Source organism: Pseudomonas sp. Pseusp16 (assembly GCF_047324915.1).
GTDB lineage: Bacteria > Pseudomonadota > Gammaproteobacteria > Pseudomonadales > Pseudomonadaceae > Aquipseudomonas > Aquipseudomonas fluorescens_CD.
The window spans coordinates 1,998,540-2,056,210 of sequence record NZ_CP168522.1 but is presented as its reverse complement, the minus strand read 5'-3'; the positions used below and the strand labels follow the sequence as shown (position 1 = coordinate 2,056,210).

The following is a 57,671-nucleotide window of genomic DNA, read 5'->3' as shown; positions in this document are numbered from 1 at the left end:
CAGCTCACCCTTGTCGTGCAGGTGAATATCGATGCCACGGTCGAATTCGCTGGCCAGCTTGAACACGAAATCCAGTTGCGCAAGCGGATCGTTATCGATGCCGCACGGGTCCAGGCCACCGACGTTCTCCACGCCCAGGGCCATGGCTTCGCGCATCAATTCGGCGGTGCCGGGGCGACTGATCAGGCCGGTTTGCGGGAACACCACCAGTTGCAGGTCGATCAGGTCGCGATATTGTTCGCGCAGCTGTTGCATGGCCTCGACATGACGCAGGCCGAACTCCGGGTCGATGTCGACGTGGCAACGCATGGTCAGCGAGCCACGGGCGATGCAGTTTTCCAGCAGGGCGCCGGCCCGTTGCGCAATCGGTGTGGTGACTTCGCGCAGGATGCGCCGTTCGTTGGCAATGTAGTCCTTGAGGGTCGGGCCGGCGCTATTGGGGCGCCATGGCTGGCCCCAGAGGGTTTTGTCCAGGTGCACGTGGCTTTCCACCAGTGCAGGCGTGAGCAACTGGTTCTGGCCGTCGATGTCGGTGGCCGACAGGGTTTCGTTCGAAGCGGGGCGGCGTTGGCTGAACCGGCCGTTTTCGATCAACAGGTCTTCGGCGGGGGCGCCGTAGGGGCGCACGTTGCGCAGCCAGTGGGGGTGGGTCATTGAATACCTCAAGTTGTATGTTGTCAGGGCCGGCCTCTTCGCGAGCAAGCCCGCTCCCACATCTGGAATGCGTTCCCTGTGGGAGCGGGCTTGCTCGCGAAGGCCGCGACTCGGTCTCGGATCAGCCCTTGAGTTTCGCCCAGATACGGTCTTGCAGCTCACGCGCCTTGTTGCTGCATTCCTTTTCCGGGCGCAGGCGCGAGGCGAATTCGTCGGGCATGTTGATGGCGTCCATGACTCGCCATTTGGCGTCGATCAGCTTGTCGCTCTGGATGCCGTTGGCGTAGGCGATGGCGTTGGACACGGCGGCGGCGTTTTCCGGTTTCATCATCCAGTCGATGAAGATCTTCGCGTTACCGGGGTGCGGCGCGCTTTTCGGTACGGCGAAGTTGTCCTGGAACATCGCCAGGCCTTCTTTCGGATACACGTACTTGATGGTGCTCTTCTGCAGGGTGGCCCGCGCTGTGGAGCCGTTCCAGTTCTGCATCATGATCACTTCACCGCTGGCCATACGGTCGACGGTGTTGTCCGAGCTGTACATCTTCAGGAACGGTTTCTGTTTTTGCAGCAGTTCGAGGATGCGCTTGGCGTCCTGCGGGTTTTCGCTGCATTCGTCGACATTCAGGTAGTGGCTGGCGGCGTTGATCACGCTGCTGGAGGTGTCGAGGGCGGCGAGTTGGCCTTGCAGTTCCTTGCGCGGCTCGAAGAACTCTTTCCACGAGTCGTCGAGTTTGCCACCGGGCACCCGTGCGCTGTCATAGGAGAACCCGGTGGTGCCCCACAGGTACGGCGCCGAGAACTTGCGGCCGGGGTCGAAGCCCGGGTCGCGGAACGCCGGTTTGACGTACTGGAAGTTTGGCAGGGTCGAGGCGTCGATCTCCAGCAGCAGGTTCTGGTTGATCAGGGTGCGCATGATCGATTGCGACGGCACGATCACGTCATAGGCCGCGCCGCCGGCCTGCAACTTGGCCAGCAGGGTCTCGTTACTGTCGTAGCCGTCCATGGTGACCTTGATGCCGGTCTCCTTTTCAAACTTGGCCAGCAGGTCGACCGGGTAGTAGTCGGTCCAGTTGTAGAAGAACAGTTCCTTGGGCTCGGCGGCCTGGGCGCTGAACGCCGTGAACGCGGTGAAGCAACTCAAGGCCAGACCGGCAACGGCGAAACTGGCAGCGGCGAAACGGGGGCTTTTCACTTTCTTGCTCATCAACGTAGTCTCCAGGCTTATTGTTGTTTACCGCGCTGTCCCAGCCAGAAGGCCAGCACCACCAGCACGATGGATATCACCAGCATCAGGGTCGAGATCGCGTTGATCTCCGGCGTCACGCCGGCCTTGATGGCTGAGAAGATGTACACCGGCAAGGTTGTCGAACCCGGTCCGGCGACGAAGAAGGTCATGATGAAATCGTCGAGGCTGACCACGAACGCCAGCACCGAACCGGACAGCACCGCCGGCCACAACAGCGGCAAGGTCACCCGGCGAAACACCTGCCAGGGGTTGGCGTACAGGTCGTTCGCCGCTTCCAGCAGGCTCTTGTCCAGGTCATTGAGCCGCGCACGTATCGGCAGGTAGGCAAAGGGAATGCAGAAGCCGATGTGGGCGATGATCACCGTCAGCAAACCGAGCTTGATCCCCAGTGCCATGAACAGCAGCAGGGTGGCCACGGCGGTGACGATTTCCGGCAGGATCAGCGGCAGGTTGATCCCGCCTTCGACCATTTTCTGTCCGTAGAACGGCCGGTAAGTCGCCAGCGCCGCGAGCAAGGCAATCGCCGTGGCGCACACCGTGGCGATGCTGGCGACGATGATCGAGTTCAGCGCGGCGGTCTGGATCGACGGGTTGGCCAGGATGCGCCCGTACCAGTCCAGCGAGAACTCGGTCCACACCGTCGCCGAGCGGTTGGCGTTGAAGCTGTAGGCGATCAACACGAAAATCGGCAGGTACAGATAGGCCAGCATCAACAGGCTGACTTCACGGGTCAGCGGCAGTTTTTTCAGGTGCAGGGCAATCATGCTTGGGCTCCCGGGCGGTGGGTCTTGGCGGCATTGCGGCTATAGAGGGCGTAAAGCACCAGGGACAGCAACATGATCCCCAGCAACAGGAACGACAGCGAGCTGCCCAACGGCCAGTTGCGCGCGGTGCCGAACTGCTGCTGGATCAGGTTGCCGATCATCAGCGTCTTGCCGCCGCCGAGGATGGCCGGGGTAATGAAGGCGCCCAGGCTTGGCACGAACACCAGCAACGCACCGGCAATCACCCCCGGCATCGACAGCGGCAGGATGATCCGGCGCAATGCGTGCCAGCGGTTGGCACCCAGGTCATAGGCCGCCTCCACCAGGCGCCAGTCGAGTTTTTCCAGGGTCGAATAGATCGGCAGAATCATGAACGGCAGGAAGCTGTAGACCAGCCCGACGCTGACCGCGAAGTCGTTGTAGAGCAGGGTGATACCGCCGGCCTGCGGCAACAGCGCGTTGAGGCTCTGGGCGACCCAGCCCTGTTCGCGCAGGATGATCAGCCACGCGTAGTTGCGGATCAGCAGGTTGGTCCAGAACGGGATGGTGATCAGCAACACCATCAGGTTGCGCCGCCGGGGCGTGAGGCTCGACATCCACAGCGCCACCGGGAAACCGAACAGGAAACACAGGACCGTGGTGCCGCCGGCCTGGAATACCGAACGGATCAGTGCCTGGGCGTAGACCCAATTGAGCTCAAGCTCACCGTCGAAACCTTCCTGGAAAAACAGCTGCACATAACTTTGCAATTGCCAGTTGGCCTGCCAGTCGACGCCACCATAGACGTTGCGCGGCAACAGGCTGATGTAGCCCATGATGCCCAGCGGAATGGCGATCAGGGCCAGCAGGGTCAGGACTACCGGGCTGAGCAACAGCGCGCGGTTGAGGGCTGGGGAAGTGCTGCTGACGCTCATCTCAGGCCTCCATCAACAGGCAGGCGTGGGGTGGCAGATTGACCGCGACGCGATCACCCACCGCCCGCCCGTGGCTCAGGCCTTCGTTGTTCTCGCGCAGCATGACCTTGATGTCGTTGTTCAAACGGCATTGGTAGAGCGTGGCCGTGCCGACATACAGCACGGCTTCGATCACGCCGCGCAGGTGGTGGGGCTGGGTTGGCTCGACCAGTTGCGAACGCTCGGGGCGGAACGCCAGTTGCACCTTGCTGCCGTCAAAGCCCTGGGCCGGGCAGGGGATTTCCACTGGCATGCCGCTGGGTACGAAGAGTTTTTCGTTCTGCTGGCCGCGCTTGAGGTGGCCAGGGAGGAAGTTGATATCGCCGATGAATTGCGCGACGAACTGGTGCTGCGGGCGTTCGTAGATTTCATTGGGCGTGCCGATTTGCAGGATTTTGCCGGCGGACATCACGGCAATGCGATCGGACAGGGTCAGCGCTTCTTCCTGATCGTGGGTGACAAAAATGAAGGTGATCCCGGCTTCTTTCTGTACGCGCTTGAGTTCGACCTGCATTTCCTTGCGCAGCTTGAGGTCCAGGGCCGACAGCGGTTCATCCAGCAGCAGCACTTTCGGCTTCGGCGCCAGGGCTCGGGCCAGAGCCACCCGTTGCTGTTGGCCGCCGGACAGTTCGGCTGGTTTGCGCCTGGCCAGGTGCTGCATTTGCACCAGCGCGAGCATCTCATCGACCCGCTGCGGGATCAGTTTGCGATCCAGGCCCTGCATCTCGAGGCCGAAGGCGATATTCTGCGCAACACTCATGTGCGGAAACAGTGCGTAACTCTGGAACACCGTGTTGACCCGACGCTTGAACGGCGGCAAGTCATTGACCGGCTCGCCCGCGAGGCGAATCTCGCCGTCGCTGACATGCTCGAAGCCGGCAATGGTGCGCAACAGGGTGGTCTTGCCACAGCCGGATGGGCCGAGCAGGGTGAAGAATTCGTTGTCGGCAATGTCCACCGATACATTATCGAGGGCGGGTGCAAGCCCCGGATCGTCGGAATAGCGTTTGGAGACGTTTCGCACTTCAATTGCAACTGGATGACCCATAATGGTGCATTCCTCTAATTATTGTATGCAAAATCTGGATGCAATTTAGAAATACCCGGATTAACCTGCTCGTGCAAGCCCCTTTTTCAATGGCCGTTCATTCGCCAGGGTTGTTTGCACAGGGCTGAAGGAGTTGATGAATGACGGAAAAGAAACTGGAAACCACGGTCGACCGCGTCTACCAAGGGGTTTACGAGGCGATCAGCAAACGCTCGCTGCGTCCGGGAATGAAGCTGGGCGAAGCCTCGTTGGCCGAGCTGTTCAATGTCAGCCGCACGTCTGTCCGGGCCGCGCTCAAGCAATTGGAAGCCGATGGACTGGTCACCACCGAGCCTAATAAAGGTGCATCGGTTTCGTTGCCCAGTGACGAGGAGATCCGTTCGCTGTTCGAAACCCGGCGTCTGGTCGAGATCGGTATCGTCAGTGAACTGTGCCGTCGTCGCGATACCGCGGTAACCCAGGACCTGCGCGATCACTTGCTGCTGGAGGATGAGGCGCATCAAAGCGGTGATCACGAGCGGCTGATTCACCTGCTCGGCGAGTTCCACATCAAGCTGGCCCGCAGCCTGAACAACCCGGTGCTGCTCGACTGGTTCCAGAAGCTGATTTCCCGGGCGTCGCTGTATGCCGCGGCACTGGATGACGACAGCCATGAGGCCTGCCGCGACGATGAACACCTGCGGCTGATCGAGTACATCGAAGCAGGCAACCAGAGCGCGGCCATCGAGCTGACCTGCATGCACCTGAATGGCATCGAGAAGGCCATTCTGGATGTCGCGGCCACGCTGAAAAGCAGTTACAACCCGCTCAAGCATTTGATTGAGGTCTAGTCCCCACTGAAGATCAAAAACTGTGGGAGCGGGCTTGCTCGCGAAAGCGGTGTGTCATTCAACCTGTTCGTCTGCTGATACACCGCCTTCGCGGGCAAGCCCGCTCCTACAGGGGATCTCCAGTGGCCCGTGAGAATCAGCTATACCTCTATGAAACGAATAGCATCCAGAATGCTCGAAACAAACGGGTGCAATTTACCGGGATTGGGCCAGTCGATGCAGTTTCTAGCGGATAGCCACGGGTGTGCCGGATGGAACGGCGAAATGGCCGAACGCATTCGTGCGTTCGACTGGAGCCTGACTGAACTTGGCCCACTCGACTCATGGTCGAAAAGCCTGAACAGTGCGGTGCAGTTGATGCTTGCCTCGCCGTTGCCGATGGTGATGCTCTGGGGACAGTCGGGGTACATGATCTACAACGACGCTTACTCCAAGTTTGCCGGTGGACGTCATCCGTACCTGCTGGGCTCTACGGTCGAACTGGGATGGCCCGAGGTGGCCGAATTCAATCGCCATGTGGTGGATACCTGCCTGGCGGGTGGCACCTTGTCCTATCGCAATAAAGTCCTGGTACTGCTGCGCGACGGCGTTCCCGAGGACGTCTGGCTCGACCTCTATTACAGCCCGGTGGCCGACGATGACGGTCGCCCGGCCGGGGTCATGGCCATGGTGGTGGAAACCACCGAATGGGTGATATCCGAACGTCGGCGACAGGCGGCCGAAGACGCCTATCACGCCGACAACGAACGAGTACGGCTGGCGCTGAACGCCGGGGCCTTGCTCGGCTCCTTCGTCTGGGATATCAAGACCAATGTGTTGTCGGGTGATGAGCGCTTCGCTCGCACGTTTTCCTATCCGCCCGGACAAGACCTGCAAAATCTGTCCCAGGACATCGCTGAAAGCCGGATCCATCCGGACGATCGCGCCTGGGTTCAGGAGCGCATCACACTGTCGGTCGAGACCGGTGAACCCTACAACGCCGAATACCGCATCCAGCGCCCCGATGACAGTTACCTCTGGGTACTCGCCAGCGGGTGTTGCGAGTTCGATGAGCAGGGCGAGGCGTTTCGTTTCCCCGCCGTGCTGATCGATATTCACGAACGCAAGACCGCCGAAGAATCCCTGCTCAAGTTCACTCGCAACCTGGAGCAACGGGTGGCTGATGAGGTCGAGGCGCGTCTGGCGGCAGAAGAACAATTGCGCCAGTCACAGAAACTCGAAGCCATCGGCGGCCTCACCGGCGGCGTGGCCCATGACTTCAACAACCTGTTGCAAGTGATCGCCGGCAACCTGCACCTGCTGGCGCGCCATGAGCCGGGTAACGCCAATGTGCAGCGCCGGGTCGCGGCGTCGATTGCCGCCGTCGAGCGCGGTGCCAAGCTGTCCTCGCAGTTGCTCGCGTTCGCCCGTCGCCAACCGTTGTCGCCCGCGGTCTTCACGCTGCGGCAGATTTTCGATGGCCTGGCGGAGCTGTTGCTGCGTGCCTTGGGTGAAACCCTTCAGGTGCACATGACGGCACCTGAAGATTCCTGGAGCGTGTTTGTCGATCGCAATCAACTGGAAAACGCCATTCTCAATTTGGCGATCAATGCCCGTGATGCCCTTCAAGGCGAGGGCAGGATTGACCTTTGCGCGGAAAACATCACCCTCGATCGCAAATTTTGCGCCGCAAAAGGCATTACCCCCGGGGACTATGTGCGGGTGTCCGTGGCGGATACCGGTGTCGGCATGCCGCCGCAGGTGCTCGCCCAGGCGTTCGAACCGTTCTTCACCACCAAAGCCGATGGGCAGGGCACCGGGTTGGGATTGAGCATGGTGTTTGGTTTCGTCAAGCAGAGTGGCGGTCATATCGAAATCGCCAGCGACGTCGGGCAGGGCACCCGGGTGCAGTTGTACTTCCCGCGCACCTTGCGCGTGGCAGCCAGCGAAACGCTGAACCCTGATATGCCGCAGCGGGGCGGGCACGAACGCATCCTGGTGGTTGAAGACAATGAGGCGGTGCGGGTGTCGGTGGTGGAGTTGTTGCGCGAAGAGGGTTATCAGATCCTCACGGCCACCAACGGTGACGTCGCCATGCAAATGTTGCTGGAAGGGCTGGCGGTGGACCTGATCTTCACCGACGTGGTCATGCCCGGGCTGATCAAGAGTTCGGACCTGGCAGCCTGGGCGAAAGTGCAGGAGCCTCCGGTGGCCGTGCTGTTCACCTCGGGGCATACCCGCGACATTATCTCGCGCAATCACCAGCTCAGCCCCGACACCCACCTGCTGAGCAAACCCTACAATCCCGAAGCACTTCGAAAAATGGTGCGCACGGTGCTTAACGGCTGACAAAAACAGCTGATTCCCCACACAGCATTCAAAAGGTTATCGAGTCATCGTCAGCCGGTGGAGGCGTCGGCGCAGGCGAAGGTTTTATGGCCTTTGCGACAGGACGACGAACGGACACCGCTGGTCTGACAGGTGGTCGACAGAACAGGCTAACCGAGGCCATTCTGATAGTTGGTGAACGCAATTGATCGCGTCTCGCTGTCGATCAACAAACGGAGGTGTTCCATGCCGGTGCCCCATGACCTTTATCAGGATCTGAAACGCTCAAAGGAAGAAATCCAGCAGAAACGCACCAAGGATCCGTTACTGGATTCACTGATCAACAAGTATTCCCTGGCTGATGCCGAAGTGGTGAAGGCGGAGGAGGCCAAATCCAGCGATGACACGGTGACGAAGCTCAAGGCGAAGCGCCTGGAGGTCAAGGACAAGATCGTCAGGCAACTTGGATCGTCGTCCTGATCCAGGCTGGAACGGCAACCAGAACCGGCACCTCGAATGCCCGGAGACCGATGTTACGGCTCTCGACGAGGTGCCTCATCATCCAGCCCAAATACCCCTGTGAACTGAACACCGCCCCCCTGTAGGAGCGAGCTTGCTCGCGATGGTCGTCAACGATAACGCTGGTTGGCAGGTGCCCCGCGGCGTTCTCGGGTTTATCGCGAGCAAGCTCGCTCCTACAGGATCAGAGGCGGGGCTTGCTCATTGCAGTGCCTTGCTCAACGGCAACCGCACCATGTTCTGCGCTTTCAGCGAACCGAAATACAACCAGTCCCCATACTCGCGCACCGTGGTGATGGGGGAGTAGTTGTCGCTGCTGCCGTCCTGCAAGTTGGCGATCACTTTGCCTTCAAGGTCCAGGCCCAGGGCAAACCCGCGTTTTTCCACGGGTTTGGGCAAGACGGTCATGGCTCGCACGATCATCTTGCGCACAAACGGATGCGCCGCCGTGCCGTCGAGCAAGGCGTTCCGGGGGGCATACAGTGCCACCCAGAACCGGTCGTGACCATTGAACGACAGGTTGTCCGGCAGCCCCGGCAGGTTGTCGATAAACAGGTCATGAGTGCCGGCCTTGGGGCCGCTGAGCCAATAACGGCTGATACGGTAGGCGCCGGTTTCATTGACCAGCACGTAGGCATCGTCCGGTCCCAGGGTCACGCCGTTGGCAAACTCCAGCTTGTCCAGCACAACCGATGTTTTGCCAGACTGGAAGTCATAACGCAGCAGACGGCCGTCACCGCCGTGTTCGAGCACGGCCTCACCGTCGTGGCCATAGCCGAAGCGGCTCGAAGCATCGCTGAAATAGGCGTAGTGACCCGGTTTGTCGATAACCACATCGTCGGTAAAGCCGAAGGGAACGCCGCCGGCTTCTGTGGTCAGGGCCACCAGGCGACCCTGGGCGTCGAGTGACAACAAGCCTTTGACGGCATCGGCGATCACCAGCAGGCCATTGGGATGCCGGGCCAGGCCCAGTGGCCGGCCACCGGTATCGACCAGGACTTTGGTGGTCTTGCCGTCCAGGCTGGTGCGGATCAGGCGACCGTCGTGCAGACCGGTGAGGAGTGTGTCGTTTTCCAGCAACAAGGCTTCCGGCCCATCGATGTCGGCGGCTCCGACGCGTTCCATACCCTTTAGTCGCTGGTTGTCGGCGTAGATTCCGCTGGTGAGGGAAGGCGCGGGTTGTGGCGCCCAGGCCACCGGTTGCACCCTGGTTGGCATCAGCAGCAGGAAGGCGCCGATGGCGACGATGACCAGCAACAGGCATTTGAAGATTCTGCTCACGCGCTGACCCCTGTCGCGACCAGATACTTCTGCGCCATGTCGCGCAATGCCTGCATCGACTCCGCCGATTCCCGATCGATGCGCCGCTGGAGCAACAACCGGTTGGCAATCCGCATCGCCAGACCGCTGAATTGATATTCCAGGGTCCGGACGAAACGTGTGTCCTGGCCTGTGGCATCGCATTCATAGGTCACCACCAGCGACAGGCCATGATCACCCCGGGCCCGGGCGCTCCAGCGCCGTCCGGGCAGGTACTCCGCTACCTCCCAACTCAAGCGCCCGTCGCGGCCACCGGCGCGGATGTCCTCCTCGAAACGTGCGCCGGCATGCAACGGGCCTTTTGGTCCATCGATATGCAGCGACGAGGGGTGCCATTGCGGCCATAGGCTCGCGGTACTGGCGTAGGCCAATACGTCCAGCGGGTTTCCGGCAATGACAATCTGATGCTGCATGCGGGTCATGGGCGTTCTCGGCGGGTTGAGTGGCGCAGGTTCCGGTTCCCAATAGAGGGTGCCGAACAGGTAGTCCATCAGCGGGAAAACGATGTTGAAATTACGCTCCTGCATCAGTTCGCGGCGGTGATGCAGCTCGTGCAGCCGGCGCATCTGGCGGATCCATGGCAATCGTGTGACCGGATTGCGCGGCGGCAGGTGCTCGCAGGCATGAAACACTTCATAAATCAGGTAACCGAGGACAAGCAAGCCGCCGGCCAATCCGGCAACGTTCGCATCCAATGGCTTGAGCAGCCACCAGAGGGGCAGGGCGACGGCGAGGGTGTGCAGCACGATCAGCCATGCCGGAAACAGAATCACCCGCCAGTCGCGGGCGCTGTCGTAGGTCATGTGGCCGGGGGTGAAAAAACTGTGGTGGTCGCCAGCGTGACGGGCATAAAACAGCCGGGCGAAACTCTTTTTATGATGCCCCAGGTGGCGATGCACCATGTACACGCCGAAGTTGAACAGCAGCAGCGTGACGGGCACCGCCAGCCATTGCGCCGGACGTACCTGATGCACGTTGCTCCAGAAAATGCTGATCGCCAGTGCCCCGAACGCCAGGACAAAAGCGCCGTGCAACCAGGGGTTGTAGAGCGGATGAATGTCGGCGCGGTAGCGGCTGCGGAATCCTGCGGTGGTCTGCCTCACTGCAATCACCTGTCGTTATTGTTATCTCTGCAGATTAGTCGATTCCAGCGTGTTGACTGGCCGAACCTTGAAGGCACATTGGCCATGATCCGGTGCAAACCGTTATCAGGTCAGTGGGTCCCAGCGCTGTGACCAGTCTTCGTCGGAATCGATGACCGTGCGCAGCAGGTCGAAGGCGTGTTGCAGGGTTGGCGAGTCGCGGTCGCGGGAATAGACCAGGTAGGTCGGATAACTGAATTCCGGAGCCTTGGGCACCAGTTCCAGCACACCGCTTTCCAGGTAGCGCTGTACCACGCGGGTGCGGAAATAGCCGCTCCCGCCGTTTTCGAGAATGTACTGCAAACCCAACGGGCCAAGGTTGAAGGTCAGCGCAGCCTTGGCTTTTTCCGGCAGGGCAGCGTCGTGCTGGCGGCGAAAGCCTGGGCCCCAATCGATGTACACGTAAGGCTCGGGCCGTTCGACTGAGCGCACGAGGATGAGCTTTTCTTCAAGAATCTGCTCGACCTGTAAGCGCGGCCAATACTCGGGCTGATACACCAGCGCGGCATCCAGTACGCCCAACTCCAGTTGGCGCAGCAGGTTTTCGCCATCACGGATTTCCATGCGCAAGGCGTGGCTGGGGATCTTTTCGCGGATTTCACCGGCCCAACCGAGCATCAGCGGATTGCACAGGCTGACCTCGCCACCGATGTGCAGTACATCGCGATAACCCTCGGGCAACGGCAAATCACGCCGTGCGGCTTCCCAGGTTTGCACCAGTTGATTGGCGTAGACCACGAAGGCTTCACCGTTGGGCGTCAGGCGGGCCCCGGCGCGATTGCGCACGAACAGGGTGCTGCCCAGTTGGCTCTCGAGTTTTTGCACCCGTGCAGTGATCGCGGTCTGGGTGACATGGAGCTTCTCGGCAGCCGCGGCCAGGCTGCCATGGCGGACGATTTCGAGGAAGGTGCGGGCGAGGTCGATGTCCATGGGGCGGCCGGTGTGGGAAGTGTTCGTATTGTAGGAGTGGGGGCCGGCAATCGGTACCCCGATTTTCGAAGGGCAAAAACGACGAATCCCGCCACGAGGGGCGGGATTCGTTTGCGGCCTTGCACGTTCCCGAAGAGCGGGAACCGGGTGCTTAGGACGGGAACAGCTCGGACAGTTTCATGGCCAGCATCATGTCGCCTTCAGCGCGCAGTTTGCCGCCCATGAACGCTTGCATGCCGTCGGTTTCGCCGCTGACGATGCCTTCCAGGGTTTCGCCGTCCATCACCAGGGTCACCTGGGCGTCCGGGTTCTCGCCTTCCTGCAGCTCGCAAGTCTGGTCTTTGACAATCAGCGAGAAGTTCTTGGTGTCGTCGATGCGAAAACCGAAGACCAGGTCCAGACCGGCAGCAGCGGCTGGGTTGAACTTGGCTTTCATTGCTTGTACGGCATCAGCTACGGAGGTCATGGTTCGATCCTTTCTTGGGTATTAAGAGCTGGTTGATTACAGCCAGGGTCACAATAGTCCGGACTCAGCGAAACGTGATGAGTTCCGGGGCCTTCAACAGCTGCAGGTGCGCATGACTGTTGAAGGAAGCCAGGGCCACCTCGCGACCACGAAACTTGAGTTGGTTGAGCGAGGTGTTGACGATTTGCCAGTTCAATTCAAAGGCCTGCCGGGCAGGCATTTGCGTAATCAGGTGGAGCAGGGCGGTGATGGTGCCGCCGGACGTGAACACGGCGATTTTCTGGGTGTTGTCGGCCTGGTCGAGGATGCGATGCAAGCCGGCCTGTACCCGCTCGACAAACCCCAGCCAGCTTTCCAGGCCCGGTGTGTCGTAGGTGCCGGTTAGCCAGCGTTCGATGATCAGGGCGAAGATACGCTGGAACTCACCCCGGTTTTGCGCGGCGTTGCGCAAGATATGCAACGCTTCGGGTTCGTCCGGCAGCATGGCCGGCAGCAGCGCGCGGATCACCGCATCGGCGTCGAATTCGTTGAAGGCGGAGTCGGTTTCCAGGAGCGGCACCGGCAGGCCCACTGCTGCGAACTGTTCCAGCGCGCTGTTGGCCGTGTGCTGCTGACGGCGCAAATCCCCCGCCAGGCAGCGGTCGAAGCTGATCCCGAGTTCGGCAAGGTGCCGGCCAAGGATTTCAGCCTGACGAATGCCGGTCGGCGACAGGACGTCGTAGTCGTCTGCACCGAAGGAGGCCTGGCCATGTCGAATCAAATAGATGCTGCCCACGTCCGCGTCATCCCGGTACGTTGAAGGTTTGGCGAGGTTATGAGGATGGCGGTGAGCTGTCAATGAAAAAACATACGCTTGTTTGAAATGCCCGTTACAGGCCTGTTGCCGGAGGTTACGCGACTGGTCGCAAGGCCGGCGCATGGGTATGCTGGAAGTATCCCGCGCGCGTTCGAGCCGCGCATCGTTTGAGGAGTCCCTGTGGAGTTTTTTTCCGAGTACGCCATTTTCCTGGCCAAGACCGTGACCCTGGTGATCGCCATTCTGGTGGTCCTGGCCAGTTTTGCGGCCTTGCGCAGCAAAGGGCGGCGCAAGTCGTCCGGTCAGTTGCAGGTCAGCAAGCTCAATGATTTCTACAAAGGGCTGCGCGAACGCCTGGAGCAAACCCTGCTCGACAAGGACCAGCTCAAGGCCTTGCGCAAGACCCAGGCTAAAACCGACAAGAAACAGAAGAAAAAAACCGAGGCCAAGCCCCGGGTGTTCGTGCTGGATTTCAATGGCGATATCAAGGCATCGGCCACCGAAAGCCTGCGCCACGAAATCACTGCCTTGCTGACCCTCGCCACTGCGAAGGACGAAGTGGTGCTGCGCCTGGAAAGCGGCGGCGGCATGGTTCACAGCTACGGCCTGGCTTCCTCGCAACTGGCACGTATCCGTGAAGCCGGCGTGCCCTTGACCGTGTGCATCGACAAGGTCGCGGCCAGCGGCGGCTACATGATGGCGTGCATTGGCCAGAAGATCATCAGTGCACCGTTCGCGATCCTCGGCTCGATTGGCGTGGTGGCGCAGTTGCCCAACGTCAATCGCTTGCTGAAAAAGCACGACATCGACTTCGAAGTGCTGACCGCCGGTGAGTACAAGCGCACCCTGACCGTGTTTGGCGAAAACACCGAGAAGGGGCGGGAGAAGTTCCAGCAAGACCTGGACATCACCCATCAACTGTTCAAGAACTTCGTGTCGCGCTATCGCCCGCAACTGGCGATCGATGAAGTGGCCACCGGCGAAATCTGGCTCGGCGTCGCGGCACTGGAAAAACACCTGGTCGACGAACTCAAGACCAGCGATGAATACCTCGCCGAGCGCGCCAGGCAGTCCGAGCTTTATCACCTGCACTATGCCGAGCGCAAAAGCCTGCAGGAGCGCATTGGCATGGCCGCCAGCGGTTCGGTCGACCGCCTGTTGCTGAGCTGGTGGAGCCGTTTGACCCAGCAACGCTTCTGGTAATTCTGCGCTCAATCGGCTAATCGCTATTGTCCGCTTTTGTATTTTGAACGATTAAAAGGCCTTGAGCGATGCCATGCAGGCAATGTTCAAGGCCACTTTTAATGGAGACTAATACCTTAAGAGGGCAAGTGTTGATTCGTTGCTCAGCGCTGCCATGTTATTTTCGGAATTCGGGCAAGGCTGTTATTGATATACCAATCCAGGATCCTTCCCTCATCGCCATAAGTGGCCGACGCCTTGATCAGTGAATCGATGTCGGCAAAGCGAATTTCATCCATTGCACTGATCAGTCCTTTTTTCAGGTAAACACTGTCGCCATCAAGCGATATTGGAAATGCCGATGGTCCTGGCGTGTATCCATTGAACTGAAACTGGAATCTATAGTCGCGGTCGAGTATAAACATCCCGGGCTCATTGAGTTGCTCTTGTAATGTAGTCGGGAGGTCAGAATATGAAGACCATGGCAGCTCTATGCTGTCCATTTCACCTGGAAGCTGTTTAAAGCCATTTGACTCCAGGGCTTCAAGCAGGTTCTCGAGGCTCTTGAAGCGAACATTGTCAACTTCTGGCCATTCCTCGTGTTGAATATGGATAAGAGTGTTATCTGTCTGGATGGGGATGTAGCCAATGTCGCCATTGGCATCGCAGTATAAAATGGCGAGATAACTAAAATCCTCTTCTTTCCAAAGTGTTTTGAGTGCAGAGTTTCGGGCTTCATCTGAAATATACATCGTGCAAGATCCTTTTGCGGTTAGCTGAGTTTTTCAAACTCTATCGCGTAAAATAAATAGCATTGTGCGGAATGTATTTCCGGGGTTTTCAAGTTGTAAAGTTATTACTGTGATGCTGGTTGTCTGGTTGGTCAATTAGCTTGAGTTGTGTCCCGCTTTTTTTGCCTGTGAATGCTTCTCCTGTGTGTCCTGTGTCCTCCACGGCATGGCGAAATCTCTGTAGGTAACAGGCGACAGTTCCTGCTTTCGGCAACGCGGCGGCTGGTTATGTTGGTGTTCCAAAAATAGTTGCCATGGAATGCACATGAATGACCCTCTGCGCGACCACGAAGCACCGCCGCATCCAGCTCGGCCCATGCGTGATGAATTGAAAACGGCGATTGCGACCGCACTGCCGCAAACGCCGGAGCAATTCGGTGCACAACTGATCCGGGAAAAGTGGGGGCAGGATATCGATCCAGATTCAGCCCTGTTGGTAACGCTTGACTACGACTCCGACGCGAGTGCCGGGCGGGGCGCGATCCATCAGGGGCGGGTAAACAACTCACGCACCCTGGTGCAGGCATTACTGTCGAATTATCAAACTGCGGCTGACGGCCGTTTCGGCGAAACGGCGTTCGGTTTGTATACACCTCCGGACATCGGGCCTGAGATTCATATCGTTGATCCAGTCGATGATGCGGCGGCCAGAGCCGTGGATTACTACCACGACTATGAAGGGATCTATCGGAGTACAACACCACAGACCTACGGTCCCTCGACACAAATCGCCCTCAGGCCGGCCGACTTCAAGAGGTGGGTTTGGGAGCTGGAGCTGCAGTCCCGCTATCAGGCCTATCTCGACCAAGCCTGGCCCTCCGCTGAGCGGATCGTGCGGGCCGAGCCTTACGCGATGAGGACATCGGTCAAGGCGGCTTTTGTCATGAGCGCTTGCCTGCAACATCAGGAAGGCAGCCTGAGCGAGGGCGGCCTGGCATTGGCGATGCAGGCGGCAGGATTGCCGGCGGAGCAGACCTGGGAAGCTTTGGCCATCGCCCAACTGCAAGCGCCAACCCGCGTTGGTACGCAGATCGAAGCGGGACGCCTGACGATCTACCGCTACACCTCGTCCGACATCTGGTTTTTTCGCCAGCGCAGCAGCGCCCGAGTGCTGCTGTATATCCCGGCCAACTCCTCGCCCTTGCATGAGTTCGCCGACATCCGGCACATGCGCGACTGGGTCGTGGCCCAAGGCAGGAATCGCGACACGCAACAGGCTCTGGCCAGCCATTTTGCCGAAGAAGACCGTGACGACGGCACCTTCCATGCGGGTGTACTGACTGCGCTGGAGGGCCTGGCGGCTTATCCGAATGAATACAGGCTGAAAAAGACCGCCGGGTTCTTCAATGACGACGGTTTTTGGGATCCGCAGGACTACATCGATTTCGAACGCTCTTCTGCGGCCACAGACCCTTTTGCACAACTGGTATTGACCATGAGGCAAGCGGCGATGGCCAGCGTCAAAACCATCCGCGACGATGCCCAGGTCAATCGTGACAACCTCAGTGCGGTGGTTGAACCGCTTGTGCGCTGGATCAACCAGTTCGGCCCGTTGGCCTTGTTTGTTCCTGGTGGCGAGGGCTTGCTGGTGCTGGCCGGAATCATCGATGCCGGCTACGGCCTCGATCAGGCCGTCAACGGAAAAACCCCGGAGCAGCGTTCCGAAGGCATCACCCGTACGGTATTCGGTTTGCTCAACGCGTTGCCGCTGGCCGGGGCGGGAGTTGCACTCAAGGGCGAAGGCTCAAGTGCCAAGGCACTGGGTGAAACGCTGCACGAACCCGGTGAACCGGTCCGTGAACCGGGCGCTCATTCTTTGCCTGATGTGACGATCAAACCTGTACCTGCTCCAGCGACGGTGGTGACCCGTCTGGAGTTGATGCGCGGTGTCTGCGCACCATTTGCTTCATTCAGCGATGAGGTGCTGGCACAGATCGGCAAGGTCAGCGCAGTCGATGACGACATGCTGCGCCTGATGCAGGCGGGTCGGGCACCCACCCCGTTGCTGGCCGATACCATTGAGCGCTTCAGGATCGATCAGGAGGTTTCAGTGCTCGCTGATTCATTGGTTGCACGTATCGAATTGTTCAATCAGCGCTACCAGGCGCTGCAGCAGTCCGAGCATGAGTGGGTGCGATTGTTCCAACGACAATATCCCGGGCTGCCCAAAGCTGCCGTGGAACAAATGCTCGATCGTCATGGCATCGATTTCAAGGTGCCATTGGATGTGGTCGAAGCCAAGCGAACGTTCAAGCAGCTGGACCACAAGGCACGCCAATACCAGAAGCATGTGCGCCTCAATCGTGCCTATGAAGGGTTATATCTTCGCGCGGCAACCAATCCCGAGTCGGACATATTGGCCATGCACTCCCTGAAAAACCTGCCCGGCTGGCCGAAGAGCCTGCGAATCGAAGTGCTCGATGGTTCACCCGGCGGTAGGGTCCTGGACCGTGGAGGGCCGCTCGAAGCGCCTGACTGTCGACGCCTGATCAAGGTGGGAGAGTATTATCAACCCTACGGCTTTTCGACTCGACCCTTCGTCGGCACGCCATTTCATGAGGCTATTGTCGGTGTCCTGTCCGAGGAGGAGCGTGCGGCCTTGCAGCTATCGTCGAATGATCCGGTTGCCGGGTTGAAACTTTGCGTCAGCGAATACGCGTTGTCCCGTCCGGAACTGGTCCTGGGGCTCGACAGAATGGACTCAGGGTTGCCCTTCGAAGCGCAGGGTCTCAGGGGAGGAGGTTATCCGGACACGCCTCGTGAGGGAGCCTTGACCCACGCCATGATGCGTATGCAGCTCAAGGAGATCTATCCCGAATTCTCCGACGACGAGGCCGACGGGGCGCTACGGCAATTGGGTAGCGGAGCCCAGGCGTATATCGACAGCTCAAAACTGCAGTTGCAGCAACTGTACACGGATCTGCAAGGCTGGCTCGACCAGGTGGCGGTGGATATCGACGACATGGATGTGCCTTTTTTGCAAATGGGTGATCCCGCAGCAGAGGGACTGACGCCTGCACAAATCGAACTGCGCAACACTGAGTTGCTGCAAGGCGTCATGGAGCACGAAGGCGAGTCCCGATACGAGCTGGGGGAAGAGCTGATTGCCATCTGGCAAAAGCGTGCTCCGCAGCACAACAGCCACTACTCGGGGGATTATCGACGCGGTTTCACGATTGACATGAGCCATGAGGACTATCATCGATTGCCGGTACTGAACGTGCGGTTCAGCGATGTAGTGGAGCTGAACCTGAAGAACTTCCACCTGACAGAACCAGGCACCCTCAATGGTTTTCTGGAGTGCTTCCCTGAGTTGCGCAGGTTGGACATGGAGGGCACCGACTTGAGATTGACCGATATCTCGGGGCAAGTGGAAAGCGCATTGCCATCGACGATCCCCCAGCTACAACATCTCGTTTCACTGAATCTTCGTTCCACGCACCTGACATTCCAGGAACATACCGCCGCGCAGTTGAGTCAGTTGGGCAATCTGCAATCGCTGGACCTGAGCGAGAACCCGTTGGGTGTCCCCCCGATGGTGTTTGGAATGAACCAGCTACGAATGCTGAAGCTGAACAATACGGGTATCACAACGTGTCCGGTGGGGGTCATGGAGCAGCCGTACCTGACCACTCTGGACCTGCGCGATAACCTGATTCATCGAGTACCACAGGCAGTCCTGAACCAGGCCATTGCCAGGGACCGTGTATTGCTGTGGAACAACCCCTTGACCGATGAGGACACGTTGCAGCGGCTGGTCAGGCATCGGGAACAAACGGGCATCAATCTTTGGCTGGGCACGCCAGGTCCCGACTATTTGCAACCGTCTGCCTGGTTGCATGGCATTGACGAGACGCAGCGGGATGCCCGGCTGCAGGTCTGGCAACGCCTGGCACTCAGGCCTCGTGGCCAGCGATTTCTGGGGACCGTGAGTTCATTGGCGCTCACTGCGGATTTCCAGGTGGATTATCCGGACCTTCAGGCGCGAGTATGGCGATTGTTGACTGAAGCAGACGCTTCGCAGGAATTGTGGGGGAGGCTGACTCAGGATGCACCGCTGCCCGCGGGTGCGTTCGACAATCCGTTTGCGGCGTTCACCGCACTGGAAGGCCGGGCGAAGCTCTACAGCGACTGGGTGGCTTTGGGTCGGCCGTTTCCGTTTCCGGAGAGTGGCCGGTAACAGCCGATGAGCCTTGAGCCCTGCCAAGGGCTCAAGGCATCACGGTCAGCGGCGACGGAACAGCGGCAGCGGTTCGTCAGTGGCGGCCTGGTAGGTCACCGAAAAGTCCTTGAGACCTTCCAACGCTTCATACGGGTCTTTATCGGGGCGTACGGCAAACGCGTCGAATCCACAGCGATGCATGTAGAACAACTGGTCGCGCAGCACGTCGCCAATGGCCCGCAATTCGCCCTTGAAACCATAACGGTCACGCAGCAGGCGGGCATTGGAGTAGTTGCGGCCATCGGTGAAGGCCGGGAAGTTCAGGGCGATGACCTGGAACTGCGCCACGTCTTCGCCGATTTCCTCGGCTTCTTCATCAGCGTCGAGCCAGATGCCCAGGCCACCGTCGCGGGCCAGGAGCATACGGCTGTGTTCGCGCCACAGCTGCAACGGGACGATGTAGTCGTCGCAGTTGGTGATCCCGTCGATATTGAAATCCTTGGGCAGCAGGTGCCAGGTCTCGTCGACGACCTCGTTGTTCTTAATTATTCGCTGCATAGACGCGTTCCTTGAAGAGGTCGATGCCAATACGCTGGTAGGTGTCGATGAAACGCTCGTCTTCGGTACGTTGTTCGATGTACACGTCGATCAGCTTCTCGATCACGTCAGGCATGGCTTCCTGGGCGAAGGACGGGCCGAGGATCTTGCCCAGGCTGGCGTCGCGACTGGCGCTGCCGCCGAGGGAAACCTGGTAGAACTCTTCGCCTTTCTTGTCCACCCCGAGAATGCCGATGTGGCCGACGTGGTGGTGACCACAGGCGTTCATGCAACCGGAGATGTTCAGGTCCAGTTCGCCGATGTCGAACAGGTAGTCCAGGTCGTCGAAACGGCGCTGGATCGATTCGGCGATCGGGATCGATTTGGCGTTGGCCAGGGAGCAGAAGTCACCACCCGGGCAGCAGATGATGTCGGTCAGCAAGCCGATGTTCGGCGTGGCGAAGCCTTGCTCGCGCAGCTCGCCCCACATGGCGAACAGCTTGTCCTGCTCGACGTCGGCCAGAATGATGTTCTGCTCGTGGGAGGTACGCAGTTGACCGAAGCTGTAACGGTCTGCCAGGTCGGCTACGGCGTCGAGCTGCTTGTCGGTGATGTCGCCCGGTGCAACGCCGGTTGGCTTCAGGGACAAGGTCACGGCCACGTAGCCTGGCTTCTTGTGGGCCAGGGTGTTGCGTGCGCGCCAACGGGCGAAGCCCGGGTGCTGCTGGTCGAGCTCGGCCAGGGCGGCGGTCTGGTTCTCCAGCGCCTTGTAGTCCGGGTCGACGAAGTGCTTGGCGACGCGCTGCACTTCGGCGTCGGTCAGTGTGGTCTGGCCACCGCGCAGGTGCTCCATTTCCGCATCGACTTTCTGCGCGAAGACTTCAGGCGTCAGCGCTTTGACCAGGATCTTGATCCGCGCCTTGTACTTGTTGTCGCGACGGCCGTAACGGTTGTAGACCCGCAGGATGGCATCGAGGTAGCTCAACAGGTCTTGCCATGGCAGGAATTCATTGATGAATGCACCCACCACCGGCGTACGGCCCAGGCCGCCGCCGACCAACACACGGAAGCCCAGTTCGCCAGCGGCGTTGTGCACAGGCTCAAGGCCGATGTCATGGACTTCGATGGCGGCGCGGTCGGAGGTCGAACCGTTGACGGCGATCTTGAATTTACGCGGCAGGTAGGCAAATTCCGGGTGGAACGTGGTCCACTGGCGAACGATTTCGCACCATGGGCGCGGGTCGATCAGTTCGTCCGCGGCGACGCCGGCAAACTGGTCGGTGGTGACGTTGCGCAGGCAGTTGCCGCTGGTCTGGATCGCGTGCATCTGCACGGTGGCCAGTTCAGCGAGAATGTCCGGAATGTCTTCCACGGCAGGCCAGTTGAACTGCACGTTCTGCCGGGTACTGATGTGGGCGTAGCCCTTGTCGTAGTCGCGGGCAATCCTGGCCATCATTCGCACTTGCCGCGAAGTCAGTTGGCCGTAAGGCACGGCGACTCGCAACATCGGTGCGAAACGCTGGATATAAAGGCCATTTTGCAGGCGCAGGGGGCGGAATTCTTCTTCGCTCAGCTCGCCTGCCAGATAGCGTCGGGTCTGATCACGGAACTGCTTGACGCGGTCCTCGATGATCCGCTGATCGTATTCGTCGTATACGTACATATAAGTCCTGTTCTCAGGCTTGGGTCGCTCGGATACAGCTGCGTTTTTGTGCTTGCCGGAGTCCGATGGAGCCTCTGCAATTCTGCGCGCACGGCCGCGCACTCCCTTCGGAGCCGGGGCAAGATAACAGTTTGCAGTTATGCGTAAAAGTGATGTTTGAGCATATGTAAAGAACCAAATCGCCTAATGAGAATCGTTGTTGCAAAGACCCTGTTTGTGGTGCGGGCAATCGTCGTCTTTACTCTGCTCGAGTCTTTATGCAATCACCGATAAAACCGACAAGAGGCGATGCAATGAGCAACCCAACCAAAGCACGGAAAAGCGATAGCACCGTTGATGCCTGGGCAATTTTGTTCCTGATCATCCTGGTCGTGGGGACGGCGGTTTTCTGGGTCAGCCATCAATAAACGACCCCGTCCGGGCCCGGTTCCGACGATTGTCCGACAATAAACGGATAATTCGCCGTTTTACGGGCGTTCGCTGGCTATAATGCGCAGCGAATTTCCGGGGGCTCGGACGACCAATGTTGAAGTTTCTGTGTGGAGTTTTACTGACGCTGGGCATGGTCGTGGGACCTTGTGCCCAGGCGGCGTCAGTGCTGTTCCTGAACCCGGGAACCCCCACGGAAGCTTTTTGGCTGAGTTACTCGCAGTTCATGCAGGCCGCGGCGACCGACCTGGGGATGGACTTGCGCATCCAGTATTCCGACCGCGTCTCCGAAAACACCATCCGCCAGGCTCGTGAAGCCCTTCAGGGCCACCATCGTCCCGACTACCTGGTCTTCGTCAACGAGCAGTACATCGCCCCCGAAGTCCTGCGGCTGGCCAAAGGCAGCGGTGTGAAGCTGTTCATGGTCAACAACGCCCTGACCCCGGACCAGATGAAGCTCGTCGGCGCACGACCTGACAAGTATCCCGACCTGCTCGGCAGCCTGGTGCCCAATGACGAGGAGGGCGGCTATCTGATGCTCAAGGAACTGATCCGACAGCACGGCCCGGCAGCTCCCGGCCAGACCATCGATTTGCTGGCTTTTTCCGGTTTGAAAATCACCCCGTCCGCGCAGTTTCGCGAGAAAGGCATGCGGCGCGCCCTGGCCGAGCACCCCGAGGTGCGTTTGCGGCAATTGGTATACGGCGGCTGGACCCGGCAACGCGCCTATGAGCAGGCCAGGTTGTTGTTAAAACGCTACCCGCAGACGTCGCTGGTCTGGGCCGCGAATGACGAAATGGCGTTCGGCGTGATGCAGGCATATGTCGAAGCTGGAGGCGTGCCGGGCAAAGGCGTGTTGTTCGGCGCGATCAACAATTCACCCGCGGCGCTGCAGGCACTGCTGGACGGTCGCCTCAGTGTGTTGCTGGGCGGGCACTTCACCCTCGGTGGCTGGGCGCTGGTGCAATTGCATGACTACGATGAAGGTGTGGACATCAGCCAGTACGGTGGCCGTGACCGGCAGGTTCCGTTGTTGCAGCTGATCGACCGGGCACAGGCCAGGCGGCTGCTGGCGATGGGCGCCGGGCAGGACTTCGGCGTGGATTTCCACAAGCTCTCGGCCAAGGGACGTCCCGCGTCCTGGCGTTACCCGTTCACCCTGCAAACCCTGATGCACTGAGTCGCCTCAAACCCCGGCCAGAAGCAGCACCAGCTTGACGATGCCGAACAGCGTCAATGCAAACACCACCGTGAACCCAATCCCCAGAATCACGAAATGACTCGGCTTGCCGTGAGTGAAATCACGGGTCCGGTTCTTCCCGCTCTGCACCCCGAAAGCCGCTGCCATGACGCTGTGCAGCATTTGCCAGAAGGTTGGCGGCTTGTTGTCGGCCGGATCGTCCATAAAACCCTCGCGTGAACGTAGTTCCTCAGAGCATAGCCAATCCGGCGCTTCGTGCAGGGGTTGAGCAGCCAGCTGTCGAAGCATCGGGTAATCAATCCTCGCGACCGCAATAACTATCTACCGCAGCAGCGGCCATCCGCAATGCTGTCATGTCGCTCCATTTGTCAGGAGAGACAGTATGTCCAGCCATTCCCCGACTTCGTCCACCGAGACGGATATTCACACCCAAACCTTGAACAATAAAAATCCTGTTCCAGGAAAAAGCAGTGTTCACCATCGACTTCTTCAGCTGATGGCTCCCGACTGGTTGGTTGACGCCACGCCGCAAAGGCGTGCTTCGATGAAAAACACCAATGCGCGCCTACCGGACTGGTATCAACAGGCCTCCGCGTATCAACAGCAGGTTTTGACCGACAGTTTCAACGCGAGCTTCACCGCGCAGACCCGATTGGACAAGACGATGTCGTTGCTGCAGGACATCGATACCTTCGCTGCACCGATACTCGCCAAAGCCCTGAAGGATCAGTTCGGTATTGAGGCAGACGTCAACAAAACAATGGTGTGCCTGCGGCGTCCCCTGGAAATTGGCGCCCTTGAGATAGAGGTCTCGACGTTCGAGGTCATGAAGCTGACGTTGTTGCAGGCCGCACTGCATAACTTCGAAGAATCCGAGTGTGAGGAGGGCGCATTTCACCGCAGCTCCGGGTTTGTCGTAGAAACATCGACGCCCGCTACGTTCGAAGTTGTCAGCGTCAATATGACGACCAGTCAGTTTTTGTCACTTTGTCGCACGCTGGATATCGGCGCGCAGTATCAAGCCCATATGAACGGCTTTTTCCACCCCGCGCAGGTGCAGAAGGAAACGACACTTCGTGAACAATTCATTGCCAGCCAAAAAACGGCGATGAGGGCGGCCGCTGAGCTGGCCTTGTTGAAACAGGATATCGAACCGCAAGACTACGCAATGATCCAGGAGGTGATTGATGGCGAAGTCCATCCGTGGCTTGGCGACAGGCAGGTCTGGTTTTGTGACCTGAGTTTGATGAAGCGGCGGATGACTGGCTGCGTTGTGTTCGGCATCTGTGAAAAATATCGTTATACCAATGATTTCATTGTCTACGTTCCCCACGACCCGGAGCATCCGCTCAAGCGCTACACGTCTTCGCAGATGAGGGAAGAATTCAAACGGCAGTTCACGGCCCGGGGGGCATCATCGCCAGATGACGCCACACCGACGGCGCACCAGCGTTTTTTCAGCCAGTTTGTGGCCTACGCCGACCGGCCTTATTATTTCAGTCAGTTCACCCGCAAAACGGCGGACTCGCCGTCTGACCCATTGCGGTCCAGCTGGGTGAAAGTCACCCAGTTCATTCCGCCTTTATCGACTTTTACCCGTATCAAAGAGCTGCCTCCAGAGCACCAGGGCAAGCGGGAACCGGTGGAAGATCCCTATCTCGACCCTCGCAGCGTCGTTCGCCAAGGGGCTGCCGGCATCTGGGCCCCCAACACCGACCTCTGGACATATCTCTATGAGCAAAACCGCGCGAAGGTCATTGCCGATGCGCGCAGCCATGCGGTCCCTACTGCGGATGTCGATGCAAAAGTACGCGCCGAGAAGCTCAATCATCTGCTGGAAATCGGCATGCTGGGGTTGAACCTGGTGTCGGTGTTCGTACCGGTTCTGGGCGAGGTCATGCTCACAGTGATGGCCGGGCAACTGTTGTACGAGTCCTTCGAAGGGGTCATCGAGTGGAGTGAGGGCGATCGCAACGCGGCGAAGGCGCATCTGATCGATGTGGCGGAAAACCTGGCACTGATAGGAGTGATGGCTGGGGTGGGCAAAGGCGTCGGCAAACTGGCAGCAGTGAAGCCCGAACCCATGATCGAGGGGATGGAGCAGATCCAGCGGGCCAATGGCGATACACGATTGTGGAAACCAGACCTTCGTGGTTATGAGAGTGATGTCGCGCTGGGGCGCGCCGCTGCTCCTGACGCGTTGGGACAGTACCGGGCCGAAGGCAAGACTTACGTGCGGCAGAACGGCAAGCACTACGAGACAACCTACGATGAGTCGCTGAAAAAATGGCGAATCAACCATCCGACGGATGAGCAGGCCTGGCAACCCATTCTTGAACACAACGGGCATGGCGCCTGGCGCCATACGTTTGAACGTCCGCTTGGATGGGACCGACTGACCCTGTTGCGGCGTATGGGCCATGTCACCGATGAGCTCAGCGACGAGCAACTGCTCAAGGTTGCCGATGTCAGTGGCGTCAACGACAACGCCTTGCGCAAAATGCATATGGATCATTTGCCTCCGCCCCCTGAATTGCTTGATGCCCTACGGCTGTTCAAGGCCGATCCTGGGGGGGCTCCGGTCATCAAACAGACAGTTCACCGACAATCCATCGGTCGGTTACAGCGCGCTTGTCCTGGCCTCAGTGAGTCTGCTGCGAAAAGAGTTCTGCTGGATGCCAGCGCAGAGGAGCTCGCGCGCCTGGATTCCACTCGACGAATTCCGTTGAGAATGCTGGAGGAGGCCCGTTGGTATGCGCGGGTAGGGCGTACAAGCCAGGCTTTCGCCGGTCTGCATATGGAGAATATGGTGTCGACTGACAGCCAGTGGCTCGCATTGCGGGCACTGGAAAAACTGCCGGGCTGGTCCGGCGATGTGCGCCTGGAAATCCGCGACGGCCACATCAGCGGGCCGCTGATCGATGGCATTGGCAGCGAGACTGCCGCGACACGCAGGTATGTGGTGAAGCAGGGGCCGGCCTTTCAAGCGTTTGATGAACGGGGAATGGCACTCAACCGTGTACCTGGTCCCGGCGCCAGCTTTTTCGACTCTATCATGCACGCCTTGCCGGATGAGTCCCGCCGGGCATTGGGCGTTCCACATGTATGGCGGAGCGCCGAACTGCAGATGGCGATTATCGATTCTGCCGGCAAACATCGAATGGAGTTGGCGCAATTGCTGCAAAAGCGTTTCGGCAGCAACAGAAGGTTCAAACCACCCGTACGTGTAACAGAGCGCACCGTGGGCTACTACGCCAGCGGACGCGGGCAAGGCGTCAATCCTTCTCTGTTGACGCGCGTACAGGACCTTTATCCGGGGCTGTCCAATCAGCAAGCCAACGGTTTTATCCTGAGGCAGTTGCGGACGGGGAAAACCGATGCACAGATTTATGATCTGTTGCAGGCGCGTATGTGTGAGTGGGATGAACTTCAGACCACGCTCGATGAATGGGTGGGTGAGCCCGCAGCGAATCCTTTTTTGCAGTACATGCAGGGGGGCAAGACCTCGGTCGCGCGCAACATCAAGCAATGCTGGCGCAACTCACCGTTGGCCGAAGAGCTTCCCCATTCAAATTCACTGGAGTTGGTCTGCGATGATCCGCTTCCCTCTCTGACTGCGGACTTTTCACACGTGCGTGAACTGAGCGTTCGAGGGAGGTGCATCACTGACGCCAATGCCGATGCACTGCTGGCGAATTTTCCCGGGCTGAAAAGGCTACGAATAAATGCAACGAGCAGTGAGTTCACCAAGGTGCCGAAAGCATTGCGCGGAATGAGTGAGCTCACCGCTCTGGAGCTGTACTCATCCGCTTCCGTGGCAGCAGATCTGACATCAGAATTGAGTTCCCTGACATTGCTCGAGGAACTGAGTATTTATTCTTCGGGGTTCGCGCCGATGAACCTGGATGTCAGTCAGATGCGCAATCTGCGCACACTGGAGGTCGTTGCCCCTTCGTTGAACCAATGGCCGGCCGGAGTTCTTGAGCTGCCCCGCCTTGAACGCCTGAACCTCAAAGGTACAAGCATCAGCAGGCTACCCGACGGCATCTTCGAGGGGCATGAAAAGCTCTGGTCCGGGTTGTCGCTGGACTGGTCGCTGTTCCCGCGCGAAAACTTCAAGCTCGCGTATGAGTACGTCAAGAATCACCCGGAACATCTGGTTGATCAGGAGGAAATGGTCAGCGACTACTGCAAGGGTGAACTTACCCGTTTGGACGTGTTGAGGGGGAACGCTTCTTCTGGGGCGGTGTTCAACGGTTTCCTTCAGCAATGGTTGGGGGCCGAGCCAAGGTTCAAGGCGGTTGAAGCCATGAGCGAGGAATTCAATGCACTGGAGCGGCAATTGAATGACTGGATCAACCGTGCGCTACTGGATATGAATCAGTTTGTGGGGCGCTCGCGGACGGCCGGGTTTATCAAGTCCTGCTGGCGAAACGGAGTGTTCAAGCGGTACGGCTTGAATGTCGATGCCAGGGTGCTTGAGTTGACGAATCTGGACGTCAGTGAGCTTCCGGAGTTGCCCGCGGGTGCTTTCCCCCATGTGCGGACATTGAATCTGAGGGCGGCGCGCGTGCCCGTTGAACAATTTCGAGGCTTTGTCAGAGGATTCTCCGAACTTGAAAATCTCGACCTCAGTGGCAATGGTTTGACCGATGTACCGGTTGCAGCAGAGGACCTTGCGAAGTTGATCCGTCTGGATCTCTCCGGCAACCGGATAGTCGTCGGCCCGGCAGTTCAGCAAGCGTTCGAGGGTATGGGCGCTCTGGAATCCCTGGACTTGAGCGGCAACCCGCTGGACTCACTGGATGTAAGTGCAATGACTTCGCTCAAGGCCCTGAATCTGCGAGCGACGCAGCTGCATGAGTGGCCCGTTGGGGCACAGGATCTGCCGCAGCTGATCTGGATGGATTTGCGTGACAGCAAGGTTTCCTCGCTGCCGGCAACACTGCCGGATGAGGTGCTGCTGAAAATCGATTTGACCGGCACGCCGTTGAACCCGCAAGCCGTGACGGCTCTGAAAGGCGCCTGGCAGCGGATCGAATCCGCCGAAGGGCTGGAGGCCGGTTCATTGGAGAGATTCTCCCGGGAACAAGTGCCGCCGACCTTCCCGCCGAAGGAGAGCAGCTATTCGATCAGTCGTCATTTGTTGCCTCTGCCGCCTGTCCCAATGGGCGAGGGCAGCGTGCATTTCGCCAGGCGCCTGCAACGGTTGAAACCGACTCTGGCCGATGATGATGCCTTGCGAGTGATCGAACAGATGCGCGAGAACGGGGCAACCGACGTGCAGATCGGCGAGCGGTTTGACGGATGGGACCAGACGTTCGAAGCACTGACGCGCCGGGTGAATGGATGGCTGTTTACGCGGGAGTCACACGGTGATGGCTGGATAGTGTCGTCCGAAAGCCGCCGGGCGGCCGCCTTGCGAATCATGGAGTGCTGGCGCGAAGGGCTGACCGACACTGGTGCAGTGGCAGGCTCAAAGCTGGATTTCAATGGTCTGCAACTGGGTGATCTGCCTGAGCTGCCTGCAGGTTTTTCCCATGTGGATACCTTGAACCTGACCGGAGTAAGGCTTACCGCACAAGGCTCCAATGGCTTCTTCAGAGCCTTTGCAAAAGTGAAAACACTGGAGCTTAACGGCAATAAACTGCAGTACTTGCCTGAGCCGATCCAGTCCATGAGTCAGCTTGAACGGCTGGAGCTCTCCACTAACCGGTTGAGCGACACCGAGCACCTTTATACCTCGTTGAGCCGCCTGGAGCGTTTGCAATGGCTGGATCTGGGTTACAACGATCTGGAGACTTTCGATGTCAGTCATTTTGAGCGACTCGAGACACTCGATCTGCGTCGCAACGATCTGACCGCCTTCCCGGAGGGTGTGCTGCAAGCCCGCCATCTCAGAATCTTGAACCTGAGTGGTAACGACATCACAACGATTGCGCCAGAGGCCCTGGATAACAGTCACGAAGCTTTGATGGCCGGTACCGACCTGAGTGACAACCACAACCTGTCGCATGAGAGTCTTGAACTCCTGCGCGAATACCGCGAAACCGGCAGGCGCGACTCTGTGCTGGGGATCTCGCGCCCAGAACTTGACGATATGATGGCTGAACCCAGCGATGACAGCGAAAGTGAGAGCGCCGAATCAGATGAAGATCTCTCCGATATGGCGCTTGATTCTGCACAAGAAGCAGCGTGGCTGACCGATGCCTCCCCCGAAGAATCGGGCAGAAAAACGCGAATCTGGAACCAGCTCGCCGCGGAGCCGGACAATGCTGCGTTCTTCCATTTACTGTCGCGCTTACAGGATACGCAGGAGTTCAGGGTGGCCAAAGCGGACCTGACCCGACGGGTGTGGACGGTGCTGGAGGCCGCCGCCAGCAACAGTGAGCTGCGGGAAGTCCTGTTCGCCAGCTCCAGTACCCATGGCACCTGTGTCGATGGTCGAATCCTGACTTTCAGTGGCCTGGAGAGCAAAGTGTTCACCCACAATGCCTTGCTGGATATTCCGGTCGGGCGTCCGGCGGCCAAAGGTGTAGCGCTGTTGAAATTGTCCAGACAACTGTTCCGGTTGGACAAGGTCGACGATCTGGCGACCAAAGCTGCCACCCATGGCGGTCAGGATCAGGCAGAGGTGCGCCTGGGCTATCGAATCGGTTTGACGGGAGGGTGGGACGATGGTCTTGAGTTGCCCGGTCAGCCCAGGCACATGACGTATGCCTCGGGTGTAACACCCCAACAACTGGCTGATGCGCGTATGCAAGTCAGCAATGCCGAACAGAGCGATGGTTTTTTCGAAGACATCATCCTGCGCGATTACTGGGTGGACTACCTCAAGGAAAAATACCCGCAAGAGTTCAGGCAACTCGACGAGGCGGACGTTTCCGAGGAGGTGGATGACGCCGACGAAGCGGCAATGATGAGTCAGTTATTCGAACTTGCAGCCGCACGCAACAGCAAGATGATCGAGCTGTCTCGCAAGGAAGTCGAGGAAATGGGCCTGTCTGCCAGCGGGGCAGGGCAGTCGGGCACATCGGGGGATCTGCGGCGGGCGTGAAACATCACGGTTGGTAACCCCCGGCGCCGGTCTTCCCGGCGCCGGGGTTGTTTCCTGTCAGGTTCTCAGTTGTCGTAACCCAGGTTCGGCGCCAGCCAGCGTTCGGTCACGCTCAACTCCTGGCCTTTACGCGAGGTGTAGCTTTGCACCTGGTCCTTGTCGATCTTGCCCACGGCAAAGTATTGCGCCTGCGGGTGAGCGAAGTACCAGCCGCTGACTGCCGCCGCCGGGAACATGGCGTAGTGCTCGGTGAGGAATACACCACTGCGGCCGGCGCGCATTTCCTGGGCTTCTGGATCGAGCAGGGCAAACAGCTGGGCCTTCTCGGTGTGGTCCGGGCAGGCCGGATAACCCGGTGCCGGACGGATGCCGGTGTACTGCTCCTTGATCAGCGCCTCGTTATCGAGCACTTCATCCTTGGCGTAGCCCCAGTGTTCTTTACGCACTTGCTGGTGCAGCCACTCGGCGCATGCCTCGGCCAGGCGGTCGGCCAGGGCCTTGACCATGATCGAGTTGTAATCGTCGCCAGCGTCCTGGTAAGCCTTGGCCACTTCTTCGGCGCCGATGCCGGCGGTGGTGATGAAACCACCCACGTAGTCGGTCACTTCACTGTCTTTGGGCGCGACGAAGTCGGCCAGGGAGAAGTTCGGCTTGCCGTCGGTCTTGATGATCTGCTGGCGCAGGTGATGCAGCTTGGCCATTGGCTTGCCGTCATCGCCATAGAGCTCGATGTCGTCGTCATGCACCTGATTGGCCGGCCAGAAGCCGAACACCGCGCGTGCGCTGATCAGCTTTTCATCGATCAATTTGCGCAGCATTTCCCTTGCATCGTTGTACAGCGAGGTAGCGGCTTCACCGACCACTTCGTCCTGGAGGATGCGCGGGAACTTGCCGGCCAGGTCCCAGGAGATGAAGAACGGTGTCCAGTCGATGTATTCGGCCAGGACGTCGAGGTCGATGTTGTCCAGCACCCGCGAGCCGGTGAACGTCGGTTTGACCGGCGTGTAGGACGCCCAGTCGAATTGCGGCTTCTTGGCGATGGCCGCGCCATAGCTCAGGCGTTCGGTGCGGGCACTGCGGTTGGACGTACGCTCGCGAACCTCGATGTAATCCAGGCGGGTTTTCTCGACGAAACCGGCCTTGAGCTCCTTGGACAGCAACTGCGTCGCCACGCCCACGGCGCGGGAGGCGTCGGTGACGTAGATCACCGCATCGTTGCTGTACTTCGGCTCGATCTTCACCGCCGTGTGCGCCTTGGAGGTAGTGGCGCCACCGATCATCAACGGCAGGTGGAAGTCCTGACGCTGCATTTCGCGGGCGACATGGACCATCTCATCCAGCGACGGCGTGATCAGGCCGGACAGGCCGATGATGTCGCACTTCTGTTCTTTGGCCACCTGGAGGATTTTCTCCGCCGGGACCATCACGCCGAGGTCGACGATGTCATAGCCGTTGCAGCCCAGCACCACGCCAACGATGTTCTTGCCGATGTCGTGCACGTCGCCTTTTACGGTGGCCATCAGGATCTTGCCCTTGGCCTCCGGCTTGTCGCCCTTTTCCAGTTCGATGAACGGGATCAGGTGCGCCACGGCCTGCTTCATCACGCGGGCGGACTTGACCACCTGCGGCAGGAACATTTTACCGGCGCCGAACAGGTCGCCGACGATGTTCATGCCGGCCATCAACGGGCCTTCGATCACTTCGATCGGGCGGTTGAAGGACAGGCGCGATTCTTCGGTGTCTTCAACGATGTGGGTGGTGATGCCCTTGACCAGCGCATGCTCCAGACGCTTGTTGACGTCCCAGTTGCGCCACTCTTCGGTCTCGGCTTCTTTGACGCTGCCGTCACCCTTGTACTTGTCGGCGATGGCGAGGAGGGCGTCGGTGCCTTCCGGGGTGCGGTTGAGGATCACGTCTTCGACGGCGTCGCGCAGTTCCACCGGGATCTGGTCGTAGATCTCCAGCTGGCCGGCGTTGACGATGCCCATGGTCAGCCCGGCGCGGATCGCGTACAGCAGGAACACCGAGTGGATCGCCTCGCGCACCGGGTTGTTGCCGCGGAACGAGAACGACACGTTGGACACGCCACCGGAGGTCAGCGCATACGGCAGCTCGTCACGGATGTAGGCACAGGCGTTGATGAAATCGACGGCGTAGTTGTTGTGCTCTTCGATACCGGTGGCCACGGCGAAGATGTTCGGGTCGAAGATGATGTCTTCCGGCGGGAAGTCCACTTCGTTGACCAGAATGTCGTAGGAGCGCTTGCAGATTTCTTTCTTGCGCGCTTCGGTGTCGGCCTGGCCGGCTTCGTCGAAGGCCATCACCACCACTGCGGCACCATAGCGCTTGCACAGTTTGGCATGGTGAATGAACTGCTCGACGCCTTCTTTCATGCTGATCGAGTTGACGATGCCCTTGCCCTGGATGCACTTGAGGCCGGCTTCGATCACTTCCCACTTCGAGGAGTCGATCATGATCGGTACGCGGGAGATGTCCGGTTCGCCGGCAATCAGATTGAGGAAGGTCACCATGGCCTTCTTCGAATCGAGCATCCCTTCGTCCATGTTGATGTCGATTACCTGGGCGCCGGCTTCGACCTGCTGCAGGGCGACTTCCAGGGCTTCGGTGTAGTTGTCTTCGCGGATCAGGCGGGCGAACTTGGCGGAACCGGTGATGTTGGTGCGTTCGCCAACGTTGACGAACAGCGAGCTGCGATCGATGGTGAAGGGTTCCAGGCCAGAGAGGCGGCAAGCCTTGGGAATGTCCGGAATTTCGCGCGGCGCATAACCGGCCACGGCCTTGGCGATGGCTTCGATGTGGCCCGGCGTGGTGCCGCAGCAGCCGCCGACGATGTTGAGGAAGCCGCTTTGGGCGAATTCTTCGATGACCTTGGCGGTTTCCGATGGTAGCTCGTCGTACTCACCGAATTCGTTCGGCAGGCCGGCGTTCGGGTGCGCGGAGACGTGGGTATTGGCCTTGTTCGACAGCTCTTCGAGGTACGGGCGCAATTCACGGGCGCCGAGGGCGCAGTTCAGGCCGACGGAAATCGGCTTGGCGTGGGCCACGGAGTTCCAGAACGCTTCGGTGGTCTGGCCGGACAGGGTGCGGCCCGAGGCGTCGGTGATGGTGCCGGAAATCATGATCGGCAGTTCGACGCCCAGTTCCTCGAACACGCCTTGGACGGCGAAGATCGCGGCCTTGGCGTTCAGGGTGTCGAAAATGGTTTCGATCAGGATCAGGTCGGCGCCGCCTTCGATCAGGCCCTTGGTGGACTCGGTGTAGTTTTCCACCAGCTCATCGAAGGTCACGTTGCGGTAGCCGGGGTTGTTCACGTCCGGGGACAACGAGCAGGTGCGGCTGGTCGGGCCGAGTACGCCGGCAACGAAACGCGGCTTGCCCGGGTTCTCGTGGGTTTTCGCATCGGCGACCTTGCGCGCCAGGCGAGCGCCTTCTACGTTCAACTCGTAGGCCAGTTCTTCCATGCCGTAATCGGCCATGGAAATCCGGGTGGCGTTGAAGGTGTTGGTTTCCAGAATGTCGGCGCCTGCGTCCAGGTAGGCTTTTTCAATGCCGCCAATCACGTCCGGACGAGTCAGTACCAACAAGTCGTTGTTGCCTTTGACATCGCTCGGCCAGTCAGCGAAGCGTTTGCCACGGTAATCCTGTTCTTCGAGCTTGTAGCTCTGGATCATCGTGCCCATACCGCCATCGAGAATCAGGATGCGCTCTTTGAGGGCGTGCTTGAGAGCTTGAAGGCGAACGCTGCGATCGGACATTTGGACTACTCGGTAAGACCATGACGAAGGGCCGGGATGATAGCAAACCTGTGCGCTTTTAGAGCATGGCTCGGTTTTGCATGAATATCGTTCATGTTGGCAGGGGTGACAGACCGGTAGAATCGCGGCGTTTTTCAGGATTCGGGACCAGGGACATGTCGTATCGCTTCGTCATCGGCACATTGCTGTTGTTTTTAAGCTGGGGCGCCGTGGCGCAAAGTCCGGCGATTTCCTCTGCCATTTCCTACAGCCGCGATATTCAACCGATCTTCACTGAGAAGTGCGTGGCCTGCCACGCCTGCAACGACGCCGCCTGTCAGCTCAACCTGGGCAGCGGCGAGGGCGCGGCGCGTGGCGCGACGAAAGTCCCGGTCTACGACGGGGACCGCCGCCAGGCGGTTGCACCGACCCGGCTGTTCTATGACGCCTCAGGCAAACAGGCCTGGCAGCAAAAAGGCTTCTATTCGGTACTCGATGCCCAGGGCAGCCAGGCTGCATTGATGGCGCGGATGCTGGAGCTGGGCCATAAAACCCCGTTGCAACCCAACGCGAAGCTGCCGGAAGACATCGTCCTGGGCCTGAACCGGGAAAACATGTGTGCCATGCCCGCGGAGTTCGACGGCTACACCGCCAAGCATCCGAAGGAGGGCATGCCGCTGGCAGTGACCGGCCTGACCGACCAGCAGTACCAGACACTGCAACGCTGGTTGGCGGCGGGCGCGCCCATCGACCGGCAGGACCTTGCCCCCAGCGCAACGGAAGCCCGGCAAGTGGTCCAGTGGGAAAACCTGCTCAATTCGCCGGGCGCCCGGGAAAGTCTGGTGGGGCGCTGGCTGTACGAGCACTGGTTCCTCGCCCATCTCTATTTCAAGGATGGCGAGCCCGGGCATTTCTTCCAGTGGGTACGTTCGCGCACCCCGACCGGCCAGCCGATCGACCTGATCAACACCCGTCGCCCGAACGATGATCCGGGCACGCAGTTTTACTACCGCTTGTGGCCGGTGCAGGGCGTGATCGTGCACAAGACCCACATCACCTACCCCCTGAATGCGGCGAAGCTGGCGCGGGTCAAGAGCCTGTTCTACAGCGGCAACTGGCAGGTCGACGCATTGCCGGGCTATGGGCCGCAGAGCCGGGCCAACCCGTTTGCCACCTTCGAAGCGATTCCGGCCCAGGCGCGCTACCAGTTCATGCTCGATAACGCCGAGTACTTTGTGCGCACGTTTATCCGTGGGCCAGTGTGTCGTGGCCAGATCGCCACCGACGTGATCCGCGATAATTTCTGGGCGTTGTTCCAGGCACCCGAGCACGACCTCTATGTCACTGATCCGAACTATCGCGGGCAGGCTACGCCGCTGCTGGCCATGCCGGGGCAGAACGACGATGTCGGCAGCGTCCTCAGCCTGTGGCACGACTACCGCGACAAACGCAATGAATACGAAGCCTTGCGCCGGGACAGCTACGCCGACCAGCCTGCGCCGAGCTGGTCGACCCTGTGGGCCGGCAACGACAATGCGTTGCTGAGTATCTTCCGCCATTTCGACAGTGCTTCGGTGACCAAGGGCCTGATCGGCGAGGTGCCGCAAACGATGTGGCTGTTCGACTATCCGCTGCTGGAGCGCACCTACTATCAACTGGCAGTGAACTTCGATGTGTTCGGCAACGTCTCCCACCAGGCCCAGACGCGCCTGTATTTCGACTTGATCCGCAACGGTGCCGAGCAAAACTTCCTGCGCCTGATGCCCGCCGATTCCCGGGATGGCTACCTCGATGACTGGTATCAGAACAGTGGCAAATTCAAGATGTGGCTGGACTACGAGTCCATCGACGATGACAAGCCGACTGCACTGAAGCTTGATCCGCGGGATCCAAAGCGGGATTTCGCCCAACAATTGCTGGCCCGTTATGGCGATCTCAATGCCAGGCCCGACCCGATCAACCGCTGCGATGGCGCCTACTGCTCGCGGCCGAATATCGATCCGGACCTGCAAAGTGCCGAACAGGCGTTGAGCCGCCTGGCTTCGCGCCCGGCGGCGGGACTCAAAGTCATCGATCAATTGCCGGAAGCGACCCTGCTGCGGATCGAGACCCGTAGCGGCAAACGCGAGGTCTACAGCCTGCTGCGCAATCGTGCCCACAGTAACGTCGCGTTCCTGCTCGGCGAATCGCTGCGCTATCAGCCTGGGCTCGACACCCTGACGATTTTCCCGGGCGTGCTCAGCAGCTACCCGAACTTCATGTTCAACATCCCGGCCGGGCAAGTGCCGGCGTTTGTGGATGCGATGGAGAACGCCAGGGATACCGACAGCTTCGAGAAAATCGTCGAACGCTGGGGGATACGCCGCAGTCATCCGCAATTCTGGTCTTATTTCCACGATATGAGCCGCTACATCCATGAAACCGATCCGGTGGAAGAGGGCGTGCTGGACATGAACCGCTACGAGAACCTCTGAAACACCACTTGAGCCCCTGTGGGAGCGGGCTTGCTCGCGAAAGCGTTGTATCAGTCGCCATCGCGGTTGCCTGACACGACGTCTTCGCGAGCAAGCCCGCTCCCACAAGGGGAATTGTCGGAATCTTTCCCGACAAAAATACTAGGACTTTGTCCGGCGCGTTGATTGGCGTAAACTGCGCCCAAGCCTGCGAGGAGTTTCCATGACCGCTATTACCATCACTGACGCCGCCCACGATTATCTGGCTGATCTGCTCTCCAAGCAGAACACCCCGGGCATCGGCATCCGCGTCTTCATCACCCAGCCTGGCACCCAGTACGCCGAAACCTGCATTGCCTACTGCAAGCCGGGCGAAGAAAAACCCGAAGACACCGCGCTGGGGCTGAAAAGCTTCACCGCGTACATCGACCACTTCAGCGAAGCTTTCCTGGACGATGCCGTTGTCGACTACGCCACCGACCGCATGGGCGGTCAGCTGACCATCAAGGCGCCAAACGCCAAGGTACCGATGGTCAACGCCGACAGCCCGGTGAACGAGCGCATCAACTACTACCTGCAAACCGAGATCAACCCGGGGCTGGCCAGCCACGGCGGTCAGGTCAGCCTGATCGACGTGGTCGAAGACGGCATCGCCGTCCTGCAGTTCGGCGGTGGTTGCCAGGGCTGTGGCCAGGCCGACGTGACGCTGAAGGAAGGTATCGAGCGTACCTTGCTCGAGCGTATTCCCGAGCTCAAAGGCGTTCGCGACGTGACCGACCACACGCAGAAAGAAAACGCCTACTACTAAGGTGTTCGCTGCGGCATAAAAAACGGCGCCCCGTGAGCGCCGTTTTTTTATGGGTTGAACTCACTGACGCCTTCGCGAGCAAGTCGGATCGCCGCACCGCCGCTCCCACATTTGCAATGCATTCCCCTGTGGGAGCGGGCTTGCTCGCGAAGAGGGCTTATGGGCGATAGAGATGCGCATGCCCCGCACGATACAGCGATGACTCGCTGAAGTGGTCACTGCCCAGCACCCGACCCACCAGAATCAACGCCGTACGGCGAAAGCCCTTGGCTTGAACCTTCCCGGCAATATCCTCAAGCGTCCCGACCACCCAATCCTGATCCGGCCAGCTCGCGCGGTGCACCACCGCAATCGGGCAATCGGCGCCGTAATGCGGCAGCAGTTCCTCAACGATCTTCGGCAGGTGACTGACCCCCAAATGAATCGCCATGGTTGCGCCGTGCTGCGCCAGGCTGGAGAACTCCTCTCCGGGTGGCATGGCGGTTTTGTCGGCGTAGCGCGTCAGGATCACACTCTGTGAAATATCCGGCAGTGTCAGTTCTGCGCCCAAAAGCGCTGCACAAGCGGCTGTGGCCGTAACGCCCGGTACGATTTCGAACGCAATGCCCAGCTCACGCAGATAGCGAATCTGCTCGCCAATGGCGCCATACAGGCTCGGATCGCCGGAATGCACCCGGGCAACATCCTGACCCTTGGCGTGGGCGGTCCTGATCAGGTCGATGATCTGTTCCAGGTGCAGTTCGGCGCTGTTGACCACCTGTTCGGCACAATGACCTTCCAGTACGGCGGCAGGCACCAGGGAGCCGGCATAAATGATCACCGGGCAGCTGCGAATCAGACGCTGGCCCTTGACGGTAATCAGTTCGGGGTCGCCGGGACCTGCGCCAATAAAGTAGACGGTCATCGTCGGTTCCTGTGGGGAAAAAAGGGGCTGAACAGGGCTTCAGATGAAGAATGTTCATGATCGATGGCGGGGATTATCGGGGATTTCAGGCGGCGCCGGCCAATGCCAGTGTTGCCTGGGCATATTTTTGTCGTGGAATCAGTAGTTTTGCCGGGGCCTGAGCCAGTTGTTCTGCCAGGGCCAGTGCGGCGCTTTCCGCCACGCCGTAGCAACCGGTGCGCTCAAACGCTATTTGCGATTGATGACTGAGTTGCGCCTCATAAACGGCCAGTTGTTCGCTGCTGAAGTACATCAATTCCAGGCCAAGTTGCGTCGCCAACTCGATCAGTGCCGGTTCGTCGCGTTTCTGGTCGATGCTGGCCAGGGCCTTGATTTCATGCAACGGGATTTGATGCGCCGCCAACGCCTGGTCGAGCAGCGCCCGCAACGTGCTGACAGGGCAGCCCCGCTGGCAGCCCAGGCCGACCACCAGGGTCGGCGCTGTGCTGACATCCGTCATGCGCGGTATTGGCCATCGCTTTTGCGACGGAACAACCAGGCGCTGATCAGGCCCAGGGCCAGCCAGAACGCCATGTTGGTCAGTTGCGAAGCGATTTTGAATTGTGCTTCCAGCGCCTCGGGAGCGAGCATCGAATGCACTTCCGGTTGCGGTGCGCCAATCACATGGGGAACGGCGAGGATGGCCGCGCCGAGGACTTTCATCAGCCAGTGACGGCTGAATACGATCAGGGCGATACCGACGGCGGTGGAGGCGGCGGTACCGATCCACCACAGTTGCCGTTGCGCCAGGTCGGCTGCGGCAGTGCCGGGCAATTCAGGTGGCAGGCCGAGGGTTGGCGCGAGCACGAATGTCGCATAACCGGCCAGGCCCCAGAGCAGGCCCTGGGAGGTTCTGGTCGGCGCGCGCAAGGTGTACAGGCCGGCCAGCATCAGGGCGAAACCGACAGCCACCACCAGGTTACCGCCGGTGGTAGATAGTACGCGTTGCCAGCCGTCTTCCGGCTCCCAGGCTTCGGCATCATGAGTGTGGGCAGCCATCGCACCGTCGGCATGTTCATGCATTTCAACAGCGGCCGGTTCGGCTTTTTCGTAGGTTTCGGCTTGCAGAATCAGGGGAGCGACCCAGAAACTTTGCAGCAGGGTCAGCAACAGGGCGGCCAGCAGCCCGGTGAAACCTGCTGTTTGCGCAATACGCTTGATCATATTGGCAGGTCTCAATGGCACGGGAACGCGGAGCTGTGACGGGTATCGTGGGCGGCGTTGTGCACCGCTTCGATGTGCGAGAAGCCGGCGAAATACACCAGGCACGCGCCGAGGATCGACGCGCAGACGGCGGCGGTCAGGCGTTGAGCCAGGGTAGAAGTGGTGCTGGTTGTAGTGTGGCCGGTGCTGCTGATGATCGACATGGCGTTTCCCTCTGGTCTGTCAGCGGGGAATGAGAGCGCATGCAAAAACCTGCACGGCCAGGCGCGCAGCGTTTCAAACAGCGCCCGCCCACCGCGGGTTTGTTGTTTCAGTGACCGTTCTGGTCACTTTTGTGTTGCGGGCCGGTCTCCGGGCTCACGAGGGGGCAGGCATCGCCTGATCCTGCAAGCATCACCTTCCCATGCCGTGATGGCACAGTGGATCTGATGCTTCGCTCGCTTACCGTTGCGGGGGCAGCACCGGACTGACATGGCTTAGAAGTAAAGCACATGATTCACCGGTTTCCCGTTTCACCCTGTGAAGGGCACCCGTAACAAGGTGTGTAGGAGAGCATGGGCGGGGGTTGGGCGTCAATTGGCAGGGGTTCTCAACTGGAAACCGAGTTGCGTTCTTCGCGAGCAAGCCCGCTCCCACACTTGACCCTTTTCCCCTGAAAGAACCCGATCAAATGTGGGAGCGGGCTTGCTCGCGAAGGGCACACCGCAGAAGTCACGTGAACATTGACCCGCCCCAATACCATGCGTAGCCTTGCGCTTTCGAGGTTCTTCGGCGTTTGTCGAAGCTAAGAAGGGAACGCGGTCGATGCCGCGGCTGCCCCCGCAACTGTGAACGGTGATGTTCGTTGCCACGCCACTGCAGGCTCAATCCATGAGACCGGCGGGAAGGCGCAGCGAATGCCAGGCTCAAGGCCGGCACACCGTCAGCCAGGAGACCTGCCTCGACACAGATTCTCACTTTCAACCGGGCGGGGTGATCCGGTGGCGAACTCTTCAGGCAACCGCATGCGCGTTGCCGGTTGTCGTCCCGTATGCCCGCCACCTTAGCCATAGGGCATCCGATGAAAACACTGGCCAAACTCCCTGTCACCATCGTTACCGGCTTTCTCGGCTCGGGCAAAACCACGCTGCTACGGCACATGCTCGACAACGCCCAGGGTCGCCGCATCGCGGTGATCGTCAACGAGTTCGGTGAATTGGGCATTGATGGCGAAATCCTCAAGCAGTGCTCGATCGGTTGCACCGAAGAAGAAGCCAGCGGCCGTGTCTATGAGCTGGCCAACGGCTGCCTGTGCTGCACCGTCCAGGAAGAATTCTTCCCGGTGATGCGCGAACTGGTGGCCCGTCGCGGCGATCTCGACCACATCCTCATCGAAACCTCCGGCCTGGCCCTGCCAAAGCCGCTGGTGCAAGCCTTCCAGTGGCCGGAAATCCGCAGCGCCTGCACCGTTGACGCGGTCATCACTGTGGTCGACAGCCCGGCCGTGGCCGCCGGCACCTTTGCCGCGTTCCCGGACCAGGTCGACGCCCAGCGCAAACTCGACCCGAACCTGGACCACGAATCGCCGCTGCACGAACTGTTCGCTGACCAACTGGCCAGCGCCGACCTGGTGATCCTCAACAAAACTGACCTGATCGCCCCGGCAGACCTCGCCCGCGTGCGCCTGGAAGTCGCCGAAGAGTTGCCGCCAGCGGTGAAAATCGTCGAAGCCAGCAGCGGTCGCTTGCCGCTGGACGTGCTGATCGGCCTCGGTGCCGGCTCCGAAGAACACATCGACAGCCGTCACAGCCACCACGACCATCACCACGATGGCGACGACGATCATGATGACCACGATCACGACGCCTTCGATTCGATTTCCATCGAACTGCCGCAAGCCGACGAAAGCCTGCTGATGGACGCGCTGACCCAACTGGTGGTCCAGCACGGCATCCTGCGCGTCAAAGGCTTCGCCGCCGTTCCGAACAAGCCGATGCGCCTGCTGATCCAGGGCGTGGGCACGCGTTTCGACAAGCACTTCGACCGCCAGTGGGGTGCTGAAGAAGCGCGCATCACCCGCCTGGTGCTGATCGGCCAGGAGCTCGACGCTACTGTTCTCGAAGCGCAACTGCGCGCCGCGCTCAGCGTGTAAGCCATGCACCTGCTCAGGACCCAGCCCGGCGGTTTCGTGTCGGATGACAACATCGCCGACCTTGGACAAACCCCCGCCGAGCTGGTGGTCCTGTGCAGCGGCGATTCCAGCCTGGCGCTGCTCGCCGAGGCAGCGCAGCAGTTGCCCGACGATTATCCGGGCGTGCGCCTGGCCAACCCGATGCAGGTGCAGAACCATGCCTCGGTCGATTTGTACGTCGACGAAGTGCTGCGTCACGCCAAGGTGATCCTGATTTCACTGCACGGCGGCATCGCCTATTGGCGTTACGGCATCGAGCGTCTGGTCGAACTGTCGCAGCGCGGCGTGCAGGTCATTCTGGTACCGGGCGATGATCGCCCGGACCCGGAGCTCAGCGACCTGAGCACCGTCGGCGTCGAGGATCGCGACCGGCTCTGGCAATTTCTGCGTCAGGGTGGCATGGGTAACGCCCTGGACTTCTTCCGCTGTCTGGCCAATCGCTGGCTGGCACGTGATTACACCTGGGGCGAACCGCAAACCCTGCCACGCACAGCGATTTACCATCCGCACAAACATTCTGCCGCACTGCGCGACTGGCAGGCCGACTGGTACGCCGATCAACCCGTGGCGGCGGTGCTGTTTTACCGCTCGCATTTGCAGGCGGCGAACACCGCTTTCATTGATGTTTTTTGCCAGCGTTTGCAGGCAGCGGGGTTGAATCCGTTGCCGATCGCGCTGGCGAGCCTGAAAGAGCCCGGCTGCCTTGGCGTGGTCGAGGACTGGCTCGACGAGGCCAACGTCTCGGTGATTCTGAATACCACCGGCTTCGCCCAATCCAGCCCGGAAGCACCCCATCTGCGCCCGTTTCGCCGCAATATTCCGGTGATCCAGGCGATTTGCGCCCAGGACAACGAACCGGGTTGGCGCGCCAGTGAACAGGGGCTTGGTCCTCGCGACCTGGCGATGCACATCGCCTTGCCGGAACTGGACGGGCGCATCATCAGCCGCCCAATCAGCTTCAAGGACCTGGCGTGGCGCAGTGAGCGCAGTCAGTCGGATGTGGTGTGCTACCGGCCACAGCCGGAACGCATGGACTTCGTTGCCGAACTGGCACGGCGCTGGGTCGAACTGGCGCGGGTGCCGAACGCCGAGAAACGCATTGCCCTGATTCTCGCCAATTACCCGACCCGCGACGGTCGCATCGGCAATGGCGTCGGCCTCGACACCCCGGCCGCTGCGCTGAATATCCTGCGGGCACTGCATGCCGAAGGTTATCCGTTGCCGGCAGAGTTGCCGGACAGCGGCACCCGCCTGATCCAGCAGTTGCTGGGCGGGGTCAGCAACGATCTCGACACCCTCGACTTGCGTCCGTGCCAACAAAGCCTGGCCATGGACGATTACCTGGCGATGTTCAACGCACTGCCCGAAGCCAACCGCGCGGCGGTAGAAGAACGTTGGGGGGCGCCGGAGAACGACCCGATGTGTCGTAGCGGGCGAATGATGATCGCCGGCCTGCGTTTCGGTCTGACCTTCGTCGGCATTCAACCGGCCCGGGGTTATCAGGTCGACCCGAGCGCTGTGTACCACGATCCGGACCTGGTACCGCCCCACGGTTACCTGGCGTTTTACTTCTGGCTGCGCAACACCTATGGCGCCCACGGTGTGATCCACGTCGGCAAACACGGTAACCTTGAATGGCTGCCGGGCAAGGGTGTCGGGCTCTCGGAACACTGCTGGCCGGATGCACTGCTCGGGCCGCTGCCGAACATCTATCCGTTCATCGTCAACGACCCGGGCGAGGGTGCCCAGGCCAAGCGGCGGACCCAAGCGGTTATCATCGATCACTTGATGCCACCACTGACCCGCGCCGAAACCTATGGTCCGCTGCGCAACCTCGAACTGTTGGCAGACGAATATTACGAAGCGCAGCTGCTCGATCCGCGCCGCGCCCGAGAGTTGCAGCGCGACATCCTGCAACTGGTGCGCGACACGCACATCGACCGTGAACTGCAACTGGACGAGCAACTCGACAGCGATGCCGACGCAGCGATCTGGTTGCCGCGTCTGGACACTTACCTGTGTGACTTGAAAGAGTCGCAGATCCGCGACGGCCTGCATGTGTTCGGCGAATCGCCCACCGGGCGCTTGCGCATTGACACTTTGCTCGCGCTGTTGCGCATTCCACGGGGCGATGGCCGTGGGGCGCAGTCGAGTCTGCTGCGGGCGTTGGCCAAGGCTTTCGAGCTGGGGTTCGATCCGCTCGATTGTGCATTGGCCGAGCCGTGGACCGGGCCTCGACCGAATGCCTTGTTGTCGATCAGCCATGAACTCTGGCGCACCACTGGCGATACCCGCGAACGCCTCGAGCTGTTCGCCACACAACTGATCTCGCAGGCAGTGGATGCTCCCTCCCAAACCAAACCTGGCCCTTGTAGGAGCGAGCTTGCTCGCGATGTTGTGTCAGCCACATTGGTGTCGACTGACACTCCATCGCGAGCAAGCTTGCTCCTACAGGGGGCAGGCTGGATTGAGGTACAAGCCATCCTCGACAGCCTGCGCGAGGTGGTCGCCCCGCGTCTGGACGCCTGCGGCCCGGCGGAAATGCGCGGTTTGCTCGATGCCCTGAGCGGTCGCTTCGTCCCCGCTGGCCCGAGCGGTGCACCGAGTCGCGGTCGTCTGGACGTGCTGCCCACCGGGCGCAATTTTTACTCGGTGGACGTGCGCAACCTGCCGACCACCACGGCGTGGCGCATCGGTTTCCAGTCGGCCAACCTGATTCTCGAACGGCATCTGCAAGACCACGGCGATCATTTGCGCCAGCTCGGCCTGTCGGTATGGGGCACCGCGACCATGCGCACCGGCGGCGATGACATCGCCCAGGCGATGGCGTTGATGGGGGTGCGTCCGGTCTGGGCGACCGGCAGTCAGCGGGTCGATGATTTCGAGATTCTGCCGTTGAGTTTGCTTGACCGTCCGCGGGTGGACGTGACCTTGCGGGTGTCCGGTTTCTTCCGTGATGCCTTCGCCAATCTGATTCGCTTGTTCGACGCGGCGGTGCAAGCGGTCGCCGACCTGGATGAGCCGGACGACCTCAATCCGCTGGCGGCCAAGGTGCGCGCCGAGCGTGCAGCCTTGTTGCAGGCAGGGCTCGATGAAGACGCGGCGCGACGTCAGGCCGGCTGGCGGATTTTCGGGGCCAAACCCGGTGCCTACGGCGCAGGCGTGCAGGGCGCCATCGATGGTCGGCTGTGGCAGACCCGCGAGGATTTGGCCGAGGTCTACCTCAACTGGGGTGGCTACGCTTACGGTGGTGCTGACGAGGGCACCGCCGCTCGTGAGCAGTTCACTCAGCGCCTGAGCCAGGTACAGGCGGTGCTGCAAAACCAGGATAACCGCGAGCACGATCTGCTCGACTCCAACGATTACTACCAGTTCCAGGGCGGCATGCTTGCGGCGGTGGAAAGCCTGAAAGGCGAGGTGGCGGCCAGTTATCATGGCGATCACAGTCAGCCGGACTTGCCGAAGATTCGCACCTTGAAGGAAGAGCTGAACCGGGTCATCCGCTCCCGGGCCGCCAATCCGAAATGGCTCGAAGGCGTTAAACGCCACGGCTACAAAGGTGCGTTCGAAATGGCCGCGACAGTCGATAACCTGTTCGCCTTCGATGCCACTACGCAGTTGATTGACGATCACCAGTACGCGTTGCTGGCCGATGCCTATTTGCTCGACCCGGACACCCGGGACTTCGTTCGCGAACACAATCCCCATGCCTTGCGCGACATGACTGAACGCATGCTCGAGGCGCAACAACGCGGGATGTGGAAGGACCCGGGCGAGTACCGCGAGGCGCTGGAGAATTTGTTGCTGGATATAGAAGAAGACAGCTGATGCGCCACATGGCACTCAAGTGACTGTGAAATTACCGACCATGACCGAGTATTGAAGATGACCTACACCCCGCATTTCCCCCTCTCCGCCGTGGTCGGCGCCGACGATTTGAAGCTGGCCCTGTACTTGACCGCCATCGACCCGAAAATCGGCGGTGTACTGATCGAAGGCCCGCGGGGCATGGCCAAGTCGACCCTGGCCCGCGGTCTGGCGGACCTGCTGGCCAGCGGTCAGTTCGTCACATTGCCCTTGGGTGCCACCGAGGAACGCCTGGTCGGTACCCTCGATCTCGACGTGGCGCTGGGCGAAGGTCGCGCGCAGTTTTCGCCCGGCGTACTGGCCAGGGCTGACGGCGGCGTGCTTTACGTCGACGAGGTCAATCTGTTGCCTGATCACCTCGTTGACCTGCTGCTCGATGTGGCCGCCAGCGGCACCAATCTGGTCGAGCGTGATGGCATTTCCCATCGGCACTCGGCGAAGTTCGTGCTGATTGGCACCATGAACCCGGAGGAGGGTGAACTGCGTCCGCAACTGCTCGACCGCTTCGGCTTGAACGTCGCCCTGAGTGGCCAAACAGCTCCGACAGAACGAGGCCAGATCATTCGCCGTCGCCTGGATTTCGACAGCGATCCGCAAGCTTTCTGCGTCGAATGGGAATCGGCGCAGGCGTCTCTGCGCGAACGTTGCCAGAACGCACGCAACGCCCTGGCAAGCATTCCCCTCGACGACCAGGCGCTGGCATGTATCACTGAACGTTGCTTTGCCGCCGGCGTCGATGGCTTGCGCGCCGATCTGGTCTGGCTGCGTGCCGCACGGGCTCACGCCGCCTGGCGCGGGGCAAACGCTATCGCCGAACAAGATATCGACGCAGTCGCCGAGTTCGCTTTGCGCCATCGCCGTCGCGAGCATTCGGCGCCGACGTCTCAGGAATCCCACGCGCCGCAATCCACTGCACCGCAGAACGCCAACCCGAGCGAAGGGCAGGGCCAGTGGGGCGAATTGCCTGCCCAGGCGCTGGCGGTCGGCGCCCGACGTGAAGTGCCGAGCTGGCCAAAAAAGCCCTAGGCATTCGCCCTCGCTCCGACGCGGGGGCGAATGCCAGACCTCGAGCCGGGCGGCTGGACCACGGCAAACTGGGCAAACGTCACGCAGCCCGCAGTGGTTCGGTCAACTGGCCCGGCACATTGCTCAATGGCCGGCCGCGTCAGCGCGACGATCTGTTGTTTCACCTGCGTACTCGCTCGCCCCATGAACTGTGGCTGGTGATCGTTGATGCCTCCGCATCGACCCGCCGTCATCAGGCATTGAGCGATGCCAAGGGCTTGCTGGCGCAACTGTTCGACGATGCCTATCGCCAGCGTGCACGCCTGGCCCTGCTCACGGCCAGCGGTTCTGCGCCCAAGTGGCAGGTGCAGGGCTTCAAGGCTTTCACGGGGCTGCGCCATTGGCTCGATGGCCTTGGCGCGGGTGGCGGCACGCCGTTGCTGGCGGCATTGAGCGAAGCAGGGCGATGGCTTGGCGCACGGCAAAAGCGCTTTCCGGCAGAGCAGCAGCGGTTGTTGTTGGTGACCGATGGCCGGCTGAAGGACTGGCCGCTGCTGCCGACGCTGGAATGTCCGGGGCTGTTGATCGACATCGAGCGCGGGCCGATCCGGCTTGGGCGCAGCAAGTTGCTGGCTGCGCAGTTGCAGGCTGAGTATCGGCACATTGACGAGCTGATTCCTGGCTGAGATCTGTTTCGCCTGTACTGGCCTCATCGCGGGCAAGCCCGCTCCCACAGGTTATTTGCCTTGCCTGAAACATTCGGTAGATGCCAAACCTTGTGGGAGCGGGCTTGCCCGCGAAAGCGGTGGGTCAGTCACCATCCATTTCGGATTACTTGCCCATCGCCTGCCGGTACTGCCGGGTACGCTTGCCAATGTACAGCTGGTCGAGAATCAACGCCCATAGCGCCGAGACTTCAGGCCGGGTTTTGCGCCCACGGCTCAAGCGATGCAGCTGGAACTTGACCACTGCCATGCTCGCCAGCGCTGCCAGGGGTTTACGCTTCCAGCGGATCGGCGGCAGTTGCGGATGGCTGTTCTGGCCTTCGCGCCAGTGTTTGACCAGTTGCGGTTCCACGGCCAGGGCGGTGCCGATGCCGGCCATGGCGAGGCCGCTGTCGAGGACCTGTTCGACGATTGCCAGACGCCGGATTCCGCCGGTCACCATCACCGGCATCCGCGCCACGCTGGCCAGTTCACCGGCCATTTCCAGAAAGTACGCCTCCCGTGCCAGGGTCCGGCCGTCGCGCGCTTCGCCCTGCATGGCCGGTGCTTCGTAACTGCCACCGGAGAGTTCCAGCAGGTCGATCGGTTGTTCGTTAAGCCACTGGATCACTTGCCGTGCATCATCGGCATCGAAACCACCGCGCTGGAAATCCGCTGAGTTGAGTTTTACCGATACACAGAATTGCGGCGACACCGCCTGGCGAACCGCCTCGACAACGGACAACAGCAGGCGCGCACGATTTTCCAGCGAACCGCCCCAATGATCGGTGCGCCGATTGGTGATCGGCGAAAGGAACTGGCTGATCAGGTAGCCATGGGCGGCGTGGATCTGCACACCGGTAAAGCCGGCTTTCTCCGCCAGTGCGGCGCTGGTGGCGAAGCGCCGGATCACCTCCTGGATGTCGTCCTCGCTCATGGGCTTGGGTTCGGCGAACATCTTCGAGAACTGGCCGAGATCCAGTGCAACCGCCGACGGCGCCAGAGCTTGCTGGCCAAGATTGGCCATGGTCTGGCGGCCAGGATGGTTGAGCTGCATCCAGAAGTGCGCACCGCCAGCCCGGCCGACAGTGGCCCACTGGCGAAAACGTTCCAGATGACGCTCGTCCTCCAGCGCTACACCACCGGGTCCGGTCATTGCACGGCGGTCGATCATTACATTGCCGGTCAGCAGCAAGCCGGCCTCGCCCTCGGCCCAGGCCTGGTACAGGCGAAACAGCGCCTGGTCGGGCACCTGATCGGTGTTGGCGAGGTTCTCTTCCATCGCGGCTTTGGCAATGCGATTACCGATGGTCTGGCCGTTGGGCAAATTCAAGGTTTGGAAGGGCGACATGCTTGACTCCTCGTAGTGATGAGCAGAGGCTAAGCTTAAAGTTAACTTTAATGTCAAGCAGGTAAATGAGATCCGTATGAAGATTGGTGAATTGGCACAGTTGAGCGGGCTGACCGCCTCGCGCATCCGTTTTTACGAGTCTCAGGGATTGATCCGGCAGGTCGAGCGTTCTGCCAACGGTTATCGGCGTTACTCGCAACAGGCGTTGCAAACCCTGCAAATCATCCAGTGTGCGCAACAAGCCGGTTTCAGCCTGGAGGAACTCAAGCAGTTACTGCCGGATAATCTGACGGGCGCGTTCAAGCACGATGAGTTGATGGCCGGCCTGCATCGCAAGATCGAGCAGATCGAAGAGATGCAACGGCACCTGGCCCATAGCAAGGCACAGTTGCTGGGCTGGATCGACACCATCCAGGCCCGGCCCGAAGGCATGAGTTGCGATGAAAATGCGGAACGGGTGATGACGTCATTCAAGCACTAGGTCGGGTCGGGATACGGGAGCGAGCCTGCTCGCGATTGGGTGGATCAGTTCATTGATGAAACGAATACCGACCCTTGCCCGTATGTTTTGACGCTTACAGGGCTTCATCGGCCTTGACCAGCGCCTGGTTCAGGGTGTCACCATCGAGTACCCGGGCCAGGCCGATGCTGATGGTTTTGTACATCGCCGACCTTGCTGTTGTGCTGGTTATCGAGGATCACCTTGCCCCACGGACGGTAGCGCAGGGAGAAAACCGATGTCAGGTGGCAACCCGGCGATGTCGATTGGGGGGGCATCGGTTCGGCGCGGAACGGTTGCCCGGCAGTGCTGACTTGCCGGAAGGCTTCCCTGACGATGCCAATGGAGCAGGGCAGAGCATTGGCGTAGCCGTTGCGAATCAAGAGTGGCAAACGTCCGGTGCCGGCGCCGTCCTGCCACCACACCTGAATTCCGGCGTTCGCCATTTCGCCCAGCCACTGACCATTGACTGGCGGCGCGAGTTTGCCGACGTTGAATACGCTGATGTGCAGCGGCGCGTCGAGTTTGCCGGAAAAGTCCTTGAGCTGGCGTTGCAGCGTTTGCCGGCGATCCAGCGGCAGAAAGTGCAGGTCATCCAGTTCCATGGGCAAATACCAGCCGCTGACCGGGAGTTTCCAGTCTTTGCGCAATTTCTGCTGTTGGGTCAGGGACTGCCCCAGTTGCGTCTGCCAGTACATTGCCAACCCGGCGCTGTCCAATTCATCGATGCGCTGGTAGTAGGCCGGGTCCATGCGCAGTCCCAGCACCAGTTTCAGGCCTTGGGCCTGGGCCAGTTTCAGGCTGTCGGCGAGCCAGCCGTTGGCACCGCCGAAGTCCGAATCACCGTAGGCCGTCCACTGCACGATCACCGTGTGCGCACCTTGGCGGGCGGTGTCTTGCCAGATTTGCTGCCATTGCGCCTGGCTCAGGTTGGCATCGACATTGAGTGGCTGATAGAAAATCCGCTCGTCAGCATGGCTCGCCACACCCCCCAGTAACAGGCAAAAAACCAAAAGAAATCGCCTCATCAGAAATTCAACTCCACGCCCACCAGCACACCGTTACCGCCTTCATACAGATTGCCGCCCAGCCATTGCTGATATTCGGTGCGCACCGACAGGTGTGCGCGATAGGCGTTGTAGTGGTCATCGTTGAACCACCATTGCCAACGCAAGCCCAACCCTGTGCGCAAGTCCTGGCGCCATTCGTTGCTCGGGTCCTGGGTGGCGAACTCGAGAAAACCGTACGGCATGAGGGTTTGCGCGCCGTTGAACGGCAGCTTCCAGGTGTGTCCCTGCTGGAAGCGTGACAGCCATTGATGCTCGCCGGCCTTGGTCCACCATGCCGCGTCAAGGTAGAGGAAGCGCTCTTCCCAATCGCTTTCATCGACCCGCCAATCGTTGCGCAATCGCCCCTGATCAAGGAACGACGCTGTTGTACGCAGCAGATAATCGGTGGTGGTGTGGCCGTCCTGACGATGATCGCTGACCTGATCGGAGAGTTTTTCCGGAACCAGCATTTGCCCAAGGCTCAGGCCGTGGTTGTCTTCAGCATCGAACTGGCTTTGTTTGTAGATCTCGCCGTAGAAGTTGATGTTGGCGGTGCCCCAGGGCTTGTAGCGCAGACCGACGCCGGTGCCGAGGGATTCGGCATAGCTTGACCGGCCCACACCACCGAGCAATACACGGCCGTAGACCGACAACGTGCTGCCGGCGCGGCTGGGTTCCTCGCCCAGCGCGTGGTCCCACATGGCCAGTTGCACGTTCTGCGAGCTGGAGCGGCGTTGCGTGCCGGTGCTGTCGTCGGGGCGCAGGATGTCGTTGGTCGATACCCCGGCCGGTGACCAGGTGCTGGCGATGGTGACGGAGTCGCGACGGGACAGGCTTTCGTGGGCGCGGCGCTGGCGATATCGACGCGCTTGCATGCTGCCATCCTCGTCATCGGTGGCTACCGGGTTCTGTTCCAGGTCGATCACCCGACGCAGTTCCTTGCGCGCCGAGGCGCTGTCTTCGACCTCGTCATAACGCCAGGCCAGGGTTTCGCCAAGGCGATAGTCCTCCGGGAAGTCCCGGGTGGCGCGTTGCAGGTACGGGATGGCTCGGGCGCGTTCTGCCTGGGTCCCGGCACCGGCCAGGCGCACGCCGTAGTCGGCGCGATAACGGGGGTTGTCCGGGGCGCGGCGCACGGCCTCGGCCAGCCATTCGGTACTTTGTTGCAGGTCGCCGGCCTTTTGCGCCGTGACCGAGGCCGCATAGAAATGCTCGGCATCCGGTACCAGCTGCAGGGCGGAACGCTGACGCTGTAGCGCGAGAGTGTGATCGCCCCGGGCATCGGCGATCGCCGCGCCCAACGCCCACTCATTGGCGCTGCGGGTGAGGCTTTGTTGCCAGTAGTGTTCGGCCGTTTGCGTGTCGCCGATGCTGAGGGCACCGCGGCTGGCAGTTAGGCGGGCATTGTCGCTGAGTTCGGCGTCCGGAAAACTGCGCCAGATGGCCAGGGCACCCGCCGAGTCTCCGCCAGCTTCCAGGGCGTAAGCCAGTGGCAAGCGACTGTTTTGGTCGCCCATTTTTTCGGCGGTCTGGTAATACACCACCGCTTCACCGGGGCGCTCGGGCATTGCACAACGGCCGAGGGCGCGGTAGTCGCCCGCGGCTTGCGGGAGATCGCCAATCGCCTGTTGAACAGCGTCGCACTGGCCGTTTTCCGCCAGTTGCGCGAGCAGTTGCCCGCGAGTGACGGGGTCGACGCGGTTGAGCAACGAAACGATGCGTTGCTGTTGTGCCGCGGTCGGCGTCGACGCGGCATATAACCCCGCCAACCGTTGTAGCAGGGCTGTTGGCAGCTTGCCGCCGTGATGGTCGTAGGCCGTTTCGAGTAACTGTTGCGCCTGTTCCTGTTGGCCGGCATTCAGCGCCAGATAGGTCGCCTGACCGAGCGAATCGAGGTTGCCGGTCTGCTGATAATGCCGCTCCCAGAAAGTCGCCGCTTCGCGGTTTCGACCCGAGGCCTGGAGCAGTTCGGCACGACGTTTCACCACGTCGGCGGTCTGCGGCTGGCCGGCGAGGTAGGCCATGATTTTGTCGCTGCGGCCCTCATTGTGCCAGACGTCGAGCAGGCGTTCGCGGCGGCGCGAGTCCCAGGGTTCCGGCAGGCGTGTCGCTTGCAACAGTTCGGTGGCTTGCAGGCGCTGGGCAAGGATCAGCCAGGTCTGCGGGTTTTCTTCGGGTTGGCAACTGTTCAGTTGGACGAGCGCAGCTTGTGGGTCGTGGCGGGACAACCACTCGGCCGTCTCAAGGCACGGACGCTGCAACTCGCCACTCAAGCGTTGCACCGTGGCGCTGTCGCCGGTCTGTCGCGCCAGTTCCCACAGGCGCTGGCGTTGCGCCGGATCGGCAAGGTCGGCAGGTGACAGCGACTGCATCCAGCGCTGCGCCTGCTGGACGTGGCCCGTGGCAATCGCCCGGTCGACCATGGCCAGTCGAACCTTGCGCGCCGCTTCCGGGCCAGGCGCTGTCTGCAGCAATTGCTGCAGGGGTTGCTCGTCGAGGCGTTGCACGTAGGCATTGGCCAGGCGTTGCCAGCCTTGATCATCGAGTTGTTGATTCGCGGCCAGGGGCGCCAGCTCTTTGATGGTGCCGTCCCAGTCGTGCAACTGTTCGGACCAATTGGCACGCGCCAGATGCAGAAGGCGCGCGTCACCTTTGGGCGGCAGTTGCGCCAGCCAGTCATGGGCTTTGGCCGCGCCGCCGTACCTGGCCAGGCTCAGGCTGTAGGCCTGCCACAAACGGATGCGCTGAGTGATGTCGCTGCTGGCGATCCACTGTTCCACCTGTTCGCTATCCGGCGGATCCTGTTCTATCCACGTCAGGCGCAGGTTGAGCAGGGCGTCGCTGTTGGCCGGATTGTCGGGCAGTGCCTGCACGGCGTCGTTGTAGCGTCGCTGTTTGACCAGCGATTGCACGAGCAGGGCCCGCGCTTCATCGTTTTCCGGCACGTTGCTCAGCAGGTGGCGCATCAGCCGTTCGACTTCCTTCCAGTTGCCGTTTTTCGCTTCGCGGTAACTGCGGTCCATATAGGGGTAACTGCGGAACCGATCGAAATCGGTCAAGGGTTCGGCTTGCACCCATGCCGTCGTGTTCAGGCAGAGCAACAGGCTACCGGCCATCAGGGTCTGACGATGGACAGGCTTCATGCAGCCTCCCGGGCAATGCAGTAGGCAGCGTGCTGCTCGCTCGTCTGATCGGCCAGGGCCTGTTCGAGGATTTCCTGTGTGATCATGCCGCGTTCAATCAAGTGTTCACCCAGAGACATTTTTTCCGCATCGAAATCGATCAGCGCCTGATTGAACAGGGTTGGCGGCACCATGCCACGTACTTGCAACAGATTGCCCAGCAACACTTGGTGATGGCTGACGCGCTCGATCAGGTCTTCGTCGTCCTGATGTTGCTCGAGCACCTCAAGCATCTGATGTACTTCCTCGCTTTGACGAGGGCTGGCGTACCAGTAGCGGATCCCCAGCGTAACCCGGCCTTGTGGTGCGAGGCGGCACCGCACCGGGCGTTTCAGTTGACGGCTGATGGCCCCCAGAGACACTTGGCTCACGGGACCTTCGGACGCCAACACCAGGGTTTCGTTGTCCTCGGCGACCGGCAGCACGCCGTAGTGCGTGGCGATTTTGCGTGGCACGGCGTCGATCAGGCGTTTGTCGAGCTTGAACGGATTGAGTGGGGCCCACTCAAGGTCCAGTTGTTCGGCCAGGGTTTGCACCAGTTGCGTGGTGTCGATGTGTCCGCGCAGCAGCAGTTCCTGACCCAGGCGCCGGCGTACCGGGTTGGTGATTGCGGCTTCGAGCTGATCTTCAGAGAGCAGGCCTTTTTCCACTAGTCGATGGCCCAGCGGGGTGCGTTGGGCCTCGGCCAGGGCCGGAAACTCATGAGTGGTCTTGTCCCAGGCGACGCGACGTGAATCGCCCATTTGCATCACCTGGCGCAGCGCCCGGAGGTTGGCGAAGAAGTTGACGAAATTGCTCCACATCATCCGGGGGGCCGACAGCAGTCCTTCGCCCAGACCGTAATAACGGGTGACAAACCATCCGCGCTGAAACAGCCGATTGAGCAGCATGAAGCCGTTGAGCCACAGCAGGGTCACCAACAACGTGGAGTCTGAGAGGATCGACGGGAACCGCCAGGCATTCGGCGTGATCACGGTGACCAGCCACATCGCCAGCAATACCACTAGCAGGATGTTCACCAGGAAACTCAACAGGTACGCAATCAGGCCACGGCGGTCACGCCACAGAAAATAATTGAGCAGGCCCTTGGGGCTCCAACCGAGGTTCTTGGTGCCCTGGAACACGATGCCAACGATCCATCGTGACTTCTGGCGGATCGCGTGCCGCAAATCCCGGGGGAAATGCTCGCGCACGCAGATCACCTGGGAAAACGCACGGTCCATCCCGAATACCCATGGCTGTTCCAGCGCCAGTTTCGGGTCGGTCACCGAGTAACGGGCGAAGATGCACTTCATGCCTTTTTGCTTGAGGCGAAAGCCGATGTCGTAGTCTTCGGTAAGACTCTGCACGTCGAAGGCAATACCGTCACCGTCCTCGAGCAGGGCAATGATGGCCTTGCGGCTGAAACAGGTGCCGACCCCGGCGCTGGGCACTTGCCCGGTCAATGCCTCGCGCACGATGACGTCCTTGCCGTGGTTCTCGGCGAACTCGTCGACGTAGTGCCCGGCGGTGAAGCCTTTCCATTCCGGGGCGTAGGGGTAGACCGGAATCTGGATCAGGTCCTTGGCCGGCAGCAGGTAGTTGAACAGACGCAATTCCATGGGCGAAATCACGTCCTCGGCATCATGCAGGATGAAGCCGGCGAACTGGATTTTCGCAGCGTTTTCAAAGCGCAGGATCGCGTCGATCACGTTGTTCAGGCAGTCAGCCTTGCTGGTCGGGCCGGGGCGCGCGCACACCACTTTGTGCACGTTGGGGTAGTGCAGGCACACCGCATCGACGTCGGCCTGGGTCTCGGCGTCGTTGGGGTAGGTGCCGACGAAAATCTGATAGTTCTCGTAGTCGATGGTCGAGGCGGCCAGGCGCGCCATTTCGCCGACCACGCCGACTTCGTTCCACGCCGGCACCATGATCGCCAGGGGTTTTTCGCCGATGGAATACAGCCGTTGCTCATCGGCGCGTTCGAATTTTTCATAGATCCGCCAGCGCCGGATCAGTTTGCGGGTCCAGTACACCAGGTCGATGAACAGATCATCGAGCCCAAGTATGAACATCAGCAGGGCCAGGATAATCGCGAGGTATTTGAGTCCGAACAACGCATAGGCAAAGAAGTCGACAAAAGCCAGGCTCATATGGCTTTACCCACCGCCGCACGGTGTTTCAGCCAGATGCCGAGGCGATTGGCAATGCGCTCGCTGGCGTGTCCGTCGCCATAAGGACTATGGACTCGGCTCATGCGCTGGAAGGTCGCGTGATCATCGAACAACAGGCTCGATTCCTTGACGATACGATCGGTGTCGGTGCCCACCAGCACCACCGTTCCGCCTTCGAGCGCCAATGGCCGCTCCGTGACATCGCGCAGCACCAACAGCGGTTTGCCAATGGCGGGGGCTTCCTCCTGGATGCCACCGGAATCGGTAAGAATGAAATACGCGCGGTCCATCAGCCAGACGAAATGCTGGTAATCCTGCGGTGCCACCAGATAGATATTGGGTTTGTCCGATAGCACGCTGTACACCGCGCTTTGCACCTGTGGATTGAGGTGCACCGGGTAAACGAATTGCACATCGGGATATCGTTCGGCGAGGGTGGCCAGGGCCAGGCAGATGTTGCGAAAACCGCCGCCGAAGTTCTCCCGGCGATGCCCGGTGATCAGCACCATGCGCCTGTTGTCGTCGAGCACGGCCAGCGGCGAGTCGGCGGCCGGGTGCCAGTGGATTTCCTGTTGGTGATTGCGCATCCATACCAGCGCATCAATCACCGTGTTACCGGTGACCTCAATGTTGGCCTTGGACACACCTTCGCGCAGCAAATTGTCTTCGTTATTGAGGGTCGGCACGAAATGCAGGTCGGCGATGACACCGGTCAGGCGCCGGTTCGCTTCCTCCGGCCAGGGTGCGCGCAAGTTGCCGGTACGCAACCCGGCCTCGACATGGCCGATGGGCAACTGGCGATTGAAGGCGGCGAGGGCGGCAATGAAGCTGGTGGTGGTGTCGCCGTGTACCAGCACGATATCCGGTTGCACCCGCTCGTAGGCTTTGTCGAGCTGCCCCAGCAGCTGTTCGGAGAGGCCGTTGAGGGTCTGGCCCTGGGTCATCACCTGCAAGTCTTCATCGACCGTCAGTTCAAACGAGTCGAGGACCTGCTTGAGCATTTCCCGGTGCTGGCCGGTGGAGCAGATGTTCAGGTCGATTCCGGGCCAGTTACGCAAGACCCGCGCCAGCGGTGCCATCTTGATAGCCTCCGGACGCGTGCCGAAAACCATCATGACTTTGAAGGACATGAACCTCTCCTGGGACTGCACACGCCGAAGCGACGCGGCTGTTGAGACCGATTATCACTGGAGCATTGAATAAAGCAGCCGGACGGGGGGTTGTCCAATGAGCGGCAGCGACTGGCAAATGTCCTGCCGTTTGCAGGGACTGCCCTGAGTTGGCTCATGGCGCGCCAGGTTGTGAACCAGATACCCGCCCTTTGTAGCCAACGGTAGCGGTCGGGGTTCTGTGCATTTGGTAGCGTTTTTTCCTGATTGTACGCATCCCCCTGATTCAAAACAAATTTCAATCCCCCTCACATTCCCTCCACATCCTGTGGCACACTTTCTGCTGTCTATTCCGTTGTTACATACCAAGTTCCGGTATAGCGGAATAAACATCACCCTGGAGTGCTTGCCATGCATCGCCGACCTTCGTTATTCAAAGCGTGTGTTTTTCTTTTCGCGGCATCCGCCGCTGCCATGGGCGTGGCTCAGGCGGCGGACAGTAAGCTCGACAGTGTTCTGGCCCGCGGCAAACTGATTGTAGGCACCGGCAGTACCAATGCGCCTTGGCACTTCCAGGGCGCGGATGGCAAGTTGCAAGGCTTTGATATTGATATCGGGCGCATGGTGGCCAAGGGGTTGTTCAACGATCCGGGCAAAGTCGAGTTCGTGGTGCAGTCGTCCGACGCGCGTATCCCCAACCTGCTGACTGACAAAGTCGACATGAGCTGCCAGTTCATCACTGTGACGGCCAGCCGTGCCCAGCAAGTGGCGTTCACCCTGCCGTACTACCGCGAAGGCGTCGGCCTGCTGCTGCCGGCCAACAGCAAGTACAAGGAAATCGACGACATGCAGGCCGCTGGCAGTGGCCTGACCGTGGCGGTGCTGCAAAACGTCTATGCCGAAGAACTGGTGCATCAGGCGCTGCCCAAGGCCAAGGTCGATCAGTACGACAGCGTGGACCTGATGTATCAGGCCGTGAACTCCGGCCGCGCCGACGCGGCGGCCACCGACCAGTCTTCGGTGAAATACCTGATGGTGCAGAACCCTGGCCGCTATCGCAGCCCGGCTTACGCCTGGAGCCCGCAGACCTATGCGTGCGCGGTCAAGCGCGGCGACCAGGACTGGCTGAACTTCGTCAACACCACACTGCATGAGGCCATGACCGGCGTTGAGTTCCCGACTTACGCGGCATCGTTCAAGCAGTGGTTCGGTGTCGATCTGCCTTCGCCGGCGATTGGCTTTCCCGTCGAATTCAAATGACTCCGTGAGAGTGGGGCGCCGCCGAGCGCCCCGCTCAAGGTACTGCTGACCATGAACTATCAGTTGAATTTTGCCGCCGTCTGGCGCGATTTCGACACCTTGCTGGCGGGGCTCGGTCTGGGCCTCGAACTGGCCCTGGTGTCGATCGCCATCGGCTGCGTGATTGGCCTGATGATGGCGTTTGCTTTGCTGTCGAAGCACC

40 protein-coding genes and 2 riboswitches (2 of these 42 cut by a window edge) are annotated in these 57,671 nt (G+C 60.3%); of the genes, 16 read left to right on the top strand and 24 right to left on the bottom strand.

What is annotated here, in order from left to right:
- The 5 genes from ACEN8Q_RS09105 to ACEN8Q_RS09085 all read right to left on the bottom strand — a co-directional run.
- Nucleotides 1-654, bottom strand: partial view of an amidohydrolase family protein gene (locus ACEN8Q_RS09105; protein ID WP_413705024.1) — the 5' portion only. Its footprint begins 543 nt before the window's first position; 654 of the gene's 1,197 nt are visible here — the first part of the coding sequence; it begins with the start codon at nt 652-654; its stop codon lies off the left edge, out of view.
- Nucleotides 655-775: 121 nt separating this feature from the next.
- Nucleotides 776-1,858 (bottom strand): extracellular solute-binding protein, encoded by a 1,083-nt coding sequence (locus ACEN8Q_RS09100; protein ID WP_413423575.1) that lies wholly within the window; start codon nt 1,856-1,858, stop codon nt 776-778.
- Between the two features lie 17 nt (nt 1,859-1,875).
- Nucleotides 1,876-2,664, bottom strand: coding sequence for an ABC transporter permease (locus ACEN8Q_RS09095; protein ID WP_008015945.1), 789 nt, complete (start codon nt 2,662-2,664; stop codon nt 1,876-1,878).
- Complete coding sequence (locus tag ACEN8Q_RS09090; RefSeq protein ID WP_413423573.1) at nt 2,661-3,578, bottom strand: ABC transporter permease; 918 nt, start codon at nt 3,576-3,578, stop codon at nt 2,661-2,663. Before ACEN8Q_RS09090 ends, ACEN8Q_RS09095 begins: the two co-directional genes overlap by 4 nt.
- A gap of 1 nt (nt 3,579) precedes the next feature.
- Nucleotides 3,580-4,665: an ABC transporter ATP-binding protein gene (locus ACEN8Q_RS09085; RefSeq protein ID WP_413423571.1), complete on the bottom strand. Its 1,086-nt coding sequence runs from the start codon at nt 4,663-4,665 to the stop codon at nt 3,580-3,582.
- A gap of 140 nt (nt 4,666-4,805) precedes the next feature.
- Between ACEN8Q_RS09085 and ACEN8Q_RS09080 the strand changes: the two genes are divergently transcribed.
- The 3 genes from ACEN8Q_RS09080 to ACEN8Q_RS09070 all read left to right on the top strand — a co-directional run bounded on the left by ACEN8Q_RS09080 (nt 4,806) and on the right by ACEN8Q_RS09070 (nt 8,282).
- A complete protein-coding gene (locus tag ACEN8Q_RS09080; RefSeq protein ID WP_007973313.1) occupies nt 4,806-5,495 on the top strand; it encodes a GntR family transcriptional regulator in 690 nt (229 codons plus the stop codon).
- A 216-nt stretch (nt 5,496-5,711) separates the two neighbouring features.
- Nucleotides 5,712-7,823, top strand: coding sequence for an ATP-binding protein (locus tag ACEN8Q_RS09075; protein WP_413705023.1), 2,112 nt, complete (start codon nt 5,712-5,714; stop codon nt 7,821-7,823).
- A gap of 225 nt (nt 7,824-8,048) precedes the next feature.
- Nucleotides 8,049-8,282, top strand: coding sequence for a DUF465 domain-containing protein (locus tag ACEN8Q_RS09070; protein ID WP_085714836.1), 234 nt, complete (start codon nt 8,049-8,051; stop codon nt 8,280-8,282).
- 240 nt (nt 8,283-8,522) lie between these two features.
- Here the strand turns inward: ACEN8Q_RS09070 and ACEN8Q_RS09065 are convergent, their stop codons facing one another.
- From ACEN8Q_RS09065 to ACEN8Q_RS09045, 5 genes are all read right to left on the bottom strand, one after another.
- Nucleotides 8,523-9,602 (bottom strand): SMP-30/gluconolactonase/LRE family protein, encoded by a 1,080-nt coding sequence (locus ACEN8Q_RS09065; protein WP_413423566.1) that lies wholly within the window; start codon nt 9,600-9,602, stop codon nt 8,523-8,525.
- A complete protein-coding gene (locus ACEN8Q_RS09060) occupies nt 9,599-10,744 on the bottom strand; it encodes a sterol desaturase/SRPBCC family protein (protein WP_413423564.1) in 1,146 nt (381 codons plus the stop codon). Before ACEN8Q_RS09060 ends, ACEN8Q_RS09065 begins: the two co-directional genes overlap by 4 nt.
- Before the next feature lie 105 nt (nt 10,745-10,849).
- Nucleotides 10,850-11,713, bottom strand: coding sequence for a LysR family transcriptional regulator (locus ACEN8Q_RS09055; protein ID WP_413423562.1), 864 nt, complete (start codon nt 11,711-11,713; stop codon nt 10,850-10,852).
- Nucleotides 11,714-11,864: 151 nt separating this feature from the next.
- Entirely contained in the window at nt 11,865-12,179 is a 315-nt protein-coding gene (locus ACEN8Q_RS09050; protein ID WP_007987439.1) for an SCP2 sterol-binding domain-containing protein, read from the bottom strand.
- A gap of 64 nt (nt 12,180-12,243) precedes the next feature.
- Nucleotides 12,244-12,954 carry a histidine phosphatase family protein gene (locus ACEN8Q_RS09045; protein ID WP_413423560.1) on the bottom strand — a complete coding sequence of 237 codons (711 nt, stop codon included), beginning with the start codon at nt 12,952-12,954 and terminating at the stop codon, nt 12,244-12,246.
- Between the two features lie 201 nt (nt 12,955-13,155).
- On the opposite strand from ACEN8Q_RS09045, the gene sohB reads away from it, so the two are divergent.
- Nucleotides 13,156-14,178: a protease SohB gene (gene sohB, locus ACEN8Q_RS09040; RefSeq protein WP_413423558.1), complete on the top strand. Its 1,023-nt coding sequence runs from the start codon at nt 13,156-13,158 to the stop codon at nt 14,176-14,178.
- A gap of 143 nt (nt 14,179-14,321) precedes the next feature.
- On the opposite strand, the gene ACEN8Q_RS09035 is transcribed toward sohB, so the two are convergent.
- A complete protein-coding gene (locus tag ACEN8Q_RS09035; protein ID WP_413423556.1) occupies nt 14,322-14,909 on the bottom strand; it encodes a hypothetical protein in 588 nt (195 codons plus the stop codon).
- 304 nt (nt 14,910-15,213) lie between these two features.
- Here ACEN8Q_RS09035 and ACEN8Q_RS09030 point away from each other — a divergent pair, with 304 nt between their 5' ends.
- On the top strand, nt 15,214-19,128 hold the full coding sequence (locus tag ACEN8Q_RS09030; protein ID WP_413705022.1) for a dermonecrotic toxin domain-containing protein: 3,915 nt from the start codon (nt 15,214-15,216) through the stop codon (nt 19,126-19,128).
- Nucleotides 19,129-19,173: 45 nt separating this feature from the next.
- Here ACEN8Q_RS09030 and ACEN8Q_RS09025 read toward each other — a convergent pair whose 3' ends face one another.
- Nucleotides 19,174-19,668 (bottom strand): DUF934 domain-containing protein, encoded by a 495-nt coding sequence (locus ACEN8Q_RS09025; protein ID WP_413423552.1) that lies wholly within the window; start codon nt 19,666-19,668, stop codon nt 19,174-19,176.
- Entirely contained in the window at nt 19,652-21,310 is a 1,659-nt protein-coding gene (locus tag ACEN8Q_RS09020) for a nitrite/sulfite reductase (protein ID WP_413423550.1), read from the bottom strand. The genes ACEN8Q_RS09025 and ACEN8Q_RS09020 overlap by 17 nt, the downstream gene beginning before the upstream one ends.
- A 523-nt stretch (nt 21,311-21,833) precedes the next feature.
- Here ACEN8Q_RS09020 and ACEN8Q_RS09015 point away from each other — a divergent pair.
- Complete coding sequence (locus tag ACEN8Q_RS09015; protein ID WP_413423548.1) at nt 21,834-22,919, top strand: ABC transporter substrate-binding protein; 1,086 nt, start codon at nt 21,834-21,836, stop codon at nt 22,917-22,919.
- A 6-nt stretch (nt 22,920-22,925) separates the two neighbouring features.
- Here the strand turns inward: ACEN8Q_RS09015 and ACEN8Q_RS09010 are convergent, their stop codons facing one another.
- Entirely contained in the window at nt 22,926-23,144 is a 219-nt protein-coding gene (locus ACEN8Q_RS09010) for a DUF2970 domain-containing protein (protein WP_413423546.1), read from the bottom strand.
- A 178-nt stretch (nt 23,145-23,322) separates the two neighbouring features.
- Here ACEN8Q_RS09010 and ACEN8Q_RS09005 point away from each other — a divergent pair, with 178 nt between their 5' ends.
- Nucleotides 23,323-29,997, top strand: a complete 6,675-nt coding sequence (locus ACEN8Q_RS09005) for an NEL-type E3 ubiquitin ligase domain-containing protein (RefSeq protein ID WP_413705021.1) — start codon at nt 23,323-23,325, stop codon at nt 29,995-29,997.
- Nucleotides 29,998-30,062: 65 nt separating this feature from the next.
- Here ACEN8Q_RS09005 and metH read toward each other — a convergent pair whose 3' ends face one another.
- On the bottom strand, nt 30,063-33,773 hold the full coding sequence (metH, locus tag ACEN8Q_RS09000; protein ID WP_413705020.1) for a methionine synthase: 3,711 nt from the start codon (nt 33,771-33,773) through the stop codon (nt 30,063-30,065).
- A gap of 155 nt (nt 33,774-33,928) precedes the next feature.
- Here metH and ACEN8Q_RS08995 point away from each other — a divergent pair, with 155 nt between their 5' ends.
- The gene (locus ACEN8Q_RS08995; protein ID WP_413423540.1) at nt 33,929-36,226 is read left to right on the top strand and encodes a fatty acid cis/trans isomerase; all 2,298 of its coding nucleotides are present in this window, start codon (nt 33,929-33,931) and stop codon (nt 36,224-36,226) included.
- Between the two features lie 202 nt (nt 36,227-36,428).
- Nucleotides 36,429-37,013 (top strand): Fe-S biogenesis protein NfuA, encoded by a 585-nt coding sequence (gene nfuA / locus ACEN8Q_RS08990; protein ID WP_007912592.1) that lies wholly within the window; start codon nt 36,429-36,431, stop codon nt 37,011-37,013.
- A 157-nt stretch (nt 37,014-37,170) separates the two neighbouring features.
- Here nfuA and cobM read toward each other — a convergent pair whose 3' ends face one another.
- From cobM to ACEN8Q_RS08970, 4 genes are all read right to left on the bottom strand, one after another.
- A complete protein-coding gene (gene cobM, locus ACEN8Q_RS08985; protein WP_413423538.1) occupies nt 37,171-37,917 on the bottom strand; it encodes a precorrin-4 C(11)-methyltransferase in 747 nt (248 codons plus the stop codon).
- Between the two features lie 85 nt (nt 37,918-38,002).
- Entirely contained in the window at nt 38,003-38,416 is a 414-nt protein-coding gene (locus tag ACEN8Q_RS08980) for a cobalamin biosynthesis protein (RefSeq protein ID WP_413423536.1), read from the bottom strand.
- The gene (locus tag ACEN8Q_RS08975) at nt 38,413-39,120 is read right to left on the bottom strand and encodes a CbtA family protein (protein WP_413423534.1); all 708 of its coding nucleotides are present in this window, start codon (nt 39,118-39,120) and stop codon (nt 38,413-38,415) included. The genes ACEN8Q_RS08980 and ACEN8Q_RS08975 overlap by 4 nt, the downstream gene beginning before the upstream one ends.
- A gap of 11 nt (nt 39,121-39,131) precedes the next feature.
- A complete protein-coding gene (locus ACEN8Q_RS08970) occupies nt 39,132-39,323 on the bottom strand; it encodes a CbtB domain-containing protein (protein WP_413423532.1) in 192 nt (63 codons plus the stop codon).
- Between the two features lie 121 nt (nt 39,324-39,444).
- Nucleotides 39,445-39,669: riboswitch (cobalamin riboswitch) on the bottom strand.
- 195 nt (nt 39,670-39,864) lie between these two features.
- Nucleotides 39,865-40,078: riboswitch (cobalamin riboswitch) on the top strand.
- 102 nt (nt 40,079-40,180) lie between these two features.
- On the opposite strand from ACEN8Q_RS08970, the gene cobW reads away from it, so the two are divergent.
- From cobW to ACEN8Q_RS08950, 4 genes are all read left to right on the top strand, one after another.
- Nucleotides 40,181-41,251: a cobalamin biosynthesis protein CobW gene (gene cobW / locus ACEN8Q_RS08965; protein ID WP_413705482.1), complete on the top strand. Its 1,071-nt coding sequence runs from the start codon at nt 40,181-40,183 to the stop codon at nt 41,249-41,251.
- Nucleotides 41,252-41,254: 3 nt separating this feature from the next.
- A complete protein-coding gene (cobN, locus tag ACEN8Q_RS08960; RefSeq protein ID WP_413705019.1) occupies nt 41,255-45,118 on the top strand; it encodes a cobaltochelatase subunit CobN in 3,864 nt (1,287 codons plus the stop codon).
- Between the two features lie 57 nt (nt 45,119-45,175).
- On the top strand, nt 45,176-46,183 hold the full coding sequence (locus ACEN8Q_RS08955) for an ATP-binding protein (RefSeq protein ID WP_413423528.1): 1,008 nt from the start codon (nt 45,176-45,178) through the stop codon (nt 46,181-46,183).
- 119 nt (nt 46,184-46,302) lie between these two features.
- Nucleotides 46,303-46,848: a vWA domain-containing protein gene (locus ACEN8Q_RS08950; protein ID WP_413423526.1), complete on the top strand. Its 546-nt coding sequence runs from the start codon at nt 46,303-46,305 to the stop codon at nt 46,846-46,848.
- A 145-nt stretch (nt 46,849-46,993) separates the two neighbouring features.
- Here ACEN8Q_RS08950 and ACEN8Q_RS08945 read toward each other — a convergent pair whose 3' ends face one another.
- Nucleotides 46,994-48,217 carry an NADH:flavin oxidoreductase/NADH oxidase family protein gene (locus tag ACEN8Q_RS08945; RefSeq protein ID WP_413423524.1) on the bottom strand — a complete coding sequence of 408 codons (1,224 nt, stop codon included), beginning with the start codon at nt 48,215-48,217 and terminating at the stop codon, nt 46,994-46,996.
- A gap of 76 nt (nt 48,218-48,293) precedes the next feature.
- Between ACEN8Q_RS08945 and ACEN8Q_RS08940 the strand changes: the two genes are divergently transcribed.
- On the top strand, nt 48,294-48,698 hold the full coding sequence (locus tag ACEN8Q_RS08940) for a MerR family transcriptional regulator (protein WP_413423522.1): 405 nt from the start codon (nt 48,294-48,296) through the stop codon (nt 48,696-48,698).
- Between the two features lie 137 nt (nt 48,699-48,835).
- Here the strand turns inward: ACEN8Q_RS08940 and ACEN8Q_RS08935 are convergent, their stop codons facing one another.
- From ACEN8Q_RS08935 to wecB, 4 genes are read right to left on the bottom strand one after another with little or no spacing between them, the layout of a single operon-like run.
- Nucleotides 48,836-49,744 carry a DUF4434 family protein gene (locus ACEN8Q_RS08935; protein ID WP_413423520.1) on the bottom strand — a complete coding sequence of 303 codons (909 nt, stop codon included), beginning with the start codon at nt 49,742-49,744 and terminating at the stop codon, nt 48,836-48,838.
- Complete coding sequence (locus ACEN8Q_RS08930) at nt 49,744-52,908, bottom strand: NfrA family protein (protein WP_413705018.1); 3,165 nt, start codon at nt 52,906-52,908, stop codon at nt 49,744-49,746. Before ACEN8Q_RS08930 ends, ACEN8Q_RS08935 begins: the two co-directional genes overlap by 1 nt.
- Nucleotides 52,905-55,079 (bottom strand): cyclic di-3',5'-guanylate-activated glycosyltransferase NrfB, encoded by a 2,175-nt coding sequence (nrfB, locus tag ACEN8Q_RS08925; protein ID WP_413423516.1) that lies wholly within the window; start codon nt 55,077-55,079, stop codon nt 52,905-52,907. Before nrfB ends, ACEN8Q_RS08930 begins: the two co-directional genes overlap by 4 nt.
- Nucleotides 55,076-56,230 (bottom strand): non-hydrolyzing UDP-N-acetylglucosamine 2-epimerase, encoded by a 1,155-nt coding sequence (gene wecB / locus ACEN8Q_RS08920; protein ID WP_413705017.1) that lies wholly within the window; start codon nt 56,228-56,230, stop codon nt 55,076-55,078. Before wecB ends, nrfB begins: the two co-directional genes overlap by 4 nt.
- Nucleotides 56,231-56,620: 390 nt before the next feature.
- On the opposite strand from wecB, the gene ACEN8Q_RS08915 reads away from it, so the two are divergent.
- Nucleotides 56,621-57,469, top strand: a complete 849-nt coding sequence (locus ACEN8Q_RS08915) for a transporter substrate-binding domain-containing protein (protein ID WP_413705016.1) — start codon at nt 56,621-56,623, stop codon at nt 57,467-57,469.
- Between the two features lie 51 nt (nt 57,470-57,520).
- Nucleotides 57,521-57,671 carry the 5' portion of an amino acid ABC transporter permease gene (locus tag ACEN8Q_RS08910; protein ID WP_008015908.1) on the top strand. Its footprint extends 512 nt past the window's final position, so only the first 151 of its 663 coding nucleotides appear in the window; its start codon is at nt 57,521-57,523; its stop codon lies beyond the right edge, outside the window.

Coding starts and splice junctions, on each gene's coding strand:
- ACEN8Q_RS09100 (WP_413423575.1), bottom strand. CDS start 1,858: ATGAGCAAGAAAGTGAAAAGCCCCCGTTTCGCCGCTGCCAGTTTCGCC.
- ACEN8Q_RS09095 (WP_008015945.1), bottom strand. CDS start 2,664: ATGATTGCCCTGCACCTGAAAAAACTGCCGCTGACCCGTGAAGTCAGC.
- ACEN8Q_RS09090 (WP_413423573.1), bottom strand. CDS start 3,578: ATGAGCGTCAGCAGCACTTCCCCAGCCCTCAACCGCGCGCTGTTGCTC.
- ACEN8Q_RS09085 (WP_413423571.1), bottom strand. CDS start 4,665: ATGGGTCATCCAGTTGCAATTGAAGTGCGAAACGTCTCCAAACGCTAT.
- ACEN8Q_RS09080 (WP_007973313.1), top strand. CDS start 4,806: ATGACGGAAAAGAAACTGGAAACCACGGTCGACCGCGTCTACCAAGGG.
- ACEN8Q_RS09075 (WP_413705023.1), top strand. CDS start 5,712: ATGCAGTTTCTAGCGGATAGCCACGGGTGTGCCGGATGGAACGGCGAA.
- ACEN8Q_RS09070 (WP_085714836.1), top strand. CDS start 8,049: ATGCCGGTGCCCCATGACCTTTATCAGGATCTGAAACGCTCAAAGGAA.
- ACEN8Q_RS09055 (WP_413423562.1), bottom strand. CDS start 11,713: ATGGACATCGACCTCGCCCGCACCTTCCTCGAAATCGTCCGCCATGGC.
- ACEN8Q_RS09050 (WP_007987439.1), bottom strand. CDS start 12,179: ATGACCTCCGTAGCTGATGCCGTACAAGCAATGAAAGCCAAGTTCAAC.
- ACEN8Q_RS09035 (WP_413423556.1), bottom strand. CDS start 14,909: ATGTATATTTCAGATGAAGCCCGAAACTCTGCACTCAAAACACTTTGG.
- ACEN8Q_RS09030 (WP_413705022.1), top strand. CDS start 15,214: ATGAATGACCCTCTGCGCGACCACGAAGCACCGCCGCATCCAGCTCGG.
- ACEN8Q_RS09025 (WP_413423552.1), bottom strand. CDS start 19,668: ATGCAGCGAATAATTAAGAACAACGAGGTCGTCGACGAGACCTGGCAC.
- ACEN8Q_RS09020 (WP_413423550.1), bottom strand. CDS start 21,310: ATGTACGTATACGACGAATACGATCAGCGGATCATCGAGGACCGCGTC.
- ACEN8Q_RS09015 (WP_413423548.1), top strand. CDS start 21,834: ATGTTGAAGTTTCTGTGTGGAGTTTTACTGACGCTGGGCATGGTCGTG.
- ACEN8Q_RS09010 (WP_413423546.1), bottom strand. CDS start 23,144: ATGGACGATCCGGCCGACAACAAGCCGCCAACCTTCTGGCAAATGCTG.
- ACEN8Q_RS09005 (WP_413705021.1), top strand. CDS start 23,323: ATGTCCAGCCATTCCCCGACTTCGTCCACCGAGACGGATATTCACACC.
- metH (WP_413705020.1), bottom strand. CDS start 33,773: ATGTCCGATCGCAGCGTTCGCCTTCAAGCTCTCAAGCACGCCCTCAAA.
- ACEN8Q_RS08995 (WP_413423540.1), top strand. CDS start 33,929: ATGTCGTATCGCTTCGTCATCGGCACATTGCTGTTGTTTTTAAGCTGG.
- nfuA (WP_007912592.1), top strand. CDS start 36,429: ATGACCGCTATTACCATCACTGACGCCGCCCACGATTATCTGGCTGAT.
- cobM (WP_413423538.1), bottom strand. CDS start 37,917: ATGACCGTCTACTTTATTGGCGCAGGTCCCGGCGACCCCGAACTGATT.
- ACEN8Q_RS08980 (WP_413423536.1), bottom strand. CDS start 38,416: ATGACGGATGTCAGCACAGCGCCGACCCTGGTGGTCGGCCTGGGCTGC.
- ACEN8Q_RS08975 (WP_413423534.1), bottom strand. CDS start 39,120: ATGATCAAGCGTATTGCGCAAACAGCAGGTTTCACCGGGCTGCTGGCC.
- ACEN8Q_RS08970 (WP_413423532.1), bottom strand. CDS start 39,323: ATGTCGATCATCAGCAGCACCGGCCACACTACAACCAGCACCACTTCT.
- cobW (WP_413705482.1), top strand. CDS start 40,181: ATGAAAACACTGGCCAAACTCCCTGTCACCATCGTTACCGGCTTTCTC.
- cobN (WP_413705019.1), top strand. CDS start 41,255: ATGCACCTGCTCAGGACCCAGCCCGGCGGTTTCGTGTCGGATGACAAC.
- ACEN8Q_RS08955 (WP_413423528.1), top strand. CDS start 45,176: ATGACCTACACCCCGCATTTCCCCCTCTCCGCCGTGGTCGGCGCCGAC.
- ACEN8Q_RS08945 (WP_413423524.1), bottom strand. CDS start 48,217: ATGTCGCCCTTCCAAACCTTGAATTTGCCCAACGGCCAGACCATCGGT.
- ACEN8Q_RS08940 (WP_413423522.1), top strand. CDS start 48,294: ATGAAGATTGGTGAATTGGCACAGTTGAGCGGGCTGACCGCCTCGCGC.
- ACEN8Q_RS08935 (WP_413423520.1), bottom strand. CDS start 49,744: ATGAGGCGATTTCTTTTGGTTTTTTGCCTGTTACTGGGGGGTGTGGCG.
- ACEN8Q_RS08930 (WP_413705018.1), bottom strand. CDS start 52,908: ATGAAGCCTGTCCATCGTCAGACCCTGATGGCCGGTAGCCTGTTGCTC.
- nrfB (WP_413423516.1), bottom strand. CDS start 55,079: ATGAGCCTGGCTTTTGTCGACTTCTTTGCCTATGCGTTGTTCGGACTC.
- wecB (WP_413705017.1), bottom strand. CDS start 56,230: ATGTCCTTCAAAGTCATGATGGTTTTCGGCACGCGTCCGGAGGCTATC.
- ACEN8Q_RS08915 (WP_413705016.1), top strand. CDS start 56,621: ATGCATCGCCGACCTTCGTTATTCAAAGCGTGTGTTTTTCTTTTCGCG.